This window comes from Cryobacterium cryoconiti (assembly GCF_004403065.1).
Classification (GTDB): domain Bacteria; phylum Actinomycetota; class Actinomycetes; order Actinomycetales; family Microbacteriaceae; genus Cryobacterium; species Cryobacterium cryoconiti.
The window spans coordinates 55,903-112,171 of the sequence record NZ_SOHA01000017.1 but is presented as its reverse complement, the minus strand read 5'-3'; the positions used below and the strand labels follow the sequence as shown (position 1 = coordinate 112,171).

Sequence of the window (56,269 nt, the reverse complement as noted above, 5' to 3'; positions counted from 1 at the left end):
CCGTGACCCCGATCGAAAGGCGACCACCGATGCCCGCTCAGATTTACTCCGACATCACCGCAGCGGTCGGCAAGACCCCGCTGGTCAAGCTGAACCGGCTCACCGCAGGCCTCGACGCGACCGTGCTGGTGAAACTGGAGTTCTACAACCCCTCAGGCAGCGTGAAGGACCGGATCGGCATCGCGATCGTCGATGCGGCCGAGGCATCGGGCGAACTGGCTCCGGGCGGAACCATCGTCGAGGGCACCAGCGGCAACACCGGCATCGCGCTGGCCATGGTGGGTGCCGCCCGTGGCTATACGGTCATTCTCGCGATGCCCGAAACCATGAGCCGCGAACGCCGTCTGCTCCTGCGCGCCTACGGGGCCCAAATCGTTCTGACCCCGGGCTCCGAGGGTATGCGGGGCGCGGTCACGAAGGCCGAGGAGATCGCCGCCGCAACCCCCGGCGCCATTCTGGCCCGCCAGTTCGACAATCCGGCCAACCCGGCCATCCACTACGCGACCACGGGCGTCGAGATCTGGGACGACACCGACGGCGCCGTCGACATCCTTGTCGCCGGGATCGGCACCGGAGGCACCATCACCGGCACCGGCCAGCTGCTCAAGGAGCGCAAGCCGTCCCTTCGGGTCGTCGGCGTCGAGCCGATCGACTCCCCCATCCTCACCGGCGGCAAGCCCGGACCGCACAAGATCCAGGGCATCGGTGCCAACTTCGTCCCGAACGTTCTCGACACGAAGATCTACGACGAGGTCACCGACGTGACCCTGGCCGATTCCGTGGCCACGGCCCGCGCGCTGGCGACGGATGAGGGCATCCTGTCCGGAATTTCCGGCGGATCCGCCGTCTGGGCCGCCATCGAGCAGGCCAAACGCCCGGAGAACGCGGGCAAGACCATCGTGGCGATCATGCCGAGCTTCGGTGAGCGCTACCTCTCTACTGTTCTCTACGAGGACCTGCTGGACTAGGCGCCGGGGCCGGGGCAGCGTCGCCGCAGATGAGTATCGTGTCGCGCATCCGCGAAGACATTGCGATGGCGCGCGCCCACGACCCGGCCGCCCGCAGCAATCTCGAGGTGTTCCTGGCGTACAGCGGCCTGCACGCGGTGTGGTCGTACCGGGTGGCCCACCGATTGTGGGACGCCGGACTGCACCTGCCCGCCCGGCTCCTGTCGCAGTTCACCCGGTTCCTGACCGGGATCGAGATCCATCCGGGCGCCCGGATCGGACGGCGGTTGTTCATCGATCACGGCATGGGCGTGGTGATCGGCGAAACCTCGGATATCGGCGACGACGTGATGCTGTATCACGGGGTCACGCTCGGCGGGAAGACCCGGCACGGGGTGACCCGTGGTGAGAAACGGCACCCCACCCTGCACGACGGCGTCACGATCGGAGCCGGGGCCAAGGTTCTCGGGCCCATCGTGATCGGTGCGTGGAGCACCATCGGCGCCAACGCCGTGGTCACCCGCGACGCCCCGGCCAAGTCCCTGCTGCTGGGAATCCCGGCCACCATCCAACCGGCCAAGCCCGACACCATCGAATCCGCGCGCGGGTTGCACCCCGGCGACGACTAAGGAATCAGACGCATGACTGACGAGACCGCACCCCTCACCCTTCCCGTTCTCGACCTCTCCCGGCTCGACCGAGGCGACAGGGAGGCAGAGGCTTTCCGCACCGACCTGCGCGACGCCGCCCACACCTTCGGATTCTTCTATCTGACCGGGCATGGTGTGCCCGCTGAACTCATCGAGCGGGTGATGCGCACGTCCCGAGCCTTCTTCGCACTGCCCGACGACGACAAGATGGCGATCGAGAACCTGCGGAGCCCGCATTTTCGCGGGTACACCCGCGTCGGCGGCGAGCTCACGCAGGGCAAGGTCGACTGGCGCGAGCAGATCGACATCGGACCGGAGCGCCCGGCGCTGGCCCGGCCCACGGATGCCGACTACCTGCGTCTCGAGGGACCGAACCAGTGGCCGGCCGCACTGCCCGCCCTCGAGACCGTGATGACCGCCTGGCGCGAGGAACTCAACGCGGTTGCCCTGCGCCTGATGCAGGCCTGGGCGCTGTCGCTCGGCGCCGACGAGCATGTGTTCGACGCGGCGTTCGCCGAGAAGCCGTTCACGCTGATCAAGATCGTGCGTTACCCCGGCAAATCCGACCCCACGCCGCGTCAGGGCGTGGGCGCACACAAGGACTCGGGTGTACTGACCCTCCTGTTCGTCGAACCCGGCAAGGGTGGGCTGCAGGTGGAGAAGGACGGTGCCTGGATCGACGCTCCCCCGCTCGACGGCGCGTTCGTCGTGAACATCGGCGAGCTGCTCGAGGTTGCCACGAACGGCTACCTCAAGGCCACCGTGCACCGTGTGATCTCGCCCCTGATCGGCGACGACCGGGTCTCGATCCCGTTCTTCTTCGGCCCCGCCCTCGACGCGACCGTGCCGCTGCTCACTCTGCCGGACTCCCTCGAAGCCCCCGGAGTGACGGCCGACCCGGAGAACCCGATCTTCTCCACCTATGGCGAGAACGCGCTGAAGAGCCGCCTGCGCGCGCACCCGGACGTGGCCGCGATCCACTACTCCGACCTGGTCTGACAAGATCTGAAACGCGCCGGTGATGGGCGTTACGGCTGCAGTCGTTCCAGAGTCCAGCCGCCGCCCTCCGCCGCGGTGAAACGCAACCGGTCATGAAGCCGGGATGTACGGCCCTGCCAGAATTCGATCGCGTGCGGCAACACCCGGAACCCGCCCCAGTCGGCGGGCCGCGGCACGTCCGTGTCATCGGGGTACCGCCGCTCGACGGAGCGCACCGCCTCCTCGAGCAACTCGCGGCTGGCTATCGGCTCCGACTGCTCGCTGGCCACGGCGGCAATGCGCGCGGGGCGCGGTCGGCGCGTGAAGTAAGCATCGCTCGCCGCCGCATCCGTGGGCTGGGCAGTGCCGTAGACGATCACCTGACGCTGCATCGGGTACCAGGGGAAGAGCAGGGTGATACCCGGGTTCGCCCGCAGCGCCCGGCCCTTGCGGGAGTCGTAGTTGGTGACGAACTCGAACCCGCGCCCGTCGAGGCCCTTGAGCAGCACGGTGCGGCTGCTCGGCCGGCCGTCGGGATCGATGGTGCCGACAACCATGGCGTTGGGCTCGTAGAGCCCGGCACCTTCGGCCGCCGTCAGCCAGGCCGCGAACTCGAGCATGGGGTCGGGATTGACCATGGCCTCGCTCAGGCCCTCGGCGCCGTAGTCGGTGTGACTCGTCAGGGATTCCATCAGCATCCTCGCCTCGTTGCCCGGCGGACATACGAAAACCCAGCCGCCGCTCTCTCCAGACTACGAGAGAGCGGGGCTGGGCACCCGCGTCGGAGGTTTAGTCGTGGTCGCCGATCTCGGCGAGCCGGGTGGCCTCGTCAGCCGTGATGCAGGAATCGATCACGGCGTCGAGGGCGCCGTTCATGACCGTGTCCAGGTTGTAGGCCTTGTAGCCGGTGCGGTGGTCCGCGATCCGGTTCTCCGGGAAGTTGTAGGTGCGGATGCGCTCGGACCGGTCCATGGTGCGGATCTGGCCCTTCCGAACCAGGGATGCCGCGGCGTCGATCTCTTCCTGCTGACGGGCGAGGACGCGGGCACGCAGAACGCGCATGCCGGCTTCCTTGTTCTGCAGCTGGCTCTTCTCGTTCTGCATGGCCACGACGATGCCGGTCGGAAGGTGGGTGATGCGCACGGCGGAGTCGGTGGTGTTCACCGACTGGCCACCGGGACCGCTGGACCGGTACACGTCGATCTTGAGGTCGTTCGCGCTGATCTCGACCTCTTCGGGCTCGTCGACCTCCGGGAAGACGAGCACGCCGGCGGCGGAAGTGTGGATGCGTCCCTGCGACTCGGTGGCCGGCACCCGCTGAACGCGGTGCACGCCTCCCTCGTACTTCAGGTGCGCCCAGACGCCTTCGGCAGGATCACTCGAGTTGCCCTTGATGGCGAGCTGGATGTCCTTGATGCCGCCGAGGTCGCTGGTGGTCTGCTCGATGATCTCGGTTTTCCAGCGCTTCGACTCCGCGTAGTGCAGGTACATGCGGAGCAGGTCGGCGGCGAACAGTGCGGATTCCGCACCGCCCTCCCCCATCTTGATCTCCATGATCACGTCGCGGGCGTCGAGCGGGTCGCGCGGGATCAGCAGGCGCCGCAGCTTTTCGGCTGCGGTTTCGAGCTGCTCCACCAGACCGGGGATCTCCGCGGCGAAGTCGGCGTCCTCGTCCGCGAGTTCGCGCGCGGCGTCGAGGTTCTCACCGATTTCTTTCCACTCGTTCCACGCCGCGATGATGCGGCTGAGTTCGGCGTAGCGACGGTTGACCTTTTTCGAGCGGGCCGGGTTCGCGTGCAGCTCGGGATCCGCCAGCTGAGACTGGAGCTCGTCGTGCTCAGCCAGCAGAGTCAGAACAGACTCGAACATCAGTGATCCTTGTCTGACCCGCTCAGGGTCGGCATCGACTTCTGAACCTGCATCAGGAACTCGACGTTGGAGGTGGTCTCCTTGAGGCGGCCGAGGATGACCTCGAGCGCCTGCTGCTGCTCGAGCCCGGCGAGGGCGCGGCGCAGCTTCCAGGTGATCTTGACCTCGTCGGTGCTCATCAGCATTTCTTCACGACGGGTGCCGGATGCGTTGACATCCACGGCGGGGAAGATGCGCTTGTCGGCCAGCTGGCGTGACAGGCGGAGCTCCATGTTGCCGGTGCCCTTGAACTCCTCGAAGATGACCTCGTCCATCTTGGACCCGGTTTCCACCAGGGCGGAGGCGAGGATGGTGAGCGAGCCACCGTTCTCGATGTTGCGCGCGGCGCCGAAGAAGCGCTTGGGCGGGTAGAGCGCCGAAGCGTCGACGCCACCGGAGAGGATGCGGCCCGACGGCGGGGCCGTCAGGTTGTAGGCCCGGCCCAGGCGGGTGATCGAGTCGAGCAGCACGACGACGTCGTGGCCCAGCTCGACGAGGCGCTTGGCGCGCTCGATGGCGAGCTCGGCGACCGTGGTGTGGTCCTCGGCGGGACGGTCGAAGGTGGAGGCGATGACCTCGCCCTTCACCGTGCGCTGCATGTCGGTGACCTCTTCGGGACGCTCGTCGACCAGGACGACCATGAGGTGGACCTCGGGGTTGTTCGTGGCGATGGCGTTGGCGATCTGCTGCATGACGATGGTCTTGCCGGCCTTGGGCGGCGCGACGATCAGGCCGCGCTGGCCCTTGCCGATCGGGGCGACCAGGTCGATGATCCGCTGGGTCAGCTTGCCGGGCTCGGTCTCAAGGCGCAGACGCTCCGTCGGGTAGAGCGGGGTGAGCTTCTGGAATTCAACGCGGTTGGCGGCCTCTTCGACGGTCAGACCGTTGATGGAGTCGACCTTCACGATCGCGTTGTACTTCTGGCGGCCGCTCTGATCGCCTTCGTGCGGCTGGCGGATGGAACCGACGACGGCGTCACCCTTGCGCAGGTTGTACTTCTTGACCTGGCCGAGCGACACGTAGACGTCGCTGGCGCCCGGCAGGTAGCCGGAGGTGCGCACGAACGCGTAGTTGTCGAGCACGTCGAGGATGCCGGCGACGGGGATCAGCACGTCGTCGTCGTTCAGTTCCGGTTCGAAGTCGTCGCCGGTGGTGACGCCGCGACGCTTGCGGTCACGGAAACGGTTGCGGTTGCTGCGGCCGTTCAGGTCGTCTTCGAGGCCGGCACGGTCGGGGCCGGCGTTGCGGTCCTGGCCCTGGCGGTCCTGGCGGTCCTGACCCTGGTTGCGGTCCTGACGCTCCTGAGGCTGGTTGCGGTCCTGACGTTCCTGACGGTCCTGACCCTGGCCGCGGTCCTGGCCCTGGCCGCGGTCCTGGCCCTGGTTGCGCTCCTGGCCCTGATTGCGGTCCTGGTTGCGGTCCTGGTTGTCCTGCCCCTGGCCGCGGTTGCCGGTCTGGCGCTGCTGGCGGGTTGTTTCCTCGCCACGCTCGGTGCCGCGGTCGGCGGTCTGCGTGCGGTCGCCCCCACGGCTGCGGTTGCGGTTGCGTCCCTGACGGGGCTGCTCGGCCGGGTCGGTCGACTCGCCCTGCTCGGTCTGGTCTGTCTGCTCGGCCTGATCGGTGGCGGCGGGCTCGGCCGGTGCGTGCTGGTCGGCGACGGGCTCTGCGGCGAGCTCGTCGGCGTTGTTGCGCGCGTCGATGCTGCTACGGGCGTCGATGCTGTTGCGGGCGCTTCCGTTGCGGCCACCGCGTGAGCTGCTGCGGCGCGAACGGCCGGATCCGGTGCTCTCGGGGGCGGCCTCGACAGCTTCGACGGCCTCGGTGGGCTCGTCGGCCACGACGGCGGTCTCGGCGACGGCCGGAGCCGGTGCGTCCTCGGTGACGATCGGGGCGGCTGCGGCTGCGGGCGCCTCGGCGGCGGCATCGGCCGCGGCCTTCACGGTGACCGAGGTGGCGCGCTTGCGGGCCTGACGTGCCGGCTTCAGGGCCGGGGCGGCCGTCTCGGTCGCGGGCGAGTCCGCGGAGGAGCCGGCGTAGGTGGTGGGGGCGGTGGTGCGGCGAAGGGTCGCGGCGTCATCCGGAACGATCATGCCGATGCCCAGTTCACCGTCCGCGTTGACGTGTGCCACTGCGGGAGCGGCGGTGGAGGTGGAGGCCCGACGGGACACGCGCTTGCGCGGCGCTGCCGCATCGGCGGTCTCGCCGGCGGGAGCCGCAGCTTCGACCGGAGCAGCCGGAGCGGAGACAGGCGCGGAGGCCGTCTGAGCCTGCGCGGCGGTGATGGCTCCGACGAGCTCGCCCTTGCGAAGCTTGGAAGCACCCGGGATGCCCAGCTCGAGCGCCAGAGCCTGAAGCTCGGCGACGCGAAGGCTGGTGAGGTGCGAGGAATCCGCACCGGGGGTGTGGAGGTTGACGTCAGTCACGAAAATTGTCCTTTCCCCTGGCGTCATGCGTGCTGGCCAGGGAAGCTGTTGCAGCGTCTCACGCGCTGCGGGTGGTCCAATCCCAAAATGATGTGGATTGAAGTGAACACACACAGCTACGCATAGATGATGCGATAGCAGTGAGTTACAGGGAATGCACCGGAGAAGGGAACCGGACGTTACGCGGTTCCATCGGGTGCTATTTCACTGTAGCAGAACGCAAGAACGCCGAGGACCGCCCCGCAGGGCGTGTCCTCGGCGTTCGGATTCGTCGTCAGCGGTCGGTGCGGGTGACGGTCGCGCCCAGCACGTCGACGGCGAGCATGAGAGCCTGCCAGGGCGTCTCGGACTCGGCCGCGACGAGCTCTGCCGCGACGAGGCGCTGCCCCGGGTCACTCGCGAGCACGAGGATCGACGGGCCGGCGCCGGACACGACGGCGGCGAATCCGTGCTCCCTGAGCAGGGTGATCAATCGGTTGGTTTCCGGCATGGCGGCCGCACGGTAGCTCTGGTGCAGCTTGTCTTCGGTGGCCGCGAGCAGCAGTTCCGGACTCTGGATCAGAGCGGCGATCAACAGGGCCGAACGTGACAGGTTGAACACGGCGTCTTCGTGCGGCACGCTCTCCGGCTGCAGGCTGCGTGCCAGCGCCGTGGACATGGCGTGCTCGGGAACGAACACGAGCGGTTTGACGCCGCGGTGCACCATCAGCTTCTTGTGACGGGGGCCATCGGGCGTCATCCAGGCGATCGTGAGACCGCCGAACAGGGCCGGTGCCACGTTGTCGGGGTGTCCCTCCATCTCGGTCGCGAGGGCCAGAAGCGCCTCGGCGTCGATGTCGACGATGCCTTCGAGCAGACCTTTGGCGGCCATGATCCCGGCGACGATGGCGGCGCCGGACGAACCCATGCCGCGGCCGTGCGGGATCTCATTGTGGGCCACGAGGTTCAGACCGGGCAGGTCCTGACCGTAGGCCGTGAAGGTGTGGATGATGGCGCGCACGACGAGATTGGACTCGTCGGTGGGCACCACGCCCTCACCGACGCCGTGCACCTCGACCGTGACGCCGGGTTCGTCACGAACCGTGACCTCGAGGTGGTCGTGGTGCGCGAGCGCCAGGCCCAGGGTGTCGAAGCCGGGGCCGAGGTTGGCCGTCGTGGCCGGCACCTGCACGGTGACGGAACGGCCCGCCAGCGCCGACCGGCCGGAAACGGCCTCGGCGATGATCATTTCTGGACCAGCCCGAGGACGGCGGCGATCTCGGCGGTGTCGACCGGCACGATGGTCGGCGTGACGTCGGAGCCGTCCGCGGTACGGAGGGCCCACTGCGGGTCCTTCAGCCCGTGGCCGGTGACCGTGAGCACCACGGTGGAGCCGGCGGGGATGAGCCCGGCTTCGGCGCGTTCGAGCAGACCGGCGACGCTGATCGCGGAGGCCGGCTCGACGAAGATGCCGACCTCGGCCGAGAGGATGCGGTAGGCCTCGAGGATCTTCTCGTCGCTGATCGCACCGAAGTAGCCGTCGGTCAGGGAGCGCGCCGCGAGGGCGAGGTCCCAGGAGGCAGGGTTGCCGATCCGGATGGCGCTGGCGATGGTCTCCGGGTGGTCGACGCGGTGGCCGAGCACGATCGGGGCGCTACCGGCCGCCTGGAACCCGAACATGCGGGGCAGCTTCGTGGTGGCGCCGCGTTCGAGCTCTTCGGTGTAACCACGCGTGTAGGCGGTGTAGTTGCCGGCGTTGCCGACCGGGACGATGTGGATGTCCGGGGCGTCTTCCAGCACCTCGACGACCTCGAAGGCGGCCGTCTTCTGGCCTTCGATGCGGTCGGGGTTGACCGAGTTGACCAGGTGGACCGGGTAGTTCGCGGAGAGGTCGCGGGCGATGTCGAGGCAGTCGTCGAAGTTGCCCTGCACCTGCAGCAGCTGCGCGTTGTGCGCGATGGCCTGGCTGAGCTTGCCCATGGCGATCTTGCCCTCGGGCACCAGCACGACGGCCTGGATGCCGGCGTGCGTCGCGTAGGCGGCGGCCGAGGCGGAGGTGTTTCCGGTGGACGCGCAGATGACGGCCTTGGCGCCGTCTTCGACGGCCTTCGAGATGGCCATCGTCATGCCGCGGTCCTTGAAGGAACCGGTCGGGTTCATGCCCTCGTACTTGATCCAGACCTTCGCACCCGTTCGGGCGGAGAGCGCCGGGGCGGGAATCAGCGGGGTGCCGCCCTCGCCGAGCGTGACGATGGGGGTGGCATCCGTGATGTTGAGACGGTCCGCGTACTCGCGCAGCACGCCGCGCCACTGCCGGGACGCCGTCTTCACGGCGGGCTTCAGCAGAGTCTCTCGTTCGCTGGACATCAGGCTCCTTCAACTCTCAAAACGGATGCGACATTGGTGACAAATCTGTTCGCGGCGAGGTCGCTCACGGTGGCGGCCAGGGCCGCCTCCGTGGCCTCGTGCGTTCCGATAACTAGGGTAGCCGTGGCGGAGACGGCGGAGCGACTCGCGGTTCCGGGCTGGGCGGGCGTCATGGACTGCTCGACCAGGGCGAGGGACACACCGTGGTCGCTGAACACACTGGCGAGTGTGGCGAGTACGCCGGGCTCATCGGTGACTTCCAGTGTGACGGCGTAGCGCGTCGTGATCTGACCGATGTCGAACACCGGCAGGTCGGCGTGCTGGGACGCGGGGACGCCGGGGCCGCCGGCGATGTGGCGGCGGGCCAGGGACACCAGGTCGCCGAGCACGGCGGACGCCGTCTCCACTCCCCCGGCGCCGGCGCCGTAGAACATCAGGCTGCCGGCCGCCTCCGCCTCGACGAAGACGGCGTTGTTGGCGCCGTGTACGGAGGCGAGCGGGTGGCTGCGGTGCACCATGGCCGGGTAGACCCGGGCGGAGACACCCTCCTGGCCGGTTTCGGCGTCGATGAGGCGTTCACAGATGGCGAGCAGCTTCACGACGTACCCGGCCTTGCGGGCGGACTCGATCTGGGCCGGCGTGATGGCGGTGATGCCCTCCCGGTAGACGGATGCGAGCGGCACGGTCGTGTGGAAGGCGAGGCTGGCGAGAATGGCCGCCTTCTGCGCCGCGTCGTAGCCGCCGATGTCGGCGGTGGGGTCGGCTTCGGCATAACCCAGGTCGGTGGCCAGTGCAAGCGCCTCCTCGAGGGTGTCCCCCTCGGTGTCCATCCGGTCGAGGATGAAGTTGGTGGTGCCGTTCACAATGCCGAGGATGCGGTTGACCTGGTCGCCGCCGAGGCTCTCACCGAGCGGCCGCACGATCGGGATCGCGCCGGCCACGGCGGCCTCGTACTTGAGCTGCGCGCCGACCTGGTCGGCGGCGGCGAAGAGTTCGGTCCCGTGGGTGGCGAGCAGCGCCTTGTTGGCGGTGACGACATCCGCCCCCGAGTTGATCGCCATCAGGATGAGTGTGCGGGCGGGCTCGATGCCGCCCATCAGCTCGATCACGACGTCGGCGCCGAGGATCAGGGTCTCGGCGTCGGTGGTGAACAGCTCGCGGGGCAGGTCGACGGTGCGCTCGGCGTCGAGGTCGCGCACCAGGATGCCGACCAGCTCGAGGTTGGCGCCGACCCGGTTGGCGAGCTCTTCACTGTTTTCGAGCAGCAGCCGGGCCACCTGCGCGCCGACGGAGCCGCCGCCCAGCAGTGCGACGCGCAGATTGCGGTATTCGATCATCGGGCGGGTTCCTTCGGTAGATCGGTGGTCGAGCCTGCCCCGGCCCCGGTGGTCGAGCCTGCCCCGACCCCGGCGGTCGAGCCTGCCCCGACCCCGGTGGTCGAGCCTGTCGAGACCCCGGCGGTCGAGCCTGCCCCGGTCGAGACCCCCGTGTCGCGGGCGAGCAGATCGGCGATGGTCTCGCCGCGCACAAGCATCCGTGGAACGCCGCCGGCCACCGCGACCACAGCGGGTCGGCCGACGAAGTTGTAGTTGTTCGACAGCGACCAGCAGTAGGCGCCGGTGGCGGCGACGGCCACCAGGTCGCCGGGGGCCACATCGCCGGGGAGGTAGTCGGCGTCGACGACGATGTCGCCGCTCTCGCAGTGCTTGCCGGCCACACGCACCAGCACGGGCTCGGCCGCCGACACCCGGCCGGCCAGCCGCACGCTGTAGTCGGCGCCGTAGAGGGCGGGGCGGGCGTTGTCGCTCATGCCGCCGTCGACGCTGACATAGAGTCGCGGGCTGCCGGCCACGTCGACGGCCTTGGTGGTGCCGACCTGGTACAGGGTGACTCCGGCCGGGCCGACGATGGCGCGACCGGGTTCGAAAGCGACCACCGGCACCGGGATGCCGAGGGTTCCGCATTCGGCGGCGACGATGTCGGCCAGGCTCGCGGCGAGTTCGCCTATCGGGGTGGGGGTGTCCGCGCTGGTGTAGGCGATGCCGAAACCGCCGCCGAGGTTCAGCTCCGGCACGGGACCGTCCGTGAGCAGGGCGGCGTGCAGACCGAGCAGACGCGACGCGGATTCGGCGAAGCCGTCCGCGCCGAAGATCTGCGACCCGATATGGCAGTGCAGGCCGCGGAAGCTGAGGCTCGGCTCGGCCCGGATGCGGCCCACCAGCGCTGCGGCGTCGTCGAGCGTCACGCCGAACTTCTGGTCCTCGTGGGCGGTGGCGAGGAAGTCGTGGGTGTGCGCGTGCACGCCGCTGTTCACGCGCAGGCGCACGCCCTGCACGATGCCGTACCGGGCGGCGGCCGCGGCGACCCGGCCGATCTCGACCGGGCTGTCGATCACGATCGTGCCCACGCCGACCCGGCACGCCTCGTCGATTTCCGCGAGGGACTTGTTGTTGCCGTGGTAGCCGAGCCGGTTCGGCGGGGTGCCGGCGGCGAGGGCGACGGCGAGTTCCCCGCCGGTGCAGATGTCGAGGTTGAGACCCTCGGCCAGCATCCAGCGCGCGATCTCGGTTGAGAGGAAGGCTTTGCCGGCGTAGTAGATGTGCACGCTGGTGCCGATCCGGGCGAACTCGGCCTCGAACGCGGCGCGGAGAGCTGCGGCGCGGGTGCGGACATCCGTCTCGTCGATCACGTAGAGAGGGGTGCCGAATTCGGCGGCCAGGTCGGAGGCTGTGCAGCCGCCGATGGCGAGGTCACCCTGCGGGGTGCGTTCGGTGGTGGCCGGCCAGAGGCCGTCGACGAGCGCGTTGGCGTCGTCGGGCGGGCGGAGCCAGTCGGGGGCGAGCGGGTTGATGGCCACGGGTGAAAACCTCACGGGAAATGTCGAGTGGGTGTCTCACTAAAGTGGCGAGCGAACCCGGATTGGTCCCTGAAGCCAGTGAAAAGGATGCCGCCGGTTGCGACCGGGGACCTGCCCTGATTGTAGCGAACGCCGCCGGTGAGAGCCGAATCGCGTTACGTCATGCGGCGCGGTGGGCCGTTTCTAGCCCAGTTCGACGGTTTCGGTCACGTCTACGATCCACGCTTCGGGGTCGGTCATGACGGTCGGGCCGGTGCTGCTCCAGAGCCGCCGCAGCTTGAGAAGCAGCTTCTCGGCCTCCCGGACCGAGCCCAGTTCCAGGTCGACCATGACGATGGTGGGCTGCGTCGCCGAGCGGAGGATCGTGTACCGCAGCACGCCTGATCCGCGGCGGTCCGCCGGGTCCAGGTCGAACGCACGCTTCCACCGGTCGTAGTCGGGCACGGGATGTTGAATGCGCAGATGAGTCATGGTGCCTCCTCGAACAGACGAATGAGCGACCGTCGATACCTTAAGCGTACGACTCCGGGGCCAGAGTGTCAGGACCCGGTTTGGTCACGGTCAGCCGTTGGCGCAGCTGCCCAGCGTGGTGAGCGACTCCCGGGTCAGTGTGAGCGCACTCGACTGGAGCGTGAGCCGGGCGCGTTCCGGCGTGACGTTCACCCCGGCCAGGGTGACCCCCTCGGGGAGGTACTCAGCGACACAGATGCGCACGGGTTCGTCACCCAGTACCAGCGAGAGCAGGTTGCCGGCATCGACGCTGCCGCCGCCGGAGGTGACGCTGGCGCCGCTCGGGGTGAGCAGCAGGGCGTCGGTGTCCGCGGTCGGGACCGCCGAGGCGCGGTAGCCGATCGGGAATCCGAGCACCTCCGCGCTGCCGCTGTAGCTGACCTCGTCTGCGCCGAGTTCGACACTCGCGTCGGGGGCGTCGCCCGGCAGCGCCCGGGCCAGCAGCGTGCTGAGGGCCGCGGGTTCGAGATCGATGATGCCGCGCAGGTCGCCGACGGGCTCGGACGACTCGAGTGGGACATCCGTCGCCACCACGTGCACGGATGCCGGCACGCCGTCCACGGTCAGGGCCTCGGATTCCAGGGCGACCCGGTCGAAGCTGCCGCCGAGGTACTGCGCGATGACCGACAGCCCACCGATGGAGACGGAGACGTGTCCGGTCACGGTCTCGGGCAGGTTCGCGGCGATCTCCTGCTCGACCTGGCCCTCGGCATAGCCGCGCAGCCCACCGTCGATGAAGAAGAACGCCGCGACCAGGCCGAGCACGACCAGGCCGGCCACGACGAAGGCGCCGAGGCCGCGGCGCCGGGACTTGCGGCCGGAGGCGTCCACGCTACATGCGTTCCGGCGCGGAGACGCCGAGCAGACCGAGCCCGTTGCGGATGACCTGGCCGGTGGCGTCGTTGAGCCACAGCCGGGTGCGGTGCAGGTCGGTGATCGGCTCGTCGCCGAGCGGGATCACGCGGCAGCTGTCGTACCAGCGGTGGTAGTAGCCGGCGACCTCTTCGATGTAGCGGGCGATGCGGTGGGGTTCGCGCAGCTCGGCGGCCTGCGCCACGACGCGCGGGTACTCCTGCAGCACGCCGAGCAGGGCCGATTCGCTGTCGTGGGTGAGCAGCTCGGGGGCGAACGCGGTGCGCTCGACGCCCGCGGCGGCCGCGTTGCGGGCGACCGAGCAGGTGCGGGCGTGCGCGTACTGCACGTAGAAAACGGGGTTCTCGTTCGTGCGCTTGCCGAGCAGGTCGAGGTCGATGTCGAGCTGCGTGTCGCTGCTGGAACGCACCAGGGAGTACCGGCCGGCGTCCACGCCGACGGCGTCGACGAGGTCGTCGAGGGTGACGATGGTGCCGGCACGCTTGCTCATCCGAACGGGCTCGCCGCCCTTGAGCAGGTTGACCATCTGGCCGATCAGGATCTGCAGGTTGACGCCGGGCACGTCGCCGAACGCCTCGACCATGGCCATCATGCGGCCGACGTAGCCGTGGTGGTCGGCACCGAGCATGATCAGGTTCTGGTCGAAGCCGCGCTCGCGCTTGTCGAGGTAATAGCCGAGGTCGCCGGAGATGTAGGCCGGTTCACCGTTCGAGCGGATGATGACCCGGTCGCGGTCGTCGCCGAACGTGGTCGTGCGCAGCCAGATGGCCCCGTCTTCCTCGAAGATGTGGCCCTGTTCGCGCAGCCGTTCGATGGCCCGGTTGACGGCACCCGACTCGTGCAGGGAGTCCTCGTGGAAGTACACGTCGAAGTCCACGCCGAAGCCGTGCAGCTTCTCCTTGATCTCGGTGAACATCAGGTCGACGCCGACGCTGCGGAAGACCTCCTGCTGTTCGTCCCGGGACAGCACGGCGATATCGCCCGCATGGCTGGCCACGACCTGGTCGGCGATGTCGCCGATGTAGGCGCCGCCGTAACCGTCTTCGGGGGTGGGCTCGCCCAGGTAGCCGGCAAGAACGCTGCGCGCGAAGCGGTCGATCTGCGAGCCGTGGTCGTTGAAGTAGTACTCACGGGTGACGTCGGCGCCCTCCGCCTGCAGCACGCGGGCCAGGCTGTCGCCCACGGCGGCCCAGCGCACGCCACCCATGTGGATGGGGCCCGTGGGGTTGGCCGAGACGAACTCGAGGTTGATCTTGAGACCGTCGTAGAGATGCCCGGTGCCGTAGGAAGGGCCCGCGTCGACGATGGTCCTGGCGAGGGCACCGGCAGACGCCGCCTCGAGACGGATGTTGATGAAGCCGGGTCCGGCCACGTCGACCGAGGCCACGTCGGGAAGCTGTTCGAGCCCGGCGGCCAGTTCGACGGCGACCTCGCGCGGGGTGGAGCCGAGCGGCTTGGCGATCTTCATGGCGATGCTGGACGCCCAGTCACCGTGGTCTCGGTTGCGCGGACGCTCGAGCGTGACGTCCGCCACGGTCAGGGTCAGGTCGGTCATCTCGCTTCCGGCCTCGCGTCGACGCTCGCTCAACTGGAGGATGAGGTCGAACAGGGATTGGGAAAGTTCAGCGGGAGTCACGAAGAATCATCTTACCGGCCCGGTCCAGGACAGCCCCCTTGGTAAGGTCAAGCGTGACCCACTCCCTCCTGCCGAGACTTCAGCGCGAACGGCTCCTGCGCACCTCCACCCTTGTCCTCGCCACCGGGGCGATCGCCGTCGTGGCGCTGGCCGGCTGCGCGTCGGACGCAGCCCCCGGAACCGGCTCGTCGGCCTCGTCTACTCCCGGATCGACAACGGATGCGACGCCGACTCCGGACGCGACCGCGACGCCGACACCCACTGCCGCGGGCACGCCGGTGGCGCTCACCTGCGACCAGGTGCTCACCCTCGACGACATCTACGCGTTCAACCCGAATTTCGGCTCCGCGCCCGACTTCGAGCCGACCCTCGCCGAGGGTGAGACGGCAGCCGAGTTCCAGGGGCTGAACTGCGGCCTGCTCAACCAGAGCAGCGGCGAAATCATCGAAGTGTCGGTGGCCCAGCCGAACGAGGTGCTGCTGGCGCAGCTCAAGAACGACGCCCTCAGCTCCGGCAAGATCGTTCCCACCTACGGCACCCCGCCCGCGGTCGAGGGCTACTTCTCGGCGGCCGACGGCACCGGAGTGGCCCAGGCCTTCACTCCCACCTACTGGGTCACGGTCGGCTCGCCCGAATTCTTCGAGCCGGGCGATGCCGAAGCCCTCATCTCCGCGGCGATCGCCAACCTGCAGTAGCCAGCGCACGCGCCGCCGCCCGAACCGCCTCGTTCGGCACGTGCGGTCGAATTCGGGTGGCGTGCCGGGCGGACTCGGCCGCATCCGCCGAACTCGATGCGGTGCGTGGCACGCCGAGATGCTGATAACCTAGTGTTTTCCCTGGCCCCCATAGCTCAGGGGATAGAGCACTGCCCTCCGGAGGCAGGGGCGGCAGTTCGAATCTGCCTGGGGGCACATTTTTTCCCGGCACGACGATTTCGTCGGCGTTCGCTCAAACGATGCTGTCGTGTGCGGATAGCGAGCCCTAGGCTGACGGAATGCAGATCGAAGTCGTCATCACGCATTGGGAACAAGCTTGCTGTGGCCCGTCGTTCCGTGTCGGCGACCAGACGACATTCCAGCTTCTCGCTGCCGATCCCGCCGCCTGCCCGGCCGGAGTGCCGCCCCGGTTCGAGGAGGAGCACCACGGTCAGACGCCGCCGGATGTGCCGCACTGGGAAGTGACCGGCACCGTCACAGCGATCGACGGACTCCGCCATGCGCGCATCCCGACGCCCGGTCTCGCCGGGGCATACACCTGGGACTCCTCGCAGCCGACCACCCGTTCGCTCGGTTCGGTCGGCGAGGCCACGGTCGGTGAGACCACGGCGGCCGAGTTCGACGAGTACCGGGTGATTCTCGACGTCCCCGATGACATCCCGTTGCCGGCGTACCGGCTCACCGCGGAGACCATCGCGCAGCGCGAGCGCGATGCCCAGGTCGCGAAGCGAAACCGTGAACGGATGCGGGACGGGATCGGTGTCTTGCTCGAAGCCCTTGCCGATGATGCGGAGCGTCGCTACGCCCACGTCGCACGAGCCTCCCGCGCAGCGGACCGGTCGGCAATGACCGTCGAGCCCCACCGGGACGGTGCAACCACCATCCGATGGGCCCGCAGCGCAGCAGACACCGATGGGATCACCGTTCACGTCGGCGACGGCACCTGGCACGTGCCCGCATCCGTCACTGACGCCGCCCTCGTGAGGATCTTCCTCGAGGCCGCGGCCGCCGGTCGGGTCTGCGAGCATGTCCGGCCCGTTGGTTCCCCCGCGCAACGCCTCGAGACCGAGGTGCTCGCGGAAGACGGCCGGGCCTGGACCGCCGCGATCAGCTTTCGACCCTTCGAATCCGACGGGGTGATGGCCGTCGCTCGCCCCCTATGGGAGCGAGTCCAACGCGGAGAGCACCGCTACTCCCCTTGGTGACCCGGTGGTCGAGCCTGTCGAGACCCACCCGGTGGGCGAGCCTGTCGAGACCCGGCGAGCCACCCTCCGGAGGTTCCCCTCCCCGGTGGTCGAGCCTGTCGACCCGGTGGTCGAGCCTGTCGAGACCCGGCGAGCCACCCTCCGGAGGTTCCCCTCCCCGGTGGTCGAGCCTGTCGAGACCCGGCGCCGAACCCGCCCGAGGCTCCCTCGATGCTGGTCGAGCCTGTCGAGACCCGGACTAAGCCCCCGCGCGCTTGCTGGGCAGTGCGATCAGGTTCTGCTCCGGGTCAACGTCGACCGGCGGCCGGAGCCAATAGTCGTTTCCGGTGCGGATGATCGTCCAATGCTGGTTATGCAGCAGCAGATGGTGCGGATGACACAGCAGCACCCCGTCGGCAAGGTCGGTGTACCCGTTGTCCGCGAGCCATTCGTTGATGTGGTGTGCCTCAGACCACGCGGGTGATCGGTCGCAATCCACCCAACGGCAGCCCCCGTCACGGACACCCATCGCGGCGCGCTGCGCCTCGGTGAAGAGACGGCGGTCACGGCCGACGTTGATGATCTGCCCGGTGTCGTCGACCTGGATGCCGCGGGTTCCGGTGTCGCAGAGCAGCCGGTCGATGGTCTCCTGCGAGATGGGGACGGGGCTGCCCTCGATCTGACCGTGGGCGGCGGCTTCGCGGGTTTCGGTGTCTTCGGCGGGAACCGGGCCACCCTGGGCGGCCTGGCCGGGGGCCGGCTGGCCGGCCGGCTGGCCCTCCTTCACAGCCTTCTCGGTCACGATCACCCGCACCGCGGGGCGGCGGCCGCCGAAGACGCGGCCCTGGTCGGCTTCGCCGGCGATCTTCAGCAACTGCACGAGGGCGTCGGCGGCGATCTGCTCCGTGGTGCGGGGGTCGTCCTGCACACGTTTGGCCCAGGCGGCCTTGTCTTTGTCGACGAAGCGCACGCCGCCACGGCGGGGGCTCGTGATCGAGTCGAACGTGGAGAGCACGAACTCGCCGTCTTCCGGGGCGAAGAGCCCGTGCAGGCGCACCTTGCCGTTGTCCAGTCGATAGACCCGCAGGAACCGGTCGTCGTGGGCCTGCTTCTCCCGGGCGGCGATACCGGCCTCGTCGAGCTGGTCGCGCAGGCGCCGGGCGAGCTTGAAGACCTGATCTGCGTTCAGTGACGCCGCCTCAACGAGGAGCGCCTCGAGGGCGGTGCCCAGCTTCTCGGCAGTGACCGCGGCATCGATCTGCCCCAGACCGGAACGGATCGACTCGGCCGCATCGACCGAGAGGCTGCCGTCGGTGACAGCTCGGGCGATCGGTGCCTGCCACGGCACCTTCGCCACGAACTCCGCGACCGCGGCGGGATCCGCATCGGGCGACTCCACAGCCGCCTCGACCAGTTTCTCCGCTGCCTCGGCATCGGCCATCATCGTGCCGACGGCGACGAGCTTGAACGCATCATTCTTGGTTGAACCGGTCACCGTCTGGATCAGCGCCTCCGGTGAAAGAAAGCCCTGCTGCGCGGCCAGGCCGGAGTGGCCGAGCTCGGGCCGGGAGCGACGGGCGATGGTCGCCGCCATCCACGCGGAGCGGGTGTCGAGGAGGCGGCGGGCGGCTGCGATCTGCTTCTGACCGGCCAGCACCTCGGCGTCGGGCAGGGCCTCATAGTCGGCGCAGGAGGAGCCCAGGCGGGCGACGGCATCCGTTGCCGTTCTGAGGTCGTCTGCGGTGGTGGTCATGCGTCGAGGATATCAGGAATAGTACGCGTAGTCGAGAGTCTGTCACATATTCGTGAGCTTGTTTTCGAAGTCGTGTTCTAAATGATCAGGGTCGGCTCGCCGGGTCTCGACAGGCTCGACCACCGGGAGCGGGACGGCTCGCCGGTCTCGACAGGCTCGACCACCGGGAGCGGGCTCGACCACCGGGTCTCGACAGGCTCGACCACCGGGAGCGGGCTCGACCGCCGGGTCTCGACAGGCTCGACCACCGGGAGCGGGCTCGACCACCGGGGGTCTCGACAGGTCGCCGCGCAACAGGTCTCGGGCACTCCTCGGGATGCTCGAGACCTGAACACACAGGACGGTAGATAACCATGAGCAGGTATCTGCTCGAAGCGAAATACGTGAGCGACGGAACCACAGGCCTGATGCGCGAAGGCGGCACCCGTCGCCGGAAGGCACTCGTCTCGGCTCTCACCTCGGTGGGCGGCTCGCTGGAGAGCTACTATTTCGCCCTCGGCGAGACGGATGTCCCCGGGATGATCGACGTTCCCGAGCCGTCATCCGCCGCGGCCCTCTCGCACGTGATCAATTCCGCGGGGTCCGCGACCCGGCCGACCGACCTCCCGGCCCGTTGGCGACCTGCGGTACTGGGTCGGCGACATCCGTTTCACTCCGCCCAGAAGCCTGGAACCACGACGACCAGCTTGCAACGTGGGCAACGGTGACAGGACTCGAGTCCCTCGGCCGTGTCCACACCGTCGGGGGCCATCTCGGTCCCACACGCCGGGCACGCCGGGCCATCTGCGTCAATGGCGCACTCATCCATCTGCCCAGTCTGCGGCATCCGTGCGGAACGCTACTGCCCGCATCCGTCGCACGCGCCAGCTGGAGGTCGCGAGCCCGCGTGTTCAGGCGCGGCGCCCGCTGCGCAGCAGGACCGGAGTGAAGACCAGGAAGACCGCGCCTCCGATCCAACCGCTGACGGCGCCGATTCCGGGCACGAGGAACATGCCGATTGCGCCCAGGGCCACCAGCGTTCCGCCGAGTACCGCGAAGATCCTGGTGCCGTACAGGGACACGAAGACGAAGTAGTGCGCCCCGACGATCAGCAGCGACGCCGGAAAGAACAGAACCGGTTCGTACGTTCCCAGAGCGATGGCGACGAGCAGCCCGACGGGCACAGTGAACGCGGATTGAATGGCGAGAGCATTCGACGGATGCCCCGCGGGGAGGGGGATCCGCCCGGGCATCATCCGCAGAATCACGGCGGACAGCGGAAAGATCAGCATGCCGCCGAAAAAGAGCGCCACCATGGCCGCGCCGGGCGAGACGAGCAGGTAGACAGTGTTCGCTATCGCCCAGATGAGCGCCGACACCAACGGGCCGCTGAAACCGCCACGATAGGCGCGCCGGACATCAGCCTGAGCCTCGATGATCGTCATGAGTCCTTCCTAGCAGTCCGATCCCTTCCCGGACGCGTCACCAGCCCCGCGCCGAAACCAGGGCAGCGTGCCCAGCGTCACGGGCAACTCCGCCGCGCTGGGCCCCATCTGGCTCGAGCCGTCAACGGCGACCCAGCGGCCCGGAGGGAAGACCACGGTTCGACTCGTCGCTCCCTGCCGCAGAACCGGCGCCACGAGCACGTCCTCGCCCAGCAGGAACTGGTCCGTCACGTGCTCGAAGCCGGGATGGTGGTATCCGAGCGACCGCAGGATGGGCTCGCCCGTCGTCGCGGCCGCGCGAACAAGGGCGAGAATTTCGGGCAGCAGGGACTGCCGGATGTCTATGGCGGCCCTCACCGCGGCGAGATGCTCCGGGTCGAGAACGCGCCACGGCGAGAGCGAGAACTGCACCATGGGGAACAGCGCCGCGCACTGCGCGAAGCGCACGAAGAGCTCCTGGTCCACGGCTGTCACATCGGCGAAGTGCGAGAGGTCTCCGCCGCCGACCATGTCGGGGCAGACGAACGCCGACCCGATCAGACCCTGGGCGATGGACTCCGGGATGAGCGAGTCGAGGCCGCCGGCACCCCACACGGGCGGCTTGTCGTGCAGGCGTTCGGCCAACGGCTGGCCGCCCATCTTCCACCCGGAGCGGTACTCATTGACGGGGAACTCCAGCCCGATCCGGGACCAGGCCTCGCACTGGCCGGCCCGGTCGGTCGGCACCAGCGTCAGGTCCCCCTCCCGGTAGTCACGAAGATCGCCGCCGTCGAATTTGAAGCCGTCCACGCCGTGATCGTCGATCAGCGCACGGAGTCCCGCGGTCAGCCACGCGACGGTCTCCGGGTTGGTGGCGTCGAGCACGGCGCCGTAGCCGTTCCACCACCGGCGGATCGCCACCTCCCCGTCGGCCCCGCGCACCAGCAGGCCGCGCCGGTTCAGGTCACGGAACACTGCGGTGTCGGGGCTGACGAACGGCACGAGCCAGAGCATCACGGTGCAGCCCCACTCCGTGAGAACCCGGGTCATCTCCCCGGGGTCCGGGAACCGCAGCGGGTCGAAGGTCCAGCTGCCGTAACCGGGCGACCAGTTGTCGTCGATCATCACCGGTCCGGGCGGAAACCCGGCGTCGAGGATGCCCCGCACGTAGTCCAGCACCCCCTGCTGCGTCGGTGCGTATGGCAGTTCGATCCAGGTGTTGTACTGCGGTCCGGTGAACAGTTCCTCGGCCGGGGCCCGGCCCGACGGCGGAAAGAAGGCCGCCGAGGCGTACCGGAAGGCCTCGCGCAACGAGTCCCCCGCCCGCGCCTGCACGAGGCCCTGGCCGGCGACCGACAGGCATCCGTTCTCGAAAGAGAACGCGAACGGATGCTCGGACCACACTGAGCGCCCCCGACTGGACAACAGCAGGGGCGCCGACTGGTTGGCACCCGCGGAGTCATCGGCGAGGAAGCCCGCGTTGACCGCCAGGTCGCGCCGGTGCGGCTCCGTGCCGAACGGCATCTGCTGCCCGTCAGCCACCGCGCCGCCCCACCATTTCTCGCCGGACAGCAGTTCCAGGCGCAGCGTGTCCGTGCGCGTCATCTCAGGCCTCACGACGGTCGGGCTCGGCGGCGGAATGCGGCTGCAGGGTGCCCCGGCTGGTCAGCTGGAGTGGGATCGGGTCGCAGATCACACCGACGAAGAGGCCGTCGGCGTCGGACTCGACGAAGCCGAGGAGCACCGGGCCGCCGTCGGCAGGCTGCAGGATGCGACCGGCGTAGATCCCGGCGGCGCGGATGGGTTCGGCCCGGTCGAAGTGGAAGGGACCGAGCGGGCCGTCGGCGGGTGCCGTGAACGTGGCGGTCACCGCCTCCACGCCCGCGGCGATCACGTCCTGTGCCGTGGCACAGAAGACCACGACGTGATGACCGGCGACCTCCAGCACCTGCAAAACCTCGAGTTGGGCGAACCCGGAGTGCCGGCTGAGCGATGGTGCGACCTGCCAGTCGAACAGGTCGGCTGAGACACAGTGCCCGACCGAGCCGTGCGTCGGAGCTCCCGGAAGGGACGCGTCGGCATCCGGCTCCCGGGCGGTGACGAGCATGTGCCACAACCCGTCGGCTGCCGAGTGGAACACCCAGGGGTCGCGCCACGGCTCGTCGAACTCCGGCGGGGCCGCGGCGGTCGAATACCACCGGGCATCCGCGGTTGTGACCGGGGTCGGCGAGACCCGGTCCCAGACGATGAGGTCGACGGATGTCGCGTGGCCGACCCGCTGGATCCGGGTACGGCTGCGCTGTTCCACCCCGGTATAAAAAAGGTGCCACACGTCGTCGTGGCGCACGATGCTTCCGGTCCAAATGGCCAGGTCGTCGAACTCTCCGATCGCGCCGGGGGGCAGCGCGTCGGGCAGCGTGGTCCACGACACCAGGTCGCGTGAGACGGAATGCCCGACCCTCGCCTGGGCGTGACGGAGATCGGGGTCCGCCAGACTCGTGGGCGCCTTCAGATAGAAGGCGTGGTAGTCGCCGGAGTCCTGGACGTACCAGGAGTCCCAGATCCAGAAGCCGTTCCGAGCAATCACGGGTGCCACATCCTCGTTGGACTTCAGGGCGTGAGAGGCGCCAATACCCCCCTCAACACCAGCGCTTTGTTTCAGATTTGAAGATAGTACCTGTTAGTACATGCGAATTTCCGGACATTTCGGCTTTTGTGAAAAAAGATCACGACGGTATTGACTTACTTACTTTCAACCTGAAATGATGTCTCTCAACAAGGAAGTTTGAGGAGGTCGATCGATGACGATTACCGCAGATAAGGAAGCCCCCCAGAGGGACACTCCCCGGAAACGCTCGGTGCCGAAGAAAGTTAAGAAGAAAGCGAACCGCGACTCGCAACTGAAGTCCGCGGTTCTCTTCCTGATACCGGCATCGATCGGGTTCATCGTGTTCTTCGCCTGGCCGGCTCTCCGCGGACTCTACCTGAGCTTCACGGACTACAACCTGCTTCGGCCGCCGACGTTCATCGGCTTCGACAATTATGTGGCGATCTCCACCGACCCGGTGTTCTGGAACTCCCTCAAGGTCACCCTTCAATACGTGGTCATCAACGTGGGCGTCCAGACCGTGGCCGCACTCTTACTCGCCGTTCTCATGCAACGCTTCACCCGCTCGATGGTCGTGCGCGGCGTCATCATGCTTCCCTACCTCATCGCCAACGTCATCGTGGCCCTGGTCTGGTTCTGGCTCTGCGACTACAACCTCGGCATCATCAACGCCGGTCTCGACTTCTTCGGCATCGACAAGGTCGGCTTCTTCGGCAACGAGAACATCGCCATGGGCACGATCGCCATGGTCAACGTCTGGCGCCACCTCGGTTACACGGCGCTGCTCCTCTTCGCCGGACTGCAGGCCATCCCCAAGGATGTCTACGAAGCAGCCGAGGTCGATGGCGCCGGCGAATGGCGGGTCTTCCGCAGTGTCACCCTGCCGCTGCTGCGCCCCGTGCTCGCCTTCGTGCTCGTGGTCACCGTCGTCGGTTCCTTCCAGATCTTCGACACCATCGCCGTGACCACCGGCGGCGGTCCGGTCGACGCCACCCGGGCCATCAACTACTACATCTACCAGCGTGCCTTCGAGCGCCTGGACTTCGGTTACGCCTCCGCCCTGGCCGTCATCCTGATGATCATCCTCGCCGCGATCGCACTGTTGCAGAACAAGCTGCTCCGCGCCAACGAATCCGACCTGGAGAGGTAGCACCATGTCCCTTATCGACGTCAAGGCCCGCCGCGCCGCCAAACAGGCTTCGCGCGCAGATGACCCCTCTCTGGCCAAATCGAAGGTCGCGAAGTTCTTCGGCGGGCTCGCGCTCATCATCGTGATCCTGATCACCCTGTTCCCGATCTACTGGATGTTCCGCACCGCGTTCAGCAACAACCGTGCCATGTTCGCGGAGCCCCTCAGCCTGCTGCCGGTCGATTTCACCTTCGGCCCGCTCCAGCGGGTGCTCGGGCTGGCCACCCCCGAGGAGGCCATGGCGGAGGGCGGCTCCGGCGCCTCGATCAACTTCGCCCAGTACATGCTCAACTCGATCGCCGCCTGCACGCTGATCACGGTGTTCCAGGTCACCTTCAGCTCCATGGCCGCCTACGCCTTCGCCCTGCTCAACTGGAAGGGACGCGACAAGGTCTTCGCCATCTTCCTGATCGCGCTCATGGTGCCCGGCATCTTCACCCTGCTGCCGAACTTCATCCTCGTGAAGGACCTCGGCCTGCTGAACACCATCCTCGGTATCGCGTTGCCGACCATGTTCATGACCCCGTTCGCGATCTTCTTCCTCCGTCAGTTCTTCCTCGGGATCAACCGCAGCATCATCGAGGCCGCCGTCATCGACGGCGCGAATCAGTGGCGCATCTTCCGCACCATCGTGGTGCCGCTCGCCTGGCCGCAGATCATCACCCTGGCCATCCTGCAGTTCATCCAGTACTGGAACGACTACCTCTGGCCATTCCTGGTCGGACAGAGCGAGTCCTCCAAGCTCCTTACCGTGGGCCTCGGCATCTTCAAATCCCAGACCCCCCAGGGCAACCCGGACTGGGCCGGCCTGATGGCCGGCGCCCTCGTCGCCGCGGTGCCGATCTTCATCCTGATGCTGGTCTTCGGCCGCAAGATCGTCGGTTCGATCCAGTCATCCGGCGTCAAGTGACCCCCTCAACCTCACCCTCCCCCACCACCCCTCGCAATACCAAGAGAAAGAGAACGACAATGAAGATGAACCGAGTGGCGATCCTATCCCTCGCCGCGATTCCTCTTGTGCTGACCGCCTGTTCAGCACCTGCCTCCTCTGATTCAGCGGCCGGCACCACCCTCAGCTACGGACTCTGGGACGCCAACCAGCTCCCCGCCTACGAGCAGTGCGCCGCTGACTTCCAGAAGAAGAACCCCGACATCACCGTGAATGTCGAGCAGCTCGGCTGGGACGATTATTGGAACAAGATCAACACGGGTTTCGTGTCCGGTGCGAACTACGACGTCTTCACCAGCCACCTCGCGAACTTCCCCGAGTTCATGATGAACAGCCAGATCCTCCCCCTCGACGACTACATCAAGGCTGATGGCGTCGACATCGGGGCCTACCAGGACGGTCTCAGCGACCTGTGGAAGGGCACCGACGACAAGCAGTACGGCCTGCCGAAGGACTTCGACACGATCGCCCTGTTCTACAACGAGCAGTTCACGGATGCCGCCGGCCTGACCGCCGAACAGCTCGGCTCCCTGGAATGGAACCCGGAAGACGGCGGAACCTACGAGGCTGCCATCGCTCACCTGACCGTTGACGCCAACGGCGTGCGCGGCGACGAGCCCGGCTTCGACAAGAACAAGGTGGCCACCTACGGCATCTGGATGGAAAACTCCGGCGGCGCCGACGGCCAGACCCAGTGGAGCTTCCTCGCCCACACCACCGGCTGGGAAGAGACCAACGGCGCCTGGGGCGACGAGTACAACTTCGACGACCCCAAGTTCCAGGCCACCATCGACTGGTGGTACTCGCTCGTCGAGAAGGGCTACATGCCGTCGTTCGAAGCCCAGACCGGCATCGGCTGGTCTGACCAGCTCACCGCCGGCAAGGCGGCCATGGCCAGCAACGGCTCCTGGATGACCGGCGCCGTGTTCGGTGCGGCCAACGACTCCTTCACCCCGGCCGTCGCCCCGACCCCGACCGGCCCGAGCGGAGAACGCGCCTCCATGTTCAACGGTCTCGCGGACAACATCTGGGCCGGCACCGAGAACCCGGAGGAGGCCTGGAAGTGGGTCAGCTACCTGGGTTCGCTCGACTGCCAGAACGTCGTCGGCGAAGCCGCCGTCGTCTTCCCGGCCCTCCCCGCGGCCACCGAGACCGCCGTCGCGGCCTTCGAGGCCAAGGGCATCGACGTGAGCGCCTTCACGACCCAGGTCGAAGACGGAACGACCTTCCTGTTCCCGATCACCGACCACCGCTCCGACGTGAACGCTCTCGTCACGCCGGCCATGGAGGCCGTGATGAGCGGCAAGGCTCCGGCATCGTCGCTCTCCGCGGTCAACAAGCAGGTCAACGACCTCTTCAAGTAGCCACGCAGTAACGGCCGGTCGGTTGGGCTCGGGTGCGACAGCATCCGAGCCCCACCGACCGGCGCACCACCCGACCGCACCACACCCGCACACCACAAACATCGGAACGAATCGTGCCTCAGCCAGCAGTCCTGCTCCAGAACGACTCCCTGCTCGAACTCGCCGCCAACGGAGTCTCATTCCAGGTGGACGTGTCATCGGGCACACCGGCCGTCGTCTACTGGGGCCAGGATCTCGGCCCGGCCACACGAACCGAAGACCTCACCCTGCTGATGCAGGACGGCGTTCCCCAATCGAACGTCGACGATCCGGAGGTCCCCGGAATCTGGCGTGAGAATGCCCGCGGATTCCTCGGCCGCCCGGCCGTCCTCGGCCACCGGGACAGCCAGGACTGGTCCCAGCTGTTCACCGTCACCAACGTCGACGCCACCAGCACCTCCCTGGTGGTCGACTCCGTCGACCGGGCCGCCGGCCTCAGCGTGTCCGTTTCGTTCGAGATGACGCCGTCGGGCGTCGTGCTCATTTCCCAGACCCTGACGAACACGGGTCCGGGCTCCTTCGACCTGAACGAACTGACCACCTGGCTCCCCCTGCCCGACCACGCCGTGGAGACGATGGACTTCACCGGCCGGTGGCTCAAGGAACGCCAACCCCAGCGTCGCCCCATCCAGGTCGGCACCTGGTCCCGCGAGGTGCGCGAAGGCCGATCGAGCCACGACTACACCGTCGTGCAGCTCGCCCTGTCAGCCGAAGCCGACTATCAGAACGGCTCGGTCTGGAGCACAGGCCTGCTCTGGAGCGGCAACACCCGGCACCAGGTCGAGCGACTCGCCTCCGGGCAGACCTCCATCGGTGCCGGGGAACTCCTGCTGCCCGGCGAAGCCGTTCTCCCGCCCGGCGCGACCTACACGGCGCCCACCGTCGCGGCCACCTTCTCCGCCACCGGCATCGACGGCATGACCGACAAACTGTACCGGTGGCTGCGAGCCCGGCCGGAGCACCCGTCCTCGCCCCGACCGCTCACACTGAACGTGTGGGAGGCCGTCTACTTCGATCACGACCTGGTCAAGCTCGGTGAACTCGCCGACGTCGCGGGCGAGATCGGCGTCGAGCGCTTCGTGCTCGACGACGGCTGGTTCCTCGGCCGCCGCAACGATTTCGCCGGACTCGGCGACTGGGTCGTCGACGCGGCCGTCTGGCCCGACGGCCTCGGTCCCCTGATCGACCGGGTGCACGCCGCCGGCATGCAGTTCGGGCTCTGGTTCGAAGGCGAGATGGTCAACGTCGACTCCGACCTGTACCGCACGCATCCGGAATGGATTTTCCAGGCCGGCGGCCGCATTCCCCCGGAGTCCCGGCACCAGCAGGTGCTCGACCTCGGGCACCCCGGAGCCTATGCGCACGTTCTGGGCCAGGTCGACGCGATCCTCACCGAATACGACGTGTCGTACATCAAATGGGACCACAACCGCGTGCTCACCGAGGCCGCCCACCTCGGCGGCGCCGGCGTGCGTCGCCAGACGGATGCCGTCTACCGGTTGTTCGACGAACTCAAGCGGCGCCACCCCGGCCTGGAGATCGAGTCGTGCTCGTCGGGCGGCGGCCGGGTGGATCTCGGGATGGCCGCCCATGCCGACCGGTTCTGGACCTCCGACTGCAACGACGCCCTCGAACGCCAGTACATCCAGCGCTACACCCAGTTCGCCATCCCGCCCGAAATGCTGGGCTCCCACATCGGCCCTACCCACTCGCACACGACCGGGCGGGTGCATAGTCTGGCGTTCCGGGCGATCACCGCCCTGTTCGGCCACGCGGGAATCGAATGGGACGTCACCGAGACCACGGATGCGGAACGGCTGGCGCTGCGCGAATGGGCCTCCTACTACAAGCGGAAGCGGGGACTGCTCCACTCCGGCCGGGTGGTGCGGGTGGCACAGCCCGACGACGCATCCTTCGTGCACGGCGTGGTCGCCCACGACTGCTCCGAAGCGCTCTTCGCCTACGTGCAACTCACACCCGCCGGCGGCAGCCACCCCGCACGCTTCCTCCTGCCGGGTCTCGACCCGGACGCGCACTACCGGATTCGCCTCGTGGAACCTGCCGGAACCGCGGGAACGACGCAGGCGCAGACGCCGCCCTGGACGACGGCCGACATCGAGGCCAGCGGCCTCGCGCTGGCGCTCGTCGGCCTCCGCCCGCCGATCCTCTACCCCGAGAGCGCTATCCTGATCGAACTCGAACGTCTGTAACCAGGCGCACCCGATCTGACTGGAGCATGACGACAATGGTTCTACTCGAGGCTGTCGAACCCCGGTTTCGCGCACCCTCGAGCGAGCTTGCCCGTGAGGTGCTCATCAACGGTCCCATCCTGCGCAGCGACCTGTCGCAGCGACTGGGTCTGTCCCTGGCGACGCTGACCCGGCTGGTCAGGCCGCTCCTCGACAGCGGCCTCCTGGTCGAGGTCACCGAGCAGCCCGACGGGGCGATGGGGCGGCCGGCGAAACCGCTCGACGTCAGGGCGGATGCGCGTCAGTTCATCGGGATCAAACTGACCGGTGACGCGGCGGTCGCCGTCACGACAGACCTCAAAGCCACGGTGGGGCGGCGGGCCGAGAGGCCGTTGCCGGATCACGACGTCTCCACGGTCGTCGACGTGATCGTCGAACTGGTTCACGAGCTGTCGAACGAACAGCCGTTCTGCACCGTCGGCATCAGCGTGGGAGGTGCCGTCTCGAATCAGCGCGTTGTCGACCGCAGCTCTTATCTGGGCTGGAATTCGGTGCCGCTGGCGGACGCGGTGGAGGAGAGACTCGGAATCCCGGTCACGGTCGAGAACGACCTGGTGGCCCTGGCCGCCGCCGAGCACTGGTTCGGCCGGGCCAGAGGGCTCTCGAGCTTCGCTGTGATCACCATCGGCGCCGGAGTCGGCTACAGCCTCGTCATGTACGACAACGTGGTCAGCACCACCGACCGCGGCTTCGGACGAGGCTTCCACTTCCCGCTCGACCCCACCGGGCCGCTGTGCTTTCTCGGCCACCGTGGCTGTTCGACGGCGATGCTCACCATCCCCAGCATCCGGTCGCAGGTCGAGGTGGGAATCGGCGCATCCGTGACCTTCGCAGAGGTCCTCCAGCTGGCTCGAGACGACCACCCCGTCGCCCTGCCCGTTCTGCAGGCCGCCGGCCGGGCGCTCGGGCACTTCATCGCCGCGGTCACCAACCTGGCCCTGGTGCAGCATCTGGTGCTGGCCGGCGAGGGTCTGGCGATGCTCCCCATCGTCGAGGAGGAGATGTGGGCGGCGATCCGCGCCGACCGCGACCCGGAAGCCGATGCCATCGACCTCCGGCTCGACGAGGAGGGCTTCCCGTCCTGGGCGCGCGGCGCCGCCGCCGTCGCCATCCAGCGCACCCTGGACACCCTCGCCATGACCGCGTGAGCCAGACCCGAGGTCTGCAGGCACATAGTCTGCAACCGTGCGCCTAGCTCTCTCCCGCCGCCCTCGTCGGTTGCGGAGCCTCTCCCTCAGGCCGCGCGGTCGACTGCGGCCAGGATGGCGGCGCCGAGTTCGGCCGGTCGCGTGAACTGCGGCCAGTGCCCGGTGGGCAGGTCCACATATTCGACGTCACGGATGCGAGCGAGCTCCGCCACGTAGGGATGCCCTGCCGCGATCAACTCGGCGAGCATGGCCGAGGAGAACTCGCACGCGATGACCGTGGCCGGGACGTCGTAGCGACGCTCATCGTGCAGCTGCTGGCGGTCGCTGGCCACCCGACGCGGCTGCGGCACCGCGCGGGCGCGGAACGCGGCCCGCAGGTCGTCGTCCAGATCCACGAGATCGGGCTCATCGAACACGTCCCAGGGCGGCAACGGCACATCGTCGCCGTCGACCGGAAGCTCGTCGTTGATGACCCCGCCCTCTCCGAGCGGACCGCTGTCGACGTAGACGGCGCGCTGCACCCGCTCCGGACGCGCGTCGACGGCACCGTGGATGATGGCTCCGCCGCCGGAATGGCCGACCAGGACGACGGGTCCGTCGAGCGGGTCGAGGGCGTCGATCGCGGCCACGACCGCGTCGATGTGCTGCCGCAGCCCGATACCGGCCCGAGACGCGTCGACGGCCTCCAGACCGGGCAGGGTGAGCGGATGCACGCGATGCCCGGCCGCGACCAGCGGAGGGGTGACCTGTGACCAGGAGGTGGAATCCAACCAGAACCCGGGAACCAGAATGATGTCCATGCCGGGAGCATAGGCCGACCGCCGGTGGTCGAGCTCGTCGAGACCCCGCCCCGCCGACGGTCGAGCTCGTCGAGACCCCGCCCCGCCGGTGGTCGAGCTCGTCGAGACCCCGCCCCGCCGGTGGTCGAGCTCGTCGAGACCCCGCCCCGCCGGTGGTCGAGCTCGTCGAGACCCCGCCCCGCCGACGTGCGGAGGTGTTGGCCCCGGGCATCCGTTGCCGCCCCCTCGCTAACTTCGGAGATTTTCGCAACACGCCGGTCAGGTAGCCACGAGAACCGGTGCGTCCCGAAAAACTCCGCAATAGCGTGACGACGGATGCCCGTGGCGGGCCGTGAAACACCGACCGTGGAGCGGGCGGCACGAGTGCCCGATTCAGCCGAACCGGTAGCCGTGCAACACTCTGGGTCATGAATTCCATTGAGGAGTCCCTGGCCGCCGTCCCCCAGCCTGAGCGCGACGCGCTCCAGCACGTCATCGATATCGCCCGGCGGCTCGCACCCGACGCCGTCGACGGTGTCAGCTACGGACTCCCCACCCTGAAGGTGAACGGCAGCCCGCTTCTCGGCGTGTCCGCCAGCGCAGAGCATCTGTCGGTCTTCCCGTTCTCACCCGCGGCGGTCGATGCGGTGCGCGCTCACCTCGGAGGCTTCTCCCTGTCGAAGGGCACCATCCGCTTCACGACCGACCACCCGGTGCCTGACGACGTGCTCGAGCAGATCGTGGCCGCACGCCTGGCGGAAATCACCGGCTAGCCCAGCTCACCGGATGCCGCTGCTCACCGCCGCTGCTCTCCGCCGCCGGCAGGCGACAGCATCCGCCGCCGCGACCACGATCACTCCCGCGAGGTAGGCCACCAGGTCGGTGGCGACGAAGGTGGTGCCCAGCACGAGTCGGATCGGCGGGAACCACGCGGCGAGCGCGGCCGGCACACCGCTCAACTGCGCGAACTCGATCAGCGCACACAGGCCGAAGGCCATCGCCGCGGCGCGAAGCGCGCGCACCCGCGGGGCGACGAACAGCACCCCCAGATAGACCAGCACTGCGTAGAGCGCACCGCCGCCGACATCACCGGCCACGCCGGCCACGGATGCGTGCACGACCAGTCCGACGACCACGACGGCAGCCCCGACGACGGCGATCACGGTCCGTAGCCGTTGCGCGGCCGGCGCCCCGGACGCACCTCTGCGTCGCTCGCTCATGCGTCTCCCCGTTTCCGTCCTCCGACATGCGATAACCGTACGACCAGAGTTCCACACCAGCCCACCGCGCCCCAATCCGGGCGGGACGCCGGGCAGGCGGACACCTCGACGGCCATGCGGGTCAGGCAACGAGTCAGGCAGAATGATCGCATGCCCAGAAACGAGCGCCCGCTTCGTTCCGTGGGCGAGGATCCCGACGCCCCCGTGCTGGCCCGCGACACCTGGCCCGCCACCCTCGCCCCGATCGGTCAGCTCCTCGACAGCGGCCTCGAACTGGGCCCGGTGACCGTCTTCGTCGGTGAGAACGGTGCCGGCAAGTCCACCCTCGTCGAGGCCATCGCGGGTGCCTACGGCATGGGCCCGGAGGGTGGATCGACCGGCTCCCGGCACACCACCCGCCGGAGTGAATCAGCCCTCGCCGACCATTTGCGGCTGAGCCGGGGTCTCGGGGCCGGCCGCGGGGGCTTCTTCCTGCGCGCCGAGACGATGCACGGATTCTTCACCTACCTCGAGGACAACCCCGGCGGCAGCGAACCGGTGTTCCACGAGCGATCGCACGGCGAATCCTTCCTCGACCTCGTCGCAGCCAGGTCCCGCTACCCGGGCCTGTGGATTCTCGACGAACCGGAGTCGGCCCTCTCGTTCACCGGCTCGCTCGCCCTGCTGCGCAACCTGCAGGACATCCTGGACGCCGGAGGCTCCCAGGTCATCCTGTCGACGCACTCCCCGATCCTGGCGTCCCTCCCGGGCGCCGTCATCTATGAGGTCGGGCCGTGGGGGTACCGCCCCTGCGCCTGGGACGACCTCGACCTCGTGCGGGACTGGCGCTCGTTCCTGGAGGAGCCGGAGCGCTACCTCCGGCACCTCCTCTGACCCCTTATTGCCGCGCCATATGAGCCCGCAGCTCGGCCTCCGGGTCGGAGAGGAGTTCACCGCTGACGTCCACGGTCACCTCTCGGATCGTGCCGGTGAACCGGAACGGGCTCGTGTACTCCGGCGTCACCGGCGAGCCGGGGTTGGCGCCGCAGGTCAGGACGCCCGGGTTCAGCGCGAACGGGACCGTGACCGGCGCCTCGGCATCGGCGACGAGCGCACCATCCACGTAGAGCTGCATCCGGCCTGGTGTGCCCTTTCCCGCCTTCAGGTCGGGCGGACCCGTCGGCTCGAACTCGAAGCGGAGGTCGTGCGTCCCCGTCGGAAGGATCTCCGGGGAGGAGACGGTATACAGCGCCCGGCCCACATAGTTGTGCACGTAGTGCAGCTTGCCGTCCTTGACGAAGAGAGAATAGCCTCCCGCCGCCGAGCCCTGGCACAGCAGCACGCCTTCGGCTCCCCTTTCGGGGATCTCGACCGCCGCCGTGATGCTGTGCGGACGGTTGAGTACCCGGGGGCCCGCGAAGAACGGGACCGACTGGGTGTCAGGCCGGTACGAGTACCGGTCGCGCGGCACGGAGACCAGTGGCTTCTCCACCACCATGCGGGCCAGCCCACTGCCGTCGACGGGCATGACCCCGTATTTGCCGGCTTCGACGTACCAGGTCGCGATCATGGCGATCAGGATGTCCCGGCGTTCCCCCGCGAGGTTGTGGTTCTCCGCCGGGTCACTCGCCACCCGGTAGAGCTCCCAGCCGGTGGCGTCGAGTTCGGACAGCTTCTCCGCGGAGATCGGCTGGCCGAAGGGCATGCCGGCCTCCGTGAACGACGGGCCGGGCCAGGGGCAGACGGCGCGCCATCCGTCGTGGTAGATCGCGCGGTGGCCGAGCATCTCGAAATACTGGGTGTGATGCCGGGTCGGCGCCGCCGGGTCGTTGAGGGTGTCGGCGAAGCTCACCCCCTGCAGCGGTGACTGGGTGACGCCCCGAATCGCGGCGGGCGGCTTCACCTCGAGCAGGTCGAGCAGGGTGGGCACCATGTCGATGATGTGCGCGTACTGGGTGCGCACCTCACCTCGCGCAGTGATCCCGGCCGGCCAGGAGACGATGAACGGATCGGTGGAGCCGCCGCGATACGTCTCCCGCTTCCAGCGACGGAACGGCGTGTTGCCGGCCCAGGACCAGCCCCACGGGTAGTGGTTGAAATGTGCCGGACCGCCGATCTCGTCGATCAGCGCCAGGCTCTCCTCCAGGGGCTCCTGGGCGTTGTTGAAGAACTGGGCCTCGTTGGTGGTGCCGGTCGGGCCGCCCTCGGCACTGGCACCGTTGTCGGAGATGACCATCACGATGGTGTTCTCCAGCAGTCCCTCGCCGCGCAGGTAGTCGAGGAGCCGGCCGAGGTGGTGGTCGGTGTGCTCCAGGAACCCTGCGTACACCTCCATCATTCGGCTTGCGAGCCTGCGTGCCGGTTCGGGCAGGGAGTCCCACTCCGGAACATCCGGGTCGTGGCGGGAGAGCTCCGTGTCGGGAGGAATGATGCCCAGCTTCTTCTGGCGGGCGAACGTCTTCTCACGGTAGGCGTCCCAGCCGTCGTCGAACTGGCCGGCGTATTTATCGGCCCATTCCCTCGGCACGTGATGCGGGGCGTGCGTCGCACCGAAGCAGAGGTGCAGGTGGAAGGGTTTCTCCGGGTCGACCTGCCTGGCGTCGGTGATGAACTGCATCGACTTGTCGATCAGGTCGTCGGTGAGGTGGTAGCCCTCCTCCGGGGTCTTCGGCGGGTCGACCTGGTGGTTGTCGTAGACCAGGTCCGGATACCACTGGCTGGTGTCACCGCCGAGGAAGCCGTAGAACCGCTCGAACCCGCGGGCCAGCGGCCACCGCGTATACGGGCCGGCGGCGGTCTCCTGATTGCTCGGGGTCAGATGCCACTTGCCCACCATGAACGTGTTGTAACCCTGCTCGAGCAGCATCTCCGAGAGAAAGCCGTTCTCGAACGGGATGACCCCGTTGTAGCCGGGATAGCCGGAAGCCAGCTCGGTGATCGCCGCCATGCCGTTGCTGTGGTGGTTGCGCCCGGTCACGATGCACGAGCGGCTGGGCGAGCACAGCGCCGTCGTGTGCATGTTGTTGTAGCGCACGCCGTTGACCGCGAGCGCGTCGAAATTCGGCGTGGCGATCGGTCCGCCGTAACAGCCGAGTTGGCCGAAGCCGGTGTCGTCGAGCACGATGGTCAACACGTTGGGGGCATCCTTCTTCGCCCGGATCGGTGCCGGCCAGGCCGGACTCGACTCGTCGGTGGTGCGCCCGATCTCACCGGGAAACGGGGTTCCCGGCTCGTATTCCACAATTCCCATCACAAACCTCCAGGTCGCCTGAGACCAGGCAGGGGCGCCGGCCTTCTGCACCTTCGAGAGTTGCACGCAGGGTTGGACTGTCAAGTGCGCGGGCAGCGCCGAACCCGCGCCGCCCGGTTGCCGCGGCTCAGCCTCCGGCGCCGGCTTCGCGTGCCGTCGCCTCCAATCGGGCCCGATAGGCATCCCACCAGGACAGATCCCCGGGGGCCATGTTGTCGTTGTCGGGCCTGTGACCGGCGGCCCCGTCGATGAGTTCCCGCACGAGGTCGGCATGCCCCGCATGACGGTGGGTCTCGGATACCAGATGCACGAGGACCCGCTGCAGCGTGACCTGGCTCCGATCCTCCGGCCACCAGGCCACGTGCCCGATGGCGTCCAGATCCAGTGCCTTGATGGTGGCGTCCGAGTGCGCCCAGACCCGTCGGTAGAGGTCGACGATCTGCGTGCGAGACTCGTCGAGAGTGGCCCACATGTCCGCGTTGGGTTCGCCGTCCTCGTCCATCCACGGCAGGGATTCCGCGAACGGACGGCCGAACGTCTCTCCGAAATAGCCGACTTCGACCCCGGCCAGGTGCTTGACCAGGCCGAGCAGATTCGTGCCGGTGCGCACCACGGGGCGACGCACGTCGTACTCGGACAGCCCGTCGAGTTTCCACAGCAGGGCCTCCCGTCCGCCCTGGAGATAGCGCTGGAGGTCCGCCTTCGCATTCGCATCGGTCATGCCCCAGCTTGGCACTCGCCGCGTCGGCTCCGGTCGGATCGGCTCAGGTCGGCTCCGGTCGGCTCCGGTCGGCTCCGGTCGCTTCAGCCGACCAGCATGCCCGGCAGGAGCGGCGAGAAGACCACGACGAAGGCCGCCAGGTTCAACCCCACGGTGCCCCAGAAGGCGGAGCGGAACGTGACCTTCTTCGTCTTGTGCCGCAGCACCTGCTGCGCCACGATCGCCCCCGGCCAGCCGCCGGCGAGCCCGAGCAGCAGCAGAGTGTTCTCCGGCACCCGCCAGCGCGAGGCCACGGCGGCGGACTTGTCCACGGCATAGACGACGAAGCAGGCCACACTGAGAGCCAGGTAATACGCGGCCACCCAGATCGAGATCGGCCGGTAGGCGTCGATGACGAGGTAGGCCGCCGCGAAGGCGACGACGGCGAGGTAGGCGGCGGCTCCGGTACCGGCGTGGGCGGGCATCCGTCGTCGCGTGCCGACCTGACGTCGGGGTCGCGTCTGCCGTGCCGGCTTGGCCCGGCGCCGAGGCGTGGTCTGTTTCATGGGTTGCGGCGGCTCAGTCGAGGAAGTCGCGCACGACGGTGTCGAGGGCGGCGACCGTCAGGGCGATCGAGCCGATGTCGATGCGCTCGTCGTTGCCGTGGAAGAGCTGGCGGAAGGTGCCGTAGTCCCAGTGCCGGCTGAGCAGCGCGAACCCGTAGGCGGGGATGCCGCGGCGGCGGTAGAACCGGGCGTCGGAACCGCCGACGCTGAGCACCGGGAGCAGGTCGGCGTCGGGGTAGGCCCGGCGCACAGCCTTGCCGAGCGAGTGGAACAGGGGCGTGTCGACCGCGGACCGGGTGGCGGCGGCGAAATCGTCGCCCTCGATCTCCACGTCGTCGGCCAGATCGCCGAGCGCCTCCCGCAGGTAGGCGTCGACGTCGGTGGCCGCCAGGTCGGGCAGCACCCGGATGTCGAGTGTGATGGTTGCGAGCGCCGGGATCACGTTGTCCTTCACGCCGGCCCGCACGATGTTGGGCGAGAAGGTGGTGTGGGTGGAGGCGTGCGCGAAACCGGCCAGGCTGCCGAGCTCGATCAGGGCGTCGTCGATCCGGTGCGGGTCGAGCAGCCGCTCTGCCAGGGCGGGTTGCAGTTCGAGGGCGTGCACGTACCGCCGCCAGTCGGAGGTGATCTGCACCGGGGCACGGAAGCGGGCCAGGCGGGTCACGGCATCCGCCGCGATCACGGCCGCGTTGCGGGCACCCCAGGGCGCCGACCCGTGCCCGGGGGTTCCGCGCACGACCAGCCGCCGCCCGGCGATGCCCTTCTCGCCGACGGCCGTGGAGATCAGCGGGCGCGGCCCGACCATGGCTCCGCCGGACTCGGTGAGCACGTAGTCGGCGTCGATCAGGTCGAGGCGGTTCTCGGTCAGCCACTCCACACCGAGCCGGCTGCCGTCCTCCTCGTCGGCGACGGCCGCGAAGACGAGGTCGCCGCGCGGCCGGAACGATCCGGTCGCGATGGCCCGGGTGACGACGGCGTAGCTGGCGGTCAGGTAGAGCATGTCCAGCGCGCCGCGTCCCCAGATCTCGCCGGCGACGATCTCGGCGGCGAACGGGTCGCGGGTCCACCCGCCGTCGTCCACCGGCACCACGTCGAGGTGGCCGACCAGCGCAAGGGTGGGCGCCGTGGGGTCGGTGCCCCGGATGCGCGCGATCAGGGAGGCGCGCCCCGGATGCGGTTCGACGACCTCGAGGTCGAGCCCCGACCCGGCGAAGAACCCTTCCAGGGTGCGCACGCTGCGGATCTCACCGCCCGAATCGGGGGTACCGTCGTTGACGCAGGCGTTACGGATGAGGTCACGCAGCAGGTCTACCGTCTGGCGGGTCAGGGCGTCGTAGTCGCTCATGCGCGCGCTCGGCGACGAGGGTGGGCGACAGAGGGTTCCATGGTGGCGGCCGGTCCTTTCGGAAGTGCCTGAACTCTACCGGGTGAGGTCGGCCGCGGCGGACGCCGCGGCAGCGGCGACACGCGAGATGGAGTACCGGATGTGCACCCGCAGCGGTGAGCCGACGGGAATCTTCGGATGCTGGAACTCGGCCATCGCGGTCATCCGGAGTCGTTCCATCACGGCCCGCGAGGGTTCGTTGATGACGGCCGTGATCGCGTGCACCTGTTCGAGCTCGAGCCGGCCGAAGGCGAAACCGAGGGCCGCCCGGGCCGCTTCGGTGGCGTAGCCCTGACCCCAGAACGCGCGGGCCAGCCGCCAGCCGACCTCGATCCCGCCGGGACCGGGGATGAACGCCGGCAGGGGTGCCAGCCCGGTGAAGCCGAGGAAGTCGCCCGTCGAACGTTTTTCCAGCGCCCAGAGCCCGTAGCCGTGCGTGTCGAACAGCGCGTCGGCGCGCGCGGCGAGCGCATCGCTCTCGGTGCGGGTCAACAGCGCCGGGAAGTACCGCATCACCTCCGAGTCCTCCCCCATCGCAGCGAACGGCGCCAGGTCCGACTCGCGCCAGCGGCGCAGCAGGAGGCGATCGGTGCGGATCTCGAGCGGCATGCGTCCAGACTAGTGACCACTTAGGTTGGAGGCATGACGAAGCAGCCCAGCCCGCCGAACCGGCCGGACAAGCACACCCCCGCCAGCCTCGCCTTCGCGACCCAGGCCGTGCACGCCGGCAACGAGGTCGACGCCGGTACGGGGGCGCTGCGCACCCCGATCGTGATGGCGAACTCCTACGCCCTGCCGGAGGACCCGTCCACCCTCAGCTGGTCGGGCACGGCCGCGGGGCTCTACACCCGCAACAGCGGCACCAATCAGCTCGGCCTGCAGCGGAAGCTCGCGGTTCTCGAGGGCGGTGAAGACGCCGTGGCGCTGGCCAGCGGTGTGGCCGCCCTGCACGCCGTGTTCTTCTCCCTGTTGAAGACGGGCGACCACGTGATCGTGGCCGACGTCACCTACGAGGCCGTGCATCGCCTGTTCGCCGAGCTGCTGCCGGAGAAGTACGGCATCCAGGCCACCTTCGTCGACACGACCGACCTCGGCGCGGTGCGCGCGGCCCTGCGCCCGGAGACCCGCCTGATCCACATCGAGTCGGTCGCGAATCCGACGACGCGGGTGACGGATGTCGCGGCGGTCGCCGCCATCGCGCACCGCGTCGGCGCCCTGCTCTCGATCGACAACACCTTCACCCCGCCGCCGCTGTTCCGCCCGCTCGCCCACGGCGCCGACCTGGTGGTGCACTCGCTGACCAAGTACATCAACGGGCACGGCGACGCCATGGGCGGGGCGGTCATCGGCAGCGCGGACCTGATCCGGCGGATCAAACTCGACGCCATGGTGGATGTGGGCGGCGTGATCAGCCCGTTCAACGCCTGGCTGATCATGCGCGGATCGGTGACCCTGCCGCTGCGCCTCCGGCAGCACTGCACCTCCGCCCAGACGGTGGCGGAGTTCCTCGACGGCGACCCCCGGGTCGCGTACGTGGCCTACCCGGGGTTGGCGGCGCATCCGCAGCACGACCTCGCCCGGCGCCAGTTCCCGCACGGGTTCGGCGGCATGATGGCCTTCGCCGTGACCGGTGACCCGGACACCCAGAACCGGTTCGTGGCGAACCTGCGCGTGATCACCTCGGCCGTGTCGCTCGGCCACGACGAGTCCCTGATCGTGCACGTCGACGGGTCAGGGCCCCGCGTGGCGGCCTACCCGGCGGAGTTCCGCGAGCTGGGCCACCTGCGGCTGTCGGTGGGGCTGGAGGACGCCGACGACCTGGTGGCCGACCTTGCGGCCGCCCTCGACGCCACCTTCCCGTGAACAGACAGCATGGGTGGGTGCAGAGGCCGGCGCACCCACCGATGCTGTCGGTTCGGGGCGAAGCGGATGGGTGTCGAGGGCGGTCAGGCGGCGAGGCGCTCGTCGACGCGTGCCTCGGCGAGCTGGGACTGCAGGGCAGCCAGCAGGAGGGGCAGTTGCTCGGCGGGTGAATCCGGCGCCTCGGGGTGCCACTGAACGCCCGTGATCGGCGCGGACTCGTGCTCGATCGCCTCGACCAGGCCGTCAGGGGCGACACCGGCGGGGACCAGCCCGGCGCCGAGCCGGTCGACGCTCTGGTGGTGGGCGCTCTGCACCAGGATGCCGGCCTGGCCGAGGCTGTCGATCAGGGTGCTGCCGGGCAGAAGCTGAACCGGATGCTCGCGCAGGACCTGCTCGATGGGCACGCCCACGTTGCGGTGGATGCCGTCCTCGATGTGCTGCACGATGGTGCCGCCGAGAGCGACGTTGATGATCTGCAGCCCGCGGCAGATGCCGAGCAGCGGGGTGCCGCGTTCGAGGGCCCGCCGCACGAGGGCGATCTGGCCGGCGTCGGCCACCTCGAAGTGGCGCGTCTCACCCTCATAGCCGGTGCCGCCGCCGTAGAACCGGGGCGTCACATCCTCGCCGCCCATGATCACGATGGCGTCGCAGTCATCCGTCGCCGCCAGCAGCTCGGCCGGGGAGAGGTCGGCAGCCGCCAGACGTGAGACCGACCAGCCGCCGTTCGTGCCGGCATCGGCCGCCGACGCGTTGAGCAGCTGCACCTTCGCGTGGTAGGCCGGTCGGTCCGGGCGGTGCCGGGTGACCTCGACGACCGCGAGCCGCGGAGTCATGGAGAACGAACGGGTCATGGTCGGCCTCCGGAGGTCGGGCGGTGGTGAACGGGATGTGGGACCAGTCTGGGCATCAACGAGAGCCACCGCCAGCACCGCCGTAACAGTGGGCAACAGTGCCGCTGCCGGGCATCCGCGGCCGTCCCCGGTGGACGGGCCTGCGCCGCCGTTCTATGCTCGACCAAGGAACGCCGAAGTATCGATGTTGGTGAGAATGGGGTGTCCATGCGGTCACGGTGGTTGATTCCGGTCGCAGTTGCGGCGGTCGTGCTGGTTTCGGCACCCCTCGTCTCGGCGCCCCCTGCCGCCTGGGCCGAAGACCCGGTCGAGTTCGGGGCGAGCCACATCCTCGACACCGTCGATGCCGTCAGCGGCCGCACGGATGAGATCACGTCGGCTCTCGACGCGCTGTACGCCGACACGGGCGCCGACCTCTTCGTGGCCTATGTCGACAGTTTCACCGGGGTCGCGGACCGGGAGCAGTGGGCAGACCAGACCGCCGACAGCAACGGCCTGGGCACCAACGACGTTCTGCTGGCCGTGGCCACGGAAGACCGCGAATACCAGCTGTCGGTGGCTCCCGGCTTCGCCCTGACGGATGCCCAACTCCAGGAGATCGAAACCGTCGCCATCGAGCCGGCCCTGCGCCAGAACGACTGGGCCGGCGCCGCCGTCGGCGCCGCCGCGGGTCTCTCCGCGGCCCTCCAGGGTGAATCGGTCACGACTGGCGAGATCACTCCCGGAGACGAGAGCCCCGGCAGCGGGGGCGGGGTGCTGATCGTGATCTTCATCGTCATCGCGGTTCTCGTGCTCCTGGCCGTGGGGGCGGTCATCCTGCTCGCCCGCCGCGGTCGAAGGAAGGCCCTGCCCGCCGGCGCCACCGCACCGACCGGGCTGCAGGCCCTGCCCACCCCCGAGCTCAAGCGGCGCGCCTCGAGCACGCTCGTGCAGACCGACGACGCCATCCGCTCGAGTGAGCAGGAACTCGGCTTCGCGATCGCGCAGTACGGCACGGAGGTCACGACCGCCTTCCAGGCTGCCCTCGACACGGCGAAGGCGCGCCTCAGCCAGGCGTTCACCCTGCAGCAGAAACTCGACGACGCCGAACCCGATTCCGAGGAGCAGGCCCGGGCCTGGTACGCGGCGATCATCGATCTGTGCAGTCAGGCCAACGGCATCCTCGACGACCAGGCCGACGACTTCGACGAGCTGCGCCAGCTGGAGAAGAACGCCCCCGTGGCGGCCGCCGCGATCACCGGCGAGGCCACCGCCGTGCGCAACCGGCTGGGTGCCGGCGAGGAGGTTCTGGCCGCGCTGGCAGCCCGCTACACCGACGCGGCGCTCGGCACGGTCGCCGACAACCCCGCCGAGGCGCGGGAGCGGCTCGCCTTCGCCGATACCGCCCTGGCCCGCGCCGCCACCCGGCTGGGTGCCGGCGACACGGCCGCCGCGGCCGTGGACATCCGTGCGGCGGAGGAATCGGTCGACCAGGCCAGGCTGCTGCTGGACGCCGTGGACCGGCTGGGGCAGGACCTCACGACGGCGACGCAGTCCGTGGCCGCCACGGTCGCGGAGTTGCAGGCGGACCTGGTGACCGCGCGCAGCCTGCCGCCCACGTCCGAGGCGGCCGCCGCGCTGCCCGGCGTGATCAGCCGCACCGAGCAGACCCTTGCCGAGGTGCGCGACCGGTCCGCAGCCGGCCGGATCAACCCGCTCGAACTGATGCAGGTGCTCGAGGCAACCAACACGCAGATGGATGCCGCGCTGCAGGGTGTGCGCGACGCCGAAGGGCGCCGGCAGCGCGCCCAGGCCCTGCTCAACCAGAATCTGCAGGCAGCGCGTGGCCAGGTCTCCGCCGCCGAGGACTACATCACCGCCCGCCGCGGCGCGGTCGGCGCGGAGGCGCGCACCCGGCTCGCCGAAGCCGGCCGCGCTCTCTCGGAGGCCGATTCGCTGGCCGCCACCGACCCGGATGCCGCCCTCGCCGCCTCGCAGCGGGCCAACTCCCTGGCCGCCGCCGCCATCTCCCGCGCCCGGAACGACGTCGACGGATTCGCCGGGCAGGTTCCGGGCGGCTTCGGCGGCACGGGCGGCAGTAGCGGCAGCGGAGTCATGGGCGCCATGATCGGCGGCATCCTGATCAACACGCTGCTCAGTGGCGGCGGAGGCGGCGGCGGTCGCCGCGGAGGCGGCGGAATGTTCGGCGGCGGCGGCGGCGGTCGCCGCGGAGGCGGAGGCGGCTTCGGCATACCCGGCGGATTCGGCGGATCCGGATCCCGCTCGCGTCGCGGCGGGGGCGGGCGGTTCTAGAACCCGGAGCCGCCGCATCCGTCGCCTCGCCACTCCCACCGAGGTCTTGACCAGCACAAACCGACACAATGGAGGCATCAGATGCTCCGGAACTCGAAAGGACACCGCACAATGACGAAACAGTCCATCTTTGGCCGTATCTCCCAGTTGGCGAAAGCGAACATCAACTCCCTTCTGGACTCCGCGGAAGACCCGAAGAAGATGCTCGACCAGATGGTGCGCGACTACACCAACAGCATCGCCGACGCGGAGAGCGCCATTGCCGAGACGATCGGCAACCTGCGCCTGCTCGAGGACGACTACCGCGAAGATGTGGAGGCCGCAACCGAATGGGGTGGCAAGGCCCTGTCTGCGAGCCGCAAAGCCGACCAGCTGCGCACCGCCGGCAACGCGGTCGACGCCGACCGTTTCGACAACCTCGCCAAGGTGGCCCTCGGCCGCCAGATGCAGTCCGAGAAGGAAGCGAAGCAGGCCGAGCCGCAGATCGCCTCGCAGACGGCCGTCGTGGCTCAGCTCAAGGACGGCCTCAACAAGATGAAGGAGAAGCTGAACCAGCTGGCCTCCAAGCGCAACGAGCTGATCGCGCGGTCGAAGACCGCCGAGGCCCAGACCAAGGTGATGGATGCCGTCAAGAGCATCGACATCATGGATCCGACCAGCGAGGTCAGCCGCTTCGAAGACAAGATCCGCCGCGAGGAGGCCCGCGTGCGGGGAGCCAGCGAACTGGCTGCCTCGAGCCTGGACGCCCAGTTCGAGAGCCTCGAAGACCTCGGCGAGCTCACCGAGGTCGATGCCCGCCTGGCCGCGCTCAAGTCCGGTGGAACCAGCTCCATCACGCAGTAGCCGTCGGCTCCGCTGCCAGCGCAATCGGGCGTCGACGGGAACATCCCGTCGACGCCCTTCGTTGACCTGGGTATGACAACTCTTGGAATCATCGGCGCCGGCAACATCGGCAGCCAGCTCGCACGACTCGGCGTGGCCAACGGATACGACGTGGTGCTGAGCAATTCGCGCGGCCCCGAAACACTCAGCACCCTGATCGGAGAACTCGGTCCGCGCGCCCGGGCGGCGACCCCCGCCGAGGCCGCGACGGCCGGCGATCTCGTGGTTGTGACCATCCCCCTGAACCAGATCCACACCCTGCCGACGGCCGAACTGGCCGGCAAGGTCGTCATCGACACGAACAACTACTACCCGGAGCGCGACGGAGACATCGCCGCCCTCGACACGGAGAGCACCACAACCGCCGAGTTGCTGCGCGACCGCCTGCCGGAGTCCACCATCGTGAAGGCGTTCAACCACATCTACGCCGCGGACCTCACCGAGCACGGCCTCCCGGCCGGATCGCCCAACCGGCGCGCCCTGGTCATCGCCAGCGATGACGCCCCCGCGGCCACCGCCGTGACGGCGCTGCTCGACAGTATCGGGTACGACACCGTCAACGTCGGGGCGCTCAGCGAGGGCTGGCGTATTCAGCGCGACACTCCCGGCTACGGTCCCCGTCTGAACGCGGCGGAACTCCAGGAAGCCACGACTGCGGCCGTCCGCTACCGCGACCAGTAGCGCCACCGGAGAAACCGGCCCCGGCCACCACAGAAATTCCGCACGCGGGGAGGCCCAGGGAGCATACTGAAGTATGGCTCCCACCTTCGTTGTCGTGCCGCAATGGCAGGGTTCGGTTTCTCCGCGCGCGATGCGCCTGATCGATGGGGCGGAGGCGATCCGAGGCGATCTTCCCTCGTCCGTCACCCGTGAAGTCCTCGTGCCGGCCGAGGCCGGCGACGCTCTGGACACCGGCATCGACCGCTTCTCCACCCTGGTCATGGTGCGCGAACGCCTCGCAACCGCCCTGCGCGGCGGGGACGGGCCCGTGCTCACGATCGGCGGCGACAACGGGGTCTCCCTGGCGGCCGTCGAGCACGCATCGCGGCAGCATCCGAACGATCTGGCCGTGGTCTGGTTGGACGCCCACGCCGCCCTGCACACCCCCGACTCGTCATCCTCGGGCGGCTTCAACGGCATGGTGCTGCGGGCGATCGCCGGCGAGGGCGCTGAGGGGCTGACCCTTGGGGCGGACGGGCGCGTGCCTCTGGAGCGGGTCGTGATCGGCGGTGTGCGCGACCTCGACCAGGCCGAGGACACCCTGATCCGGGATCGCGGGATCGTGAGCCTCCCGGCGGACCGGCTGGACTCCCCCGACGCACTTGTCGCCGCGCTGCGCGCGACCGGTGCGAGCACGTTCTACCTGCACATCGACCTGGACGTGCTGGACCCGTCGATGCTGACCGGTCTGGCCGACCTCTACCCGTTCGGGCTGAGCGTCGAGGCCCTGAACCGGTTGATCACCGCGCTGCGTGCCGAATTCGAAATGGCCGGCGCCACCATCGCCGGTTTCGCCCCGGCTTCACCGGACGCGGCCACTGACGATCTGCCGAGCATCCTGCGCATCATCGGCGCCCTCACCCGCTGAGTTCCGCGACACGAAAGTGCTGGTCGGGAGGCTGCCCCGCTCGGCCATAGCATGGGACCGACGCGCCAGCGTCACGAGGCCAAAGGAGGCATCCGTGAACGAGCAGCACTCTGTTTCCGATTCGTCGAGGATCATCACCGAGAGGCGCGGGCATGTGCTGCTGATCGGGTTCAACCGCCCGGAGAAGCGCAACGCGGCCGATCTGGCGCTGCTGCAGCAGCTGGCGCTTGCCTACGGTGAACTCGACCGTGACCCTGAGCTGCGCGTCGGCCTCGTCTACGCGGTCGGCGATCATTTCACGGCCGGCCTCGACCTGGCGGACATCGGCCCGCGTCTCGGCCCCGACGGCCTGGACATGGTTCCGGAAGGCGGCATCCATCCCTGGCAGGTGGAGGGACAGAGCGTGTCCAAGCCCGTCGTGATGGCCGTGCAGGGCACCTGCCTCACTCTCGGCATCGAGCTCATGCTGGCCAGCGACGTGTCCGTGGCGGCCGAATCCACCCGGTTCGGCCAGATCGAGGTGGCACGCGGCATCCTGCCGTTCGGCGGCGCAACCCTCCGATTCCCGCGCACGGCCGGCTGGGGCAACGCCATGCGGTGGATGCTCACCGGTGACATGTTCGACGCCCGCGAGGCCCATCGGATCGGGCTTGTCCAGGAGGTGGTGCCGGACGGCACCCAGTTCGACCGGGCGCTCGAACTGGCCGAACGGATCGCCGCCCAGGCCCCGCTGGCCGTGCAGGCGACGCTCGCCAGCGCCCGCACGGCCGTTCGGGAGGGTGCCGCGGCAGCGGAGGCCGGGCTGCAGCCTGCCCTGGCCCGCCTCGCCGTGACCGAAGACTCCCGCATCGGTATGGAAGCCTTCGTGAGTCGCCAGCCGGCGACGTTCGTCGGCCGTTGAGTCTGTATCCCCACCGCCAGCACTGATCCAAGGAGAAACGGATGCCCGCCGCCGCCAGCACCACCACGCCGAACCCTGCCGCGTTGAACGTCGACGTGATCGTGATCGGAGCCGGAGCCGTGGGTGAGAACGTCGCCGACCGCACGGCGCAGGCAGGACTGCGCACCGTGATCGTCGAGGCCGACCTGGTCGGCGGCGAGTGCTCGTACTGGGCCTGCATGCCCTCGAAGGCCCTGTTGCGGAGCGGCGCGGTTCTGGCGGCCGCCCGGCGGGTGGGAGGGGCAGCCGAGGCGCTCACCGGCGATCTGGACGTCGCCGCCGTGCTGCGCCGCCGCGACGCGTTCACGAGCAACTGGTCCGACGAGGGCCAGGTGCGCTGGCTGGAGAAGGCCGGGATCGACCTGGTGCGCGGCCACGCCCGTCTCAGCGGCGTACGGCAGGTCACCGTGACCGCCGCCGACGGCAGCAGGACCGTGCTGTCGGCTGAGCACGCGGTGGTTGTCAGCACCGGGTCGGCAGCACTGTTGCCCGATATTCCCGGCCTGGCGTCCGTGTCGCCGTGGACCAGCCGCGAGGCCACCAGCGCCCCGGGTATCCCCGACAGCCTCGCCGTCATCGGCGGCGGCGTGGTCGCGGCCGAGATGGCAACCGCCTACGCCGGGCTGGGCGCCGAGGTCACCATGATCGTGCGCAGCGGGTTGCTGGGCGGGCAGGAGCCGTTCGCCGGCGAACTCGTCACCGCGGCCCTGCGAGAGGCCGGCGTCACCGTGCTGACGGGGGTGTCGACCACCGGAGCGTCCCGTGGCGACGACGACGATGTGACCCTCACCCTCTCCAACGGAACCCGGGTCACCGCGACCGAGGTGCTGGTGGCGACCGGGCGGGTGCCACGCACCACGGACCTCGGGCTCGAGACCGTGGGTCTCACCCCGGGCGATTGGCTCGAGGTCGACGACACCCTGCTCGTGCGGGGTACTGCGCCGGAACTGGCCGGGGACTGGCTGTACGCCACCGGCGACGTGAACCACCGGGCGCTTCTCACGCATCAGGGCAAGTACCAGGCCCGTGCGGCCGGAGATGTGATTGCGGCCCGGGCCGCGGGCACGCCCGTCGGCGACAAGCCGTGGGGTACCCACGTCGCCACGGCGGATCATGCCGCCGTTCCGCAGGTCACCTTCACCGACCCCGAAGTCGCGTCGGTGGGGCTGACGCAGGCTGCTGCCGAGAAGGCAGGGTTCCGCATTCGGGTGCTGGACTACAACCTGGGCTGGGTGGCTGGGGCATCCGTTCACGCTGACGGCTACACCGGGTCGGCGCGGGCGATCGTGGACCTCGACCGGGAGGTTCTGCTCGGTGTCACCTTCGTGGGGCCGGATGTCGCGGAGCTGCTGCACTCGGCAACCATCGCCGTGGTCGGCGAGGTGCCGATCCGCCGGTTGTGGCATGCGGTGCCGAGCTACCCCACCCTGAGCGAGGTGTGGCTGCGCCTGCTCGAGGAATACGGTCGCCCCTCCTGACGGCGGCCGAGCCCGACGAGACCCGGCGACCCACCCTCCAGAGGCTCCCACGACGGTGGTCGAGCCTGTCGAGACCCGGCAACCCACCCGCCCAAGGTTTCCCTCCCCGGTGGTCGAGCCTGTCGAGACCCGGCAACCCACCCGCCAGAGGCTCCCCCGACGGTGGTCGAGCCTGTCGAGACCCGGCAACCCACCCGCCAGAGGCTCCCACGACGGTGGTCGAGCCTGTCGAGACCCGGCAACCCACCCTCCAGAGGCTCCCGCGACGGTGGTCGAGCCTGTCGAGACCCGGGGCCACGACTACAGAGTGGCCCGTTTGCTCGGCAGTGCGATCAGGGTCTGCTCCGGGTCGACGTCCACGGGTGGTTTGAGCCAATAGTCATTGCCAGTGCGGATGATGCTCCAGTGCTGGTTGTGAAGGAGCAGGTGGTGCGGGTGGCAGAGGAGTATTCCGTCGGCAAGGTCGGTGTACCCGTTGTCTTTCAACCATTCGTTGATGTGATGGGCTTCTGTCCACGCGGGTGATCGATCGCAATCGACCCACCGGCAGCCCCCATCGCGGACCCCCATCGCGGCGCGCTGCGCTTCGGTGAAGAGGCGTTCGTCACGTCCGACGTTGATGATCTGGCCGGTGTCGTCGATCTGGATGTCGCGGGTTCCGGTGTCGCAGAGCAGCCGGTCGATGGTCTCCTGCGAGATCGGCACGGCGTTGCCCTCGATCTGACCATGGGCGGCGCCTTCGCGAGCGGCGGCGCCCGGCTGGCCCGGCTTCACGGCCTTCTCGGTGACGATCACCCGCACCGAAGGGCGGCGGCCGCCGAAGACGCGTCCCTGGTCGGCCTCCCCGGCGATCTTCAGCAACTGCACGAGGGCGTCAGCGGCGATCTGCTCGGTGCTGCGGGGGTCGTCCTGCACCCGTTTCGCCCAGGCGGCCTTGTCCTTGTCGACGAAACGCACCCCGCCACGGCGAGGGCTGGTCACGGAGTCAAACACGGAAAGGACGAACTCGCCGTCTTCGGGGGCGAAGAGGCCGTGCAGGCGCACCTTGCCGTTGCCGAGCCGGTAGACCCGCAGGAATCGGTCGTCGTGGGCCTGCTTCTCCCGGGCGGCAATACCCGCCTCGTCGAGCTGGTCACGGAAGCGGCGGGCGAGTTTGAAGACCTGATCTGCGTTCAGTGACGCGGCCTCAACGAGGAGCGACTCGAGGGCGGTGCCGAGTTTCTCCGCAGTGACCGCGGCGTCGATCTGCCCCAGACCGGAACGGATCGACTCGGCCGCATCGACCGAGAGAGCGCCGGCGGTGACGGCCCGGGCGATCGGCGCCTGCCAGGGCACCTTCGCCTCGAAAGCGGCGACGTGACCGGGATCCGCGTCGGGCGACTCCAGGGCCGCCTCGACCAGTTTCTCCGCCGCCTCGGCGTCGGCCATCATCGTGCCGACGGCGACGAGCTTGAACGCGTCGTTCTTGGTCGACCCGGTCACGGTCTGGATCAGCGCCTCGGGCGAGAGAAAGCCCTGCTGGGCGGCGAGACCGGAGTGGCCAAGCTCGGGCCGGGAGCGATGGGCAATGGTTGCCGCCATCCACGCCGAGCGGGTATCCAAGAGGCGCCGGGCGGCCGCGATCTGCTTCTGACCGGCCAGCACTTCGGCGTCGGCGAGGGCCTCGTAGTCGGCGCAGGACGAGCCCAGGCGGGCGACGGCATCCGTTGCCGTTCTGAGGTCGTCTGCGGTGGTGGTCATGGTTCGAGGATAGCAGAGTTAGTACGCGTAGTCGAGAGTTTGTCACGTATTTACGTATGATAATCGAAGTTGTGTACTAAGCAGTTACGGGTTGTCTCGCCGGGTCTCGACAGGCTCGACCACCGGGAGCGGGACGGCTCGCCGGGTCTCGACNCTCGCCGGGTCTCGACAGGCTCGACCACCGGGAGCGGGACGGCTCGCCGGGTCTCGACAGGCTCGACCACCGGGAGCGGGACGGCTCGCCGGGTCTCGACAGGCTCGACCACCGGGGGTGGAATCGAAGGCAGGACGGGACGCCACGGCGGCGATCATGCGAAACTCAGCTTTCTGTCGTGGGCGCCACCTACGCTGGAGGAGTGCGCCGCATCCTCTTCGATTCCCCCATCAGCCGGGCGGGCTATCTCTACGCCACGACGGTCGGTCTGATCTGGGGATCCATCTGGAGCACGGGCAAGGTCGAGCGCCGGGCCGGGCTCGTCGTCTTCCGCGGGATGCCCACCTGGGCTTTCGGTCGCGGTGGATCCTGCGTGGGTGGTTGCTACCTGACCAACCAGAATGTGTCGATGGCCATCCTCGAGCATGAGGCTGTGCACAAACGCCAGTGGCAGCGCTTCGGCATGGTTTTTCCGCTGCTCTACCTGATGGCCGGCCGCAATCCGCTGCGCAACCGCTTCGAGATCGAAGCCGGCCTGGAAAAAGGCGGCTATGTCAAGTAACAGCGTGCCGAGCAACAGCTCTGCCCAGTGACCCAGGGGGACAAAAAATGACCGAACGCACCATCGTGATCACGGGTGCCAGCGACGGGATCGGCGCCGCCGCCGCGCGGGCCCTCAGCCGGTCGGGCGACCGTGTCGTACTGGTCGGCCGCTCGCCGTCCAAGACGGCCGCGGCTGCAGAGGCGCTGGGCGCCGACTTCCTCGTTGCCGACTTCGCCGACCTCGACCAGGTGCGCACCCTTGCGGCCGAACTGCAGGAACGCTACCCGCGCATCGACGTGCTCGCCAACAATGCGGGCGGCATCATGGGCGACCGCGCGACCACCGTGGACGGCCACGAGAAGACTTTCCAGGTCAACCACCTCGCCCCGTTCCTGCTCACCACCCTGCTCATGGATCGACTCGTCGCCAGCCGCGCCCGCGTGATCAACACGTCCTCCGCCGCCAATCTGCTCTTCGGCAAGATCGACCCGGACGACCTGCAGGCCGAGACGAAGTACTCCGCGAACAAGGCCTACGGCGACGCCAAGCTCGCGAACATCCTCTTCACCAGGGAGCTCCACCACCGCTACCACGACCAGGGAATCGACACGGCGGCCTTCCACCCGGGCGTGGTGGCAACCAGCTTCTCCACCGGATCGACGACCCTCATGCGCCTGATCTACCAGACTCCCCTGAAGCGGCTGCTTCTCGGCCCCGAGCAGGGTGCCGACACCCTGGTCTGGCTGGCGACCGCGAAGCCGGGCACCGATTGGGTGTCCGGCGAGTACTACGAGAAGCGTCGCATCCAGAAGGCCAACAAGCAGGCCTACGATCCCCAGCTGGCGGCCGCCCTCTGGGACCAGAGTTCGGCGCTCGTCGCCGGGCACTCCGCCCCTCTTCCCTCCTAGCCGAGGCGCGCCCGAGCGCGAGCGCGTCCGCGCCTAGTTGGGCTCGGACTTCCCGTCGCGCCAGTACCCCATGAAGGCAACCTGGCGGCGGTCGACGCCCGACTCCGTGACCAGGAAGCGTCGCAGGCGCTTGATCACCCCAGCCTCACCGGCCAGCCAGGCGTAGAGCCCGTCGGTCGGGCATTCCTCCGGGACTTCCCAGAGGATGCCGCCCTCCGGCCCGGACGCGGCGTCGTCCGCGCGGGACTCCCCCGGGGCCGTCTGCACCGCCCGCGGAGCAGACGGCTGCGAGGCCTGCTGCGTGGCCCGGCAGTCGCTCACCCAGTCGCGCACCGCCGGCTCGAGGAGCGCACCGCGCGCACCGGAGCGGGCCAGCCACGTCACGCTCACGCCAGCCGGGGCATCCGTACCCAGCTTGTCGTCGGCGCAGGGCACCTCGATGAACACCGCTCCACGCGCATCGCGGGGCAGTGCGGAGAGAATGGCGCAGATCGCAGGGGCAGCGGTTTCGTCGCCCGCGAGCAGCAGCGTGCGTGCCGTGCCGGGCTGCCACTCGATGCCGACGCGCGGGTTCTCACCGTCGGCATCCGGGCCGACGATAGCGACCCGGTCGCCCACGGTTGCCGCGGCCAACCAGCGCGCGGCGGGGCCGCCGGCCTGAGAGGCTTCATCGTCTTCGACACCGACCCCCTCGCCGGACCCGTGCACGTGCACGTGCACGTGGTTCACGAAGTCCACGTCGACCTCCCGCAGGTGCGGGCGTGCCTGGCTCACCGTGTAGGTGCGCAGCGGGTTGCGGTGCTCGTCGGGCAGCAGACGCCAGCGGTCGTACCAGGAGTGATCGTCCGGGAAATGCGTCAGCCCGGAATCGGCCAGAGGCAGCACAAGCTTGATGCGCTGGTCCAGCCCCGCCGTACCGAACCGGTGCAGCTCGGGGCCCGTGAACGTGACCCGGGTGAACGAGGTGGACACCCGGAGCACCTTCGCGACCTCGACCGCGAACGGACGGTAGCTCGCGCGGGAGCGGGTGGCGGGGGGCGCATCCGTCGAGGTAAGCATGCCCTAAGTATGGCAGGCCTTACCTAACCGAATCCAGCGGGAACCGGTCGCCCGGCATCGCACTGGCGAGGATGATGGGAACGGGACGTATCGCCGTCCCGAGTGAACCATCGAGTGGAGGATCACCATGAGTTACGCACACACCGTCACGGTCAACGTCTCGTTCGAGGAAGCGGTGCGAATGACCCGGGAGGCCCTGCTCGACCAGGGCTTCGGGGTCTTGACCGAGATCAACCTGCAGTCCACCTTCGGGGCCAAGCTCGGCCCGGAGGCCGCGGACGCGGTCGGCGACTACCTGATTCTCGGCGCCTGCAACCCGGCATTGGCCCAGCGGGCCGTGATGGCCGACCCGGGAATCGGCGCCCTGCTGCCGTGCAACGTGGTGGTGCGGCGCCACGCCGAGTCCGGCGAGACCACCGTGGAGGCCCTCGATCCGGCCATCATGGCGCAGCTCAGTAGCAAGCCGGAGATCAAGCAGGTCGCCATCGAAGCGGATGCCCGGCTGCACGCGGCCCTCGCCGCCGTGCTCGCCGGCGCCGCGCAGTAACGCCCGAACGAATTCGACCCACGCCCGTTCCGCGCCCCTGCTCATCGATGGGGAGCACCGACACGAAACGCCCGGCCTCGAGGAGGCCGGGCGTTTCAGGTCAAACGGATGCTGCTACTCGACCGGGTAACCGGAAGCGGCCTCGGCGAGCATGTCGGCCTCGGCCCAGGTCGCGAGGTTCGCGCGCAGCTTCAGGCCGAGATCGGCGTCGACGCTGGTCCAGTACGCGATGGCGCGCTCGGTCACCTCGGGGCGCTGCACCCCGCTGATGGCGCCGGTGATGGTGTCGAGGAAGCGCGCCTTGGCGGCGTCGTCGTAGACCTCGCGGTACAGCGTTCCGGCCTGGCCGAAGTCGCTGTCCTCGCTGCGCAGCCGTGCAGCGGCGCGGAGCAGCTCGCCGTCGTTCTCCCAGCCGCCTTCGGCAGCGAGCAGCGGGTCGGCAACGGGGCCGCCCAGCGAGTTCGGAGCGTAGTTCGGAGCGGTCGGCGGGTTGTAGTGGTGACGCGCCGCGCCGTCCTGCGAGTAGTTGTTGACCGGCGACTTCGGAGCGTTGACCGGCAGCTCGGCGAAGTTGGTGCCGACACGGTAGCGCTGGGCGTCCGGGTAGGAGAAGATGCGCGCCATCAGCATCTTGTCGGGGCTGGCGGCGATGCCGGGCACGAAGTTCGCCGGGGAGAACGCCGCCTGCTCGATCTCCGCGAAGAAGTTCTGCGGATTGCGGTTCAGCGTGTGCGTGCCCACCTTGACCAGGGGGTAGTCCGCGTGCGGCCACACCTTGGTGAGGTCGAACGGGTTGAAGCGGTAGGTCTTGGCGTCTTCGTACGGCATGATCTGCACCGAAACGTCCCAGGACGGGAAGTCGCCGGCCTCGATCGCGTCGTGCAGGTCGCGACGGTAGTAGTCGGCGTCGGCGCCCGCGATGAGCTCGGCTTCCGAACCCTCCATCTCGATGTTGCCCTGGTTGGAGGTGAAGTGGTACTTGACCCAGAAGCGCTCGCCGGCGGCGTTGATCCACTGGTAGGTGTGCGAACCGAAGCCGGGCATCTCACGCCAGGAGCGCGGCAGGCCGCGGTCGCCCATCAGGTAGGTCACCTGGTGCGCGGACTCCGGGGAGAGGGTCCAGAAGTCCCACTGCATGGTCGCGTCCCGCAGGCCGGAGCCCGGCAGGCGCTTCTGCGAGTGGATGAAGTCGGGGAACTTGATGCCGTCGCGGATGAAGAACACCGGAGTGTTGTTGCCCACGATGTCGTAGTTGCCCTCGGACGTGTAGAACTTGACCGAGAAACCGCGCACGTCGCGCCAGGTGTCGGGGCTGCCCTGCTCGCCGGCGACGCTGGAGAAGCGCTGCAGCGTCTCGGTGGTCGTTCCGGGCTGGAACACGGCGGCCCGGGTGTACGCGGAGACATCCCCGGTCACCTGGAAGACACCGTGCGCTCCGCCACCCTTGGCGTGCACGATGCGCTCCGGGATGCGCTCACGGTTGAACTGGGCGAGCTTCTCGACCAGGTAGCGGTCGTGCAGGGCAGCGACTCCATCGCTGCCGACGGTGAGGGAGTGCTCGTCGCTGGCGACGGGCGTTCCCGTCTGCGTGGTGGTGGGCTTGATAGTCATCGTGCTCCTTTGTTCGACAGCGGTGCAGGTATGGAGAGTGTGGACGGTGCGGCGGCCGTGGCCGCCTGGCAGTCGGGGCAGAGGCCCCAGTAGGTGACCTCGGCGGTGTGAACGGCAAATCCGGAGTCGTGCGCGGGCGTCAGGCAGGGTGCCTCGCCCACAGCGCAGTCAACGTCACGCACAGCGCTGCAGCGAGTGCAGACGATGTGGTGGTGGTTGTCGCCGACCCGGCGTTCGAAGAGGGCCGGGGAACCGGCCGGCTCGATCTTGCGGGCGATCCCCGCGCCGGCGAAAGCCGCGAGCACACCGTAGACGGCCTGCAACGAGGTGCCCGGCAGCTCGGCGCGCACGGCGACGAACAGGCGTTCCGCGGTCGAGTGCGGGGCCTGATCGAGAACCCGCAGAACCGCCAGACGGGGCGCCGTGACCTTGAGCCCGGACGCACGGATGCTGTCGGCAAGCGCGCTGGACGGCTCAGCCACCTTCACGCGCTCCGCATTCGTCATGCCCCCACGCTAACAGTTGTCTTGAGTCAATCAAAACACGACACGCGCGGACCGGGATGGTGGATCAGCCGGGCAGGCCCAACGCTGACTGGTAGACGCCGACAACCCGGTCCAGGAACGCCTCGATCACGAGTCGATCGTCGTCGCTGAGTTCGTCGGTGACTGCGGCCACTCCCCCGATCACCGGATGAAGCTCATGAAAGGCACGGGCAATCGATTCCGGAGCAGGGACGACGACGACTTTGCGCCGGTCAGACACGTGCGGATTGCGCTGCGCGTGACCGAGGGCCACCAGACGGTCCACCACCAGCGTCGTCGCCGCGGTGGAGATATCCAGCCGGCGGGCGAGCTCCCCGGGGGTCAGCGAACCCTCCTGGATCAGATGCTCCATGGCGGACAGGTCGGTGGAGTTGACGTCGAGCGCATTGCCGACCTGACGCTCGAAGGCCCGGGAGAGATGCACGATCTCGTGGAGCTGGAAGCCGATTCGGGCCGACTCGGGCAGGTCGGAATCGAGTGCCGGACCGCGCTCCGGCGCGCCGATCGACCCGGTCTCGGAGCCGGGAGCGGACTTGCGACGCTCTTCCATAAGGACATACTATGTCAGATATCGCTAGGACGCCTAGCAATTAAGCTTCTTGGAGGAAAACGTGCTCGCGATTCAGCGGTTCATCACCGGTCGTCGAACGGCCTGGATCGTTCTGGTCGGCACGATCATCGCCGTCGGCCTGCTGTTCTCCCTTCTCCCCTCGGACGATTCCGAGGAGTTTCCCACCTCCGGGTTGCCCACCACCAGCCAGGCCGCGCAGGTCGACGCCCTCCTCGCCGACTTCCCGTCCGCCGAGCAGACGTCCGCCATCGTGGTCTGGACCCGGGACGGCACCGGGCTGACGCCGGCAGACAAGACCGCCATCGGCCAGAGCGCTGCCGCCCTGGCCGACCAGTCGATCGCACCGCAGGCCACCATGCCGCGGTTCAGTGACGACGGCCAGGCCGCCATCAGCATCGTTCCACTGGATGCCGACGAGGCCAACGCCGACATCGGACAGACGGCCACCGACATTCGTGCCGCCGCGTCCGACGGTCTCCCGAAGGGCCTGGATGCCTATGTCACCGGCGCCGTCGGCTTCCAGTCCGACATCACGAACGCCTTCGCCGGCGCCGATGTGCGGCTCCTGCTGATCACCGTGATCGTCGTCGCCGTGCTCCTGATCGTCACCTACCGCAGCCCCGTCCTGTGGATCGTCCCGCTCGTCGTCGTCGGCATCGCGGACGGCCTCTCCGCAGTCGTGGTGGGCGCTCTCGCCGAACCGTTCGGCATCACCCTCGACCCCTCCGTCGCCGGCATCCAGTCGGTGCTGGTCTTCGGCGCGGGAACGAACTACGCCCTGCTGCTCGTGGCCCGCTACCGCGAGGAGTTGCTCCGCACCGAGAACCGCAACGACGCCATGCTGGCCGCGGTACGCGGCGCCGGCCCGGCCATCGCCGCCAGTGGCGGCACGGTCGCGCTCAGCCTGCTCACCCTGCTGTTCGCCGAGCTGTCGGGCAACCGCGCGCTCGGTTTCGCCTGCGCCATCGGCGTGGTCATCGCCATCATCTTCGCTCTGGTCGTGCTGCCGGCCGCCCTCGTGGTCTGCGGCCGCGGCCTGTTCTGGCCGTTCATCCCCCGTTTCGTGCCCGGTGCCGGCGCGGAGCTGC

The 56,269-nt window shown here is 68.8% G+C and carries 51 protein-coding genes and 1 tRNA gene (1 of these 52 cut by a window edge); 25 read left to right on the top strand and 27 right to left on the bottom strand.

Annotation, left to right across the window (positions count from 1 at the left end; genetic code table 11):
* Window positions 1-29: 29 nt before the first annotated feature.
* The 3 genes from cysK to E3T49_RS06875 are packed head-to-tail and all read left to right on the top strand — an operon-like array spanning window position 30 to window position 2,596.
* Window positions 30-968, top strand: a complete 939-nt coding sequence (gene cysK, locus E3T49_RS06885) for a cysteine synthase A (RefSeq protein WP_134424217.1) — start codon at window positions 30-32, stop codon at window positions 966-968.
* A gap of 29 nt (window positions 969-997) precedes the next feature.
* The gene (gene epsC, locus E3T49_RS06880; RefSeq protein ID WP_134424216.1) at window positions 998-1,576 is read left to right on the top strand and encodes a serine O-acetyltransferase EpsC; all 579 of its coding nucleotides are present in this window, start codon (window positions 998-1,000) and stop codon (window positions 1,574-1,576) included.
* 12 nt (window positions 1,577-1,588) lie between these two features.
* Complete coding sequence (locus tag E3T49_RS06875) at window positions 1,589-2,596, top strand: isopenicillin N synthase family dioxygenase (protein WP_134424215.1); 1,008 nt, start codon at window positions 1,589-1,591, stop codon at window positions 2,594-2,596.
* A gap of 29 nt (window positions 2,597-2,625) precedes the next feature.
* On the opposite strand, the gene pdxH is transcribed toward E3T49_RS06875, so the two are convergent.
* The 10 genes from pdxH to argS all read right to left on the bottom strand — a co-directional run bounded on the left by pdxH (window position 2,626) and on the right by argS (window position 15,128).
* Window positions 2,626-3,267 carry a pyridoxamine 5'-phosphate oxidase gene (pdxH, locus tag E3T49_RS06870; protein WP_174722391.1) on the bottom strand — a complete coding sequence of 214 codons (642 nt, stop codon included), beginning with the start codon at window positions 3,265-3,267 and terminating at the stop codon, window positions 2,626-2,628.
* 97 nt (window positions 3,268-3,364) lie between these two features.
* The gene (prfA, locus tag E3T49_RS06865) at window positions 3,365-4,444 is read right to left on the bottom strand and encodes a peptide chain release factor 1 (protein ID WP_134362834.1); all 1,080 of its coding nucleotides are present in this window, start codon (window positions 4,442-4,444) and stop codon (window positions 3,365-3,367) included.
* A complete protein-coding gene (rho, locus tag E3T49_RS06860; protein ID WP_241972691.1) occupies window positions 4,444-6,906 on the bottom strand; it encodes a transcription termination factor Rho in 2,463 nt (820 codons plus the stop codon). Before rho ends, prfA begins: the two co-directional genes overlap by 1 nt.
* Window positions 6,907-7,180: 274 nt before the next feature.
* Complete coding sequence (gene thrB, locus E3T49_RS06855) at window positions 7,181-8,134, bottom strand: homoserine kinase (protein ID WP_134424213.1); 954 nt, start codon at window positions 8,132-8,134, stop codon at window positions 7,181-7,183.
* On the bottom strand, window positions 8,131-9,252 hold the full coding sequence (gene thrC, locus E3T49_RS06850) for a threonine synthase (protein WP_134424212.1): 1,122 nt from the start codon (window positions 9,250-9,252) through the stop codon (window positions 8,131-8,133). The genes thrB and thrC overlap by 4 nt, the downstream gene beginning before the upstream one ends.
* Window positions 9,252-10,589 (bottom strand): homoserine dehydrogenase, encoded by a 1,338-nt coding sequence (locus E3T49_RS06845; RefSeq protein WP_134424211.1) that lies wholly within the window; start codon window positions 10,587-10,589, stop codon window positions 9,252-9,254. The genes thrC and E3T49_RS06845 overlap by 1 nt, the downstream gene beginning before the upstream one ends.
* Complete coding sequence (gene lysA, locus E3T49_RS06840) at window positions 10,586-12,109, bottom strand: diaminopimelate decarboxylase (RefSeq protein WP_134424250.1); 1,524 nt, start codon at window positions 12,107-12,109, stop codon at window positions 10,586-10,588. Before lysA ends, E3T49_RS06845 begins: the two co-directional genes overlap by 4 nt.
* A gap of 183 nt (window positions 12,110-12,292) precedes the next feature.
* Window positions 12,293-12,580, bottom strand: a complete 288-nt coding sequence (locus E3T49_RS06835; RefSeq protein WP_134424210.1) for a hypothetical protein — start codon at window positions 12,578-12,580, stop codon at window positions 12,293-12,295.
* 90 nt (window positions 12,581-12,670) lie between these two features.
* On the bottom strand, window positions 12,671-13,450 hold the full coding sequence (locus tag E3T49_RS06830; protein ID WP_134424209.1) for an LmeA family phospholipid-binding protein: 780 nt from the start codon (window positions 13,448-13,450) through the stop codon (window positions 12,671-12,673).
* A 1-nt stretch (window position 13,451) separates the two neighbouring features.
* On the bottom strand, window positions 13,452-15,128 hold the full coding sequence (gene argS, locus E3T49_RS06825; protein ID WP_134424208.1) for an arginine--tRNA ligase: 1,677 nt from the start codon (window positions 15,126-15,128) through the stop codon (window positions 13,452-13,454).
* Between the two features lie 53 nt (window positions 15,129-15,181).
* Between argS and E3T49_RS06820 the strand changes: the two genes are divergently transcribed.
* The 3 genes from E3T49_RS06820 to E3T49_RS06810 all read left to right on the top strand — a co-directional run bounded on the left by E3T49_RS06820 (window position 15,182) and on the right by E3T49_RS06810 (window position 17,049).
* Window positions 15,182-15,823: an iron ABC transporter ATP-binding protein gene (locus E3T49_RS06820; RefSeq protein WP_134424207.1), complete on the top strand. Its 642-nt coding sequence runs from the start codon at window positions 15,182-15,184 to the stop codon at window positions 15,821-15,823.
* A gap of 144 nt (window positions 15,824-15,967) precedes the next feature.
* Window positions 15,968-16,039 (top strand) — tRNA-Arg (locus E3T49_RS06815).
* 83 nt (window positions 16,040-16,122) lie between these two features.
* Window positions 16,123-17,049: a DUF6578 domain-containing protein gene (locus E3T49_RS06810; protein WP_134424206.1), complete on the top strand. Its 927-nt coding sequence runs from the start codon at window positions 16,123-16,125 to the stop codon at window positions 17,047-17,049.
* 238 nt (window positions 17,050-17,287) lie between these two features.
* Here the strand turns inward: E3T49_RS06810 and E3T49_RS06805 are convergent, their stop codons facing one another.
* Window positions 17,288-18,781 carry a DUF222 domain-containing protein gene (locus E3T49_RS06805; protein ID WP_134424205.1) on the bottom strand — a complete coding sequence of 498 codons (1,494 nt, stop codon included), beginning with the start codon at window positions 18,779-18,781 and terminating at the stop codon, window positions 17,288-17,290.
* A gap of 353 nt (window positions 18,782-19,134) precedes the next feature.
* Here E3T49_RS06805 and E3T49_RS06795 point away from each other — a divergent pair, with 353 nt between their 5' ends.
* On the top strand, window positions 19,135-19,488 hold the full coding sequence (locus E3T49_RS06795; protein WP_134424203.1) for a GYD domain-containing protein: 354 nt from the start codon (window positions 19,135-19,137) through the stop codon (window positions 19,486-19,488).
* A 183-nt stretch (window positions 19,489-19,671) separates the two neighbouring features.
* Here the strand turns inward: E3T49_RS06795 and E3T49_RS06790 are convergent, their stop codons facing one another.
* Genes E3T49_RS06790 through E3T49_RS06780 form a run of 3 tightly spaced genes read right to left on the bottom strand, consistent with a single transcriptional unit; the run spans window position 19,672 to window position 22,771 of the window.
* Complete coding sequence (locus E3T49_RS06790; protein WP_134424202.1) at window positions 19,672-20,205, bottom strand: DUF7010 family protein; 534 nt, start codon at window positions 20,203-20,205, stop codon at window positions 19,672-19,674.
* 9 nt (window positions 20,206-20,214) lie between these two features.
* On the bottom strand, window positions 20,215-21,789 hold the full coding sequence (locus E3T49_RS06785) for a glycoside hydrolase family 31 protein (protein WP_134424201.1): 1,575 nt from the start codon (window positions 21,787-21,789) through the stop codon (window positions 20,215-20,217).
* A gap of 1 nt (window position 21,790) precedes the next feature.
* A complete protein-coding gene (locus E3T49_RS06780; protein ID WP_166785490.1) occupies window positions 21,791-22,771 on the bottom strand; it encodes a glycoside hydrolase family protein in 981 nt (326 codons plus the stop codon).
* A 214-nt stretch (window positions 22,772-22,985) separates the two neighbouring features.
* On the opposite strand from E3T49_RS06780, the gene E3T49_RS06775 reads away from it, so the two are divergent.
* From E3T49_RS06775 to E3T49_RS06755, 5 genes are all read left to right on the top strand, one after another.
* Entirely contained in the window at window positions 22,986-23,942 is a 957-nt protein-coding gene (locus E3T49_RS06775) for a carbohydrate ABC transporter permease (protein WP_134424199.1), read from the top strand.
* A 4-nt stretch (window positions 23,943-23,946) separates the two neighbouring features.
* Window positions 23,947-24,891 (top strand): carbohydrate ABC transporter permease, encoded by a 945-nt coding sequence (locus E3T49_RS06770; RefSeq protein WP_134424198.1) that lies wholly within the window; start codon window positions 23,947-23,949, stop codon window positions 24,889-24,891.
* 59 nt (window positions 24,892-24,950) lie between these two features.
* A complete protein-coding gene (locus E3T49_RS06765) occupies window positions 24,951-26,294 on the top strand; it encodes an ABC transporter substrate-binding protein (RefSeq protein WP_134424197.1) in 1,344 nt (447 codons plus the stop codon).
* 113 nt (window positions 26,295-26,407) lie between these two features.
* Complete coding sequence (locus tag E3T49_RS06760) at window positions 26,408-28,543, top strand: alpha-galactosidase (protein ID WP_241972690.1); 2,136 nt, start codon at window positions 26,408-26,410, stop codon at window positions 28,541-28,543.
* 35 nt (window positions 28,544-28,578) lie between these two features.
* Window positions 28,579-29,730: an ROK family transcriptional regulator gene (locus tag E3T49_RS06755; protein ID WP_134424248.1), complete on the top strand. Its 1,152-nt coding sequence runs from the start codon at window positions 28,579-28,581 to the stop codon at window positions 29,728-29,730.
* 86 nt (window positions 29,731-29,816) lie between these two features.
* Here the strand turns inward: E3T49_RS06755 and E3T49_RS06750 are convergent, their stop codons facing one another.
* Window positions 29,817-30,530: an alpha/beta fold hydrolase gene (locus tag E3T49_RS06750; protein WP_134424196.1), complete on the bottom strand. Its 714-nt coding sequence runs from the start codon at window positions 30,528-30,530 to the stop codon at window positions 29,817-29,819.
* Window positions 30,531-30,937: 407 nt separating this feature from the next.
* On the opposite strand from E3T49_RS06750, the gene E3T49_RS06745 reads away from it, so the two are divergent.
* Window positions 30,938-31,282, top strand: coding sequence for an iron chaperone (locus E3T49_RS06745; RefSeq protein WP_134424195.1), 345 nt, complete (start codon window positions 30,938-30,940; stop codon window positions 31,280-31,282).
* Between the two features lie 6 nt (window positions 31,283-31,288).
* Here the strand turns inward: E3T49_RS06745 and E3T49_RS06740 are convergent, their stop codons facing one another.
* Entirely contained in the window at window positions 31,289-31,729 is a 441-nt protein-coding gene (locus E3T49_RS06740) for a ribosomal maturation YjgA family protein (RefSeq protein ID WP_134424194.1), read from the bottom strand.
* A gap of 150 nt (window positions 31,730-31,879) precedes the next feature.
* Between E3T49_RS06740 and E3T49_RS06735 the strand changes: the two genes are divergently transcribed.
* A complete protein-coding gene (locus E3T49_RS06735) occupies window positions 31,880-32,602 on the top strand; it encodes an AAA family ATPase (RefSeq protein ID WP_134424193.1) in 723 nt (240 codons plus the stop codon).
* 4 nt (window positions 32,603-32,606) lie between these two features.
* Here the strand turns inward: E3T49_RS06735 and E3T49_RS06730 are convergent, their stop codons facing one another.
* From E3T49_RS06730 to E3T49_RS06710, 5 genes are all read right to left on the bottom strand, one after another.
* The gene (locus tag E3T49_RS06730; protein ID WP_134424192.1) at window positions 32,607-34,958 is read right to left on the bottom strand and encodes an arylsulfatase; all 2,352 of its coding nucleotides are present in this window, start codon (window positions 34,956-34,958) and stop codon (window positions 32,607-32,609) included.
* A gap of 127 nt (window positions 34,959-35,085) precedes the next feature.
* The gene (locus E3T49_RS06725) at window positions 35,086-35,679 is read right to left on the bottom strand and encodes a DinB family protein (protein ID WP_134424191.1); all 594 of its coding nucleotides are present in this window, start codon (window positions 35,677-35,679) and stop codon (window positions 35,086-35,088) included.
* Between the two features lie 83 nt (window positions 35,680-35,762).
* Window positions 35,763-36,224, bottom strand: a complete 462-nt coding sequence (locus tag E3T49_RS06720) for a DUF1294 domain-containing protein (protein WP_198414228.1) — start codon at window positions 36,222-36,224, stop codon at window positions 35,763-35,765.
* A gap of 13 nt (window positions 36,225-36,237) precedes the next feature.
* Window positions 36,238-37,569 (bottom strand): M20/M25/M40 family metallo-hydrolase, encoded by a 1,332-nt coding sequence (locus tag E3T49_RS06715; RefSeq protein ID WP_134424190.1) that lies wholly within the window; start codon window positions 37,567-37,569, stop codon window positions 36,238-36,240.
* A gap of 75 nt (window positions 37,570-37,644) precedes the next feature.
* The gene (locus E3T49_RS06710; RefSeq protein WP_134424189.1) at window positions 37,645-38,217 is read right to left on the bottom strand and encodes a GNAT family N-acetyltransferase; all 573 of its coding nucleotides are present in this window, start codon (window positions 38,215-38,217) and stop codon (window positions 37,645-37,647) included.
* Window positions 38,218-38,250: 33 nt separating this feature from the next.
* On the opposite strand from E3T49_RS06710, the gene E3T49_RS06705 reads away from it, so the two are divergent.
* Window positions 38,251-39,471 (top strand): trans-sulfuration enzyme family protein, encoded by a 1,221-nt coding sequence (locus E3T49_RS06705; RefSeq protein WP_134424188.1) that lies wholly within the window; start codon window positions 38,251-38,253, stop codon window positions 39,469-39,471.
* A gap of 83 nt (window positions 39,472-39,554) precedes the next feature.
* Here the strand turns inward: E3T49_RS06705 and E3T49_RS06700 are convergent, their stop codons facing one another.
* Window positions 39,555-40,322 carry a gamma-glutamyl-gamma-aminobutyrate hydrolase family protein gene (locus E3T49_RS06700; RefSeq protein ID WP_241972689.1) on the bottom strand — a complete coding sequence of 256 codons (768 nt, stop codon included), beginning with the start codon at window positions 40,320-40,322 and terminating at the stop codon, window positions 39,555-39,557.
* A gap of 207 nt (window positions 40,323-40,529) precedes the next feature.
* Here E3T49_RS06700 and E3T49_RS16730 point away from each other — a divergent pair, with 207 nt between their 5' ends.
* From E3T49_RS16730 to E3T49_RS06670, 6 genes are all read left to right on the top strand, one after another.
* Entirely contained in the window at window positions 40,530-42,614 is a 2,085-nt protein-coding gene (locus tag E3T49_RS16730; protein ID WP_134424187.1) for a TPM domain-containing protein, read from the top strand.
* A 111-nt stretch (window positions 42,615-42,725) separates the two neighbouring features.
* Window positions 42,726-43,457 (top strand): PspA/IM30 family protein, encoded by a 732-nt coding sequence (locus E3T49_RS06690; protein WP_134424186.1) that lies wholly within the window; start codon window positions 42,726-42,728, stop codon window positions 43,455-43,457.
* A 66-nt stretch (window positions 43,458-43,523) separates the two neighbouring features.
* Window positions 43,524-44,177, top strand: a complete 654-nt coding sequence (locus E3T49_RS06685) for an NADPH-dependent F420 reductase (protein WP_338145418.1) — start codon at window positions 43,524-43,526, stop codon at window positions 44,175-44,177.
* Between the two features lie 73 nt (window positions 44,178-44,250).
* The gene (locus tag E3T49_RS06680) at window positions 44,251-45,084 is read left to right on the top strand and encodes an arginase family protein (protein ID WP_134424184.1); all 834 of its coding nucleotides are present in this window, start codon (window positions 44,251-44,253) and stop codon (window positions 45,082-45,084) included.
* A 94-nt stretch (window positions 45,085-45,178) separates the two neighbouring features.
* The gene (locus E3T49_RS06675) at window positions 45,179-45,985 is read left to right on the top strand and encodes a crotonase/enoyl-CoA hydratase family protein (RefSeq protein WP_241972688.1); all 807 of its coding nucleotides are present in this window, start codon (window positions 45,179-45,181) and stop codon (window positions 45,983-45,985) included.
* 41 nt (window positions 45,986-46,026) lie between these two features.
* A complete protein-coding gene (locus E3T49_RS06670; RefSeq protein WP_134424183.1) occupies window positions 46,027-47,502 on the top strand; it encodes a dihydrolipoyl dehydrogenase family protein in 1,476 nt (491 codons plus the stop codon).
* A gap of 300 nt (window positions 47,503-47,802) precedes the next feature.
* Here E3T49_RS06670 and E3T49_RS06665 read toward each other — a convergent pair whose 3' ends face one another.
* A complete protein-coding gene (locus E3T49_RS06665) occupies window positions 47,803-49,242 on the bottom strand; it encodes a DUF222 domain-containing protein (protein WP_134424182.1) in 1,440 nt (479 codons plus the stop codon).
* Window positions 49,243-49,574: 332 nt separating this feature from the next.
* Here E3T49_RS06665 and E3T49_RS06655 point away from each other — a divergent pair, with 332 nt between their 5' ends.
* Both E3T49_RS06655 and E3T49_RS06650 read left to right on the top strand, forming a co-directional pair.
* Window positions 49,575-49,958, top strand: coding sequence for a Fe-S oxidoreductase (locus E3T49_RS06655; RefSeq protein WP_134424181.1), 384 nt, complete (start codon window positions 49,575-49,577; stop codon window positions 49,956-49,958).
* A 47-nt stretch (window positions 49,959-50,005) separates the two neighbouring features.
* Window positions 50,006-50,848 carry an SDR family NAD(P)-dependent oxidoreductase gene (locus E3T49_RS06650; RefSeq protein ID WP_134424180.1) on the top strand — a complete coding sequence of 281 codons (843 nt, stop codon included), beginning with the start codon at window positions 50,006-50,008 and terminating at the stop codon, window positions 50,846-50,848.
* 33 nt (window positions 50,849-50,881) lie between these two features.
* Here E3T49_RS06650 and E3T49_RS06645 read toward each other — a convergent pair whose 3' ends face one another.
* On the bottom strand, window positions 50,882-51,907 hold the full coding sequence (locus tag E3T49_RS06645) for a siderophore-interacting protein (protein ID WP_134424179.1): 1,026 nt from the start codon (window positions 51,905-51,907) through the stop codon (window positions 50,882-50,884).
* A 127-nt stretch (window positions 51,908-52,034) separates the two neighbouring features.
* Here E3T49_RS06645 and E3T49_RS06640 point away from each other — a divergent pair, with 127 nt between their 5' ends.
* Window positions 52,035-52,454, top strand: a complete 420-nt coding sequence (locus E3T49_RS06640) for a DUF302 domain-containing protein (RefSeq protein ID WP_134424178.1) — start codon at window positions 52,035-52,037, stop codon at window positions 52,452-52,454.
* Window positions 52,455-52,568: 114 nt separating this feature from the next.
* Here E3T49_RS06640 and E3T49_RS06635 read toward each other — a convergent pair whose 3' ends face one another.
* The 3 genes from E3T49_RS06635 to E3T49_RS06625 form a co-directional block, all read right to left on the bottom strand.
* On the bottom strand, window positions 52,569-54,065 hold the full coding sequence (locus E3T49_RS06635) for a catalase (RefSeq protein WP_134424176.1): 1,497 nt from the start codon (window positions 54,063-54,065) through the stop codon (window positions 52,569-52,571).
* Window positions 54,062-54,571, bottom strand: coding sequence for a Fur family transcriptional regulator (locus E3T49_RS06630; RefSeq protein WP_134424174.1), 510 nt, complete (start codon window positions 54,569-54,571; stop codon window positions 54,062-54,064). Before E3T49_RS06630 ends, E3T49_RS06635 begins: the two co-directional genes overlap by 4 nt.
* Before the next feature lie 64 nt (window positions 54,572-54,635).
* Window positions 54,636-55,160, bottom strand: coding sequence for a MarR family winged helix-turn-helix transcriptional regulator (locus tag E3T49_RS06625; RefSeq protein WP_241972687.1), 525 nt, complete (start codon window positions 55,158-55,160; stop codon window positions 54,636-54,638).
* A 61-nt stretch (window positions 55,161-55,221) separates the two neighbouring features.
* On the opposite strand from E3T49_RS06625, the gene E3T49_RS06620 reads away from it, so the two are divergent.
* Window positions 55,222-56,269: the 5' portion of an MMPL family transporter gene (locus tag E3T49_RS06620; protein WP_134424173.1), read on the top strand. Its footprint extends 1,019 nt past the window's final position; only the first 1,048 of its 2,067 coding nucleotides appear in the window; it begins with the start codon at window positions 55,222-55,224; the stop codon falls past the right edge of the window.

What these genes read in the sequence shown, in the direction of transcription:
- E3T49_RS16730 (WP_134424187.1), top strand. Translation starts at nt 40,530, where the DNA reads ATGCGGTCACGGTGGTTGATTCCGGTCGCAGTTGCGGCGGTCGTGCTG.
- E3T49_RS06725 (WP_134424191.1), bottom strand. Translation starts at nt 35,679, where the DNA reads ATGACCGATGCGAATGCGAAGGCGGACCTCCAGCGCTATCTCCAGGGC.
- thrC (WP_134424212.1), bottom strand. Translation starts at nt 9,252, where the DNA reads ATGTCCAGCGAACGAGAGACTCTGCTGAAGCCCGCCGTGAAGACGGCG.
- pdxH (WP_174722391.1), bottom strand. Translation starts at nt 3,267, where the DNA reads ATGGAATCCCTGACGAGTCACACCGACTACGGCGCCGAGGGCCTGAGC.
- E3T49_RS06635 (WP_134424176.1), bottom strand. Translation starts at nt 54,065, where the DNA reads ATGACTATCAAGCCCACCACCACGCAGACGGGAACGCCCGTCGCCAGC.
- E3T49_RS06700 (WP_241972689.1), bottom strand. Translation starts at nt 40,322, where the DNA reads ATGACCCGTTCGTTCTCCATGACTCCGCGGCTCGCGGTCGTCGAGGTC.
- E3T49_RS06705 (WP_134424188.1), top strand. Translation starts at nt 38,251, where the DNA reads ATGACGAAGCAGCCCAGCCCGCCGAACCGGCCGGACAAGCACACCCCC.
- E3T49_RS06650 (WP_134424180.1), top strand. Translation starts at nt 50,006, where the DNA reads ATGACCGAACGCACCATCGTGATCACGGGTGCCAGCGACGGGATCGGC.
- E3T49_RS06845 (WP_134424211.1), bottom strand. Translation starts at nt 10,589, where the DNA reads ATGATCGAATACCGCAATCTGCGCGTCGCACTGCTGGGCGGCGGCTCC.
- E3T49_RS06750 (WP_134424196.1), bottom strand. Translation starts at nt 30,530, where the DNA reads ATGGACATCATTCTGGTTCCCGGGTTCTGGTTGGATTCCACCTCCTGG.
- E3T49_RS06775 (WP_134424199.1), top strand. Translation starts at nt 22,986, where the DNA reads ATGACGATTACCGCAGATAAGGAAGCCCCCCAGAGGGACACTCCCCGG.
- E3T49_RS06670 (WP_134424183.1), top strand. Translation starts at nt 46,027, where the DNA reads ATGCCCGCCGCCGCCAGCACCACCACGCCGAACCCTGCCGCGTTGAAC.
- prfA (WP_134362834.1), bottom strand. Translation starts at nt 4,444, where the DNA reads ATGTTCGAGTCTGTTCTGACTCTGCTGGCTGAGCACGACGAGCTCCAG.
- E3T49_RS06625 (WP_241972687.1), bottom strand. Translation starts at nt 55,160, where the DNA reads ATGGAAGAGCGTCGCAAGTCCGCTCCCGGCTCCGAGACCGGGTCGATC.
- E3T49_RS06710 (WP_134424189.1), bottom strand. Translation starts at nt 38,217, where the DNA reads ATGCCGCTCGAGATCCGCACCGATCGCCTCCTGCTGCGCCGCTGGCGC.
- E3T49_RS06665 (WP_134424182.1), bottom strand. Translation starts at nt 49,242, where the DNA reads ATGACCACCACCGCAGACGACCTCAGAACGGCAACGGATGCCGTCGCC.
- E3T49_RS06805 (WP_134424205.1), bottom strand. Translation starts at nt 18,781, where the DNA reads ATGACCACCACCGCAGACGACCTCAGAACGGCAACGGATGCCGTCGCC.
- cysK (WP_134424217.1), top strand. Translation starts at nt 30, where the DNA reads ATGCCCGCTCAGATTTACTCCGACATCACCGCAGCGGTCGGCAAGACC.
- E3T49_RS06790 (WP_134424202.1), bottom strand. Translation starts at nt 20,205, where the DNA reads ATGACGATCATCGAGGCTCAGGCTGATGTCCGGCGCGCCTATCGTGGC.
- E3T49_RS06810 (WP_134424206.1), top strand. Translation starts at nt 16,123, where the DNA reads ATGCAGATCGAAGTCGTCATCACGCATTGGGAACAAGCTTGCTGTGGC.
- E3T49_RS06795 (WP_134424203.1), top strand. Translation starts at nt 19,135, where the DNA reads ATGAGCAGGTATCTGCTCGAAGCGAAATACGTGAGCGACGGAACCACA.
- E3T49_RS06835 (WP_134424210.1), bottom strand. Translation starts at nt 12,580, where the DNA reads ATGACTCATCTGCGCATTCAACATCCCGTGCCCGACTACGACCGGTGG.
- E3T49_RS06765 (WP_134424197.1), top strand. Translation starts at nt 24,951, where the DNA reads ATGAAGATGAACCGAGTGGCGATCCTATCCCTCGCCGCGATTCCTCTT.
- E3T49_RS06720 (WP_198414228.1), bottom strand. Translation starts at nt 36,224, where the DNA reads ATGAAACAGACCACGCCTCGGCGCCGGGCCAAGCCGGCACGGCAGACG.
- E3T49_RS06740 (WP_134424194.1), bottom strand. Translation starts at nt 31,729, where the DNA reads ATGAGCGAGCGACGCAGAGGTGCGTCCGGGGCGCCGGCCGCGCAACGG.
- E3T49_RS06745 (WP_134424195.1), top strand. Translation starts at nt 30,938, where the DNA reads ATGAATTCCATTGAGGAGTCCCTGGCCGCCGTCCCCCAGCCTGAGCGC.
- E3T49_RS06680 (WP_134424184.1), top strand. Translation starts at nt 44,251, where the DNA reads ATGGCTCCCACCTTCGTTGTCGTGCCGCAATGGCAGGGTTCGGTTTCT.
- E3T49_RS06770 (WP_134424198.1), top strand. Translation starts at nt 23,947, where the DNA reads ATGTCCCTTATCGACGTCAAGGCCCGCCGCGCCGCCAAACAGGCTTCG.
- E3T49_RS06715 (WP_134424190.1), bottom strand. Translation starts at nt 37,569, where the DNA reads ATGAGCGACTACGACGCCCTGACCCGCCAGACGGTAGACCTGCTGCGT.
- E3T49_RS06645 (WP_134424179.1), bottom strand. Translation starts at nt 51,907, where the DNA reads ATGCTTACCTCGACGGATGCGCCCCCCGCCACCCGCTCCCGCGCGAGC.
- E3T49_RS06640 (WP_134424178.1), top strand. Translation starts at nt 52,035, where the DNA reads ATGAGTTACGCACACACCGTCACGGTCAACGTCTCGTTCGAGGAAGCG.
- E3T49_RS06730 (WP_134424192.1), bottom strand. Translation starts at nt 34,958, where the DNA reads ATGGGAATTGTGGAATACGAGCCGGGAACCCCGTTTCCCGGTGAGATC.
- E3T49_RS06755 (WP_134424248.1), top strand. Translation starts at nt 28,579, where the DNA reads ATGGTTCTACTCGAGGCTGTCGAACCCCGGTTTCGCGCACCCTCGAGC.
- thrB (WP_134424213.1), bottom strand. Translation starts at nt 8,134, where the DNA reads ATGATCATCGCCGAGGCCGTTTCCGGCCGGTCGGCGCTGGCGGGCCGT.
- E3T49_RS06735 (WP_134424193.1), top strand. Translation starts at nt 31,880, where the DNA reads ATGCCCAGAAACGAGCGCCCGCTTCGTTCCGTGGGCGAGGATCCCGAC.
- E3T49_RS06875 (WP_134424215.1), top strand. Translation starts at nt 1,589, where the DNA reads ATGACTGACGAGACCGCACCCCTCACCCTTCCCGTTCTCGACCTCTCC.
- epsC (WP_134424216.1), top strand. Translation starts at nt 998, where the DNA reads ATGAGTATCGTGTCGCGCATCCGCGAAGACATTGCGATGGCGCGCGCC.
- E3T49_RS06630 (WP_134424174.1), bottom strand. Translation starts at nt 54,571, where the DNA reads ATGACGAATGCGGAGCGCGTGAAGGTGGCTGAGCCGTCCAGCGCGCTT.
- E3T49_RS06690 (WP_134424186.1), top strand. Translation starts at nt 42,726, where the DNA reads ATGACGAAACAGTCCATCTTTGGCCGTATCTCCCAGTTGGCGAAAGCG.
- E3T49_RS06785 (WP_134424201.1), bottom strand. Translation starts at nt 21,789, where the DNA reads ATGACGCGCACGGACACGCTGCGCCTGGAACTGCTGTCCGGCGAGAAA.